Here is a 55719-nt window from a genome sequence, read left to right on the forward strand (position 1 = left end):
TGCGGCTTTTCCTTGGCGGTATCCGGGATGATGATGCCGCCGGCCGTCTTCTCTTCGGCCTCGATGCGGCGGACGACGACGCGGTCGTGCAGCGGGCGAAAGGTCATGGGTGTGCCTCATCGTTCTTGATATTGGGGCACTCGTCTGCGCCGAGCAGCACGATTAGCACTCGACGCATGGGAGTGCTAGGCGAGGTGATTGCTCAAGGCGCAGAGGGAGACAAGTTGATCCGTTGGTGAATAGGCCGAGCTTGGAGCGAACAGCACCCCCTTTGCGCGGCGTTGACCTTGGATAGCGGCCGACTGGCCGCCTTGGCAGCGAGGTTCAGCCGTGTTGAGTTTCGAAAGCGTCGAAGAGGTCTGCGAGAGCAAGAGCATCACCCTTGTCCTTCATCCCGCTATTCGTAGGGCCGTAAGGGCTACGAGGAGAGCTTCTATATCAGTCTGCGCTGCTTCCTGAACGGGAAGTCCGACGGGATCTTTTTCTCCCTCCAAGATGGCGGCTATATCCGGCTTGCACTCTCTCAGCACCACTCCTCCGGAGGGCACCCGATCCTCAAGGTTGACCCACTGACCTCAGAGGAATTGGAGCGGATCAAAGCCGCCAGCTGAGCCTTTCGCTCATGCGCCCGCAGCCGACGTCCGTGTGCTCGTCTTCGATGAGGCGAACAACTTGCTTGCCGGCAGCCCACGCGAACAGCGCGTCATTCTTCAGCTGTTCCGGTTCCTCAGCAACGAGCTGAAGGCCTCACTCGTGTGCCTGGACATAGCCAATGCAAGAGCAGCCATCGCCGGCGATACCCAGCCGGTGCGTCGCCTCGACCAGATGCGCTTCCCCGCTGGAGGGCCGACGAGGAGTTCCAAGCCCTCGTGACAGCCGTCCTGCGAAGCGTGCCGCTTCGACGCCCCTCGTCCCTATCCGCGCAGAGCCTACGGCACCTCGTCCGCATCACGGATGGGATCACGGCCAAGGTCTTCTTGACCTTGAACGAGCTTGCGATCGACGCCATTCGAGCCGGCGCAGAGAAGATCACCGATGAGGCCGTTGAGGCGTGGCGGCCAGCCGTAGACAAGGAAGCTGCCTTCTCATGACGGTTCGCATTTCATGTGAGACTAAGAACGGCGTCAGTCTCACATGAAGCGCATAAATTGGCCTCTAAATCGCCCAGTCCCATCATGAAGACCAAATCGACAATTAGGGCCGTATAGCAGGCATCGGTGACGATGTGATGACAGGCCTGTTGGATAAAGGGCAGCTCACTTCAAACGCTCCAGAACGGTTGCAGGGCAGCGAAGTCCCGATACTGCTTCTTCGCCGCCGCGAGGAGGCCGTCCACGCGGGCCATCTGCTCTTCATGGATGGCCACAGCCGCTGGCGAGGAGTTCATCTCGAACCCGACGGCAATGTCGTTGAGCCCACCCAGCGTCTCCTGCATGGTCTCTAGGGTTTTCAATGCCGCGCGCCTCCGCTTCTTCGCCCCGCCGCCTTTGAACAGGTTCTCGAAGAACTCGGTCGCATAGCGGAGCTTCTTGATCTCGATCCGCACCTGATGTCGTTCTTCGGGCTCAAGCTTCGCCAAGTGCTTGCCGCGCTTGAGGATCCTTTTCCACCGCCGCCCGAGTTCCTGTTCCGCCAGCGCCACGACCGGCTGTTTCCGCCGCTGGCGGGCCGGCTTACTTCGATCCTGCAGCCAGTCCCCGGCCTGAACCCAGGCGGCCACCTCCAGAATGCCGTTGACGAAGCGTCCGGAGGCGATGGTCTCCTGGACCATTCGGTAGGCCTGCTTTCGCCGCTTCCGATAGTAAGCCAGCAGGGCCGTGTAGCTTTTGTCATCCTGATGCTGGGCCTGTGCCGGCTCCAGCACCTTCTGGATATAGACGTCCAAGTCCCGGGCCACGCCGAGCACGTTCGCCATCCATTTGAGCTCGGCCTTGATCGGGTCCCGCCGCCCGTCCGCGACAACGTGTTTGAACAGGGTGATGGCGGCCCGAAGCCGCCGCAGGGCAACCCGCATCTGGTGGACGGTGTCAGCCTCTGGCGCTTGCCGGACGAGGGCCTCGTTTGCCATCAGATGCCGCAGGCATGACGCGCCAATGCTCTGAAAGGCCTGCGCGCTCGTCATTCGGCGCTTGAGCGTCACCGGTTCGGCCTTCACCCGATTCGGCACCACCCTAGAGATGGTCTCAAAGCCACGCTCCGCCTTGGTCTTGAAGCTCAGGCGCAGCGGAGCCGCCATGGCCAGCGTTCGGGCAAGCCCGAACAGGTCGGCAGGGCTGCCCTGCTTCAACTCCAGCTCAAGTTCGCCAAATGGCAGGGGAAGGGCCTGCCCATCGACCGTGCCGCGATCGACTGCGACCTCGATGACGGAGAGCCCAAAGGGAATTTCGCGCAGTGTCCGTTCCGCAGTCACGCTGAACACCGGGCCGATCCTATCCTGCAGCTGTACGAACGGCTTGAGGGCGGTCTTCTCAGCCGCCGAGAAATCCGGCTTGTCGCCGTCAACCTTGTGTTCCCACTCGCCGCGCGTGAGGGCGACACCGTTCTGCGCTTGCGCGGCTTTGACGGTCTGGATCCGTTGCGTCCCATTGTGCCGGATCCTCAGCGAGAGCCCAGCCTGCTTCAACGCGTGATCCGGCGTGTCGAAGTAGGTCGAGTGAAGGTCCTGCTTCTGTGGCTCATTGCCCGTGCCGGCCTGCAGCAGGGGATGCGCCAGGACCGTCTCTAGATCGCTCGGCTCGATCTCCAGCTTCAGCTCCACCTCTTGCGGCGTTTCGGATTTTCGCGCCATGTCTCGTAAAAGCCTCCGCAGGGTCCCGGGACACCGCCTCATCAGATCGGGCCCACCCATGACAAAGCATTGAAATGTGATGGGACGGAGAAGGTGCGGGACGCCCGGCAGCGGGCAAGGCACTGGTCAGCCAAGGTGGGGCGACAAGGTCCGCCGCATGCTGCCTGACATCAGGCAGAGGGCGGCCAACGCCGTGGTCCTGAACAGTCAATACGGGCAAGCCTGGATCGAGCCCTTTGCCCAGCTCGTGCGAGAACTTGAAACCTGTTTGGGGCTGAACGCCAGTGCGCTGATCGATCACGGACACCGTTCTCGCGGCGGCCTCCCCATCTCGACCTTACGCGCCGAGTCGATCGTGAACAGTTTCGTCAAAGCACACATGAACAAGCGCCGGCAGATGCGTTGGTCGCCACGAGGGGTCACCGCGTCCTGCAGGTCCGCGCGGCCGTAATTGATGGTCGGCTCTCGGGTGGGCAGCTTCGTCTGACCGGCTGATCACCCCCAGCTTTGTTCCACTCCCGACGAAGACTGCAAAGGACCTCGTGGCTGAAGCCAACAAGAAGGTCGAGACCCTGTCGGCCGAGGAAACCGTACAGCTTTGACCCTCGGCTCAATCAAGTGACGCCCAGTCAGGCATCGGGGAACTATTGCGGCGCGAACGGGTTCCTGAACCCGCCCCCCCGCGCTGGAGCCTTGGGCGGGTGGTGCGCGGCGAGATAGTCGAGGATCAGGTCGCGGTCGGCACCCTGGATGTCGGGCATGCCGTGCCGCTCCGTCATCCAGGTCATCGTCTCGTCCCATCTGTCCCGCGTCATCCCTTGGTTTGACACTAACTTGTAGCCGTGACACGCGGTGCACAGGCCGAAGGTCTCGTCTCGGCCGGGCCCCTCCGGCAGATCCTCGATCCGCTCGTCTTGGGGCGTGAAAGCCGGCGCGGATGCCTGTTGGGCCTGCGCGGAGGCGAAAGAGGCCGATGCCGCCAAGGCAAGCATCGGCAGCCAAGGAAACAGACGCACGATCAATGCCCCCTCAACCTACCAGGATGGCCACACGGTGCATGGTGTTGCCGCCATAGCCCTGCGGGTTCCAGTTGTGGGCCACGGGTGGCTGCATCTTGCCGTTCGAATCCGTGGCCCGTGTCCAGATCTCGAAGTAGCCGTCCGAGGGCAGCTGCAGGGTCGCCGTCCACCGGTTCCAGTCATAGCGGTTGCGGGGTGGAGCGAGCGTTCCCTGCGTCCAGGTCTGCCCGGCGTCCGTTGAAACATCCACGCGACTCACCGTGAGATCGCCGGCCCAGGCGGCACCGCGCAGGGCCACCTCACGTGTGCCGGCCGGCAGCCTTGTGCCGTTCGCCGGGGCGGTGATGATGCTGCGCACGGGCATGGATTCGAGGATGCGGAAGTCCTTCTCGTCCGCCGTGCTGCCTGGCACCATCGGCGTCTTCGGCACCCGGTACGATGTACCGGTCATGCCCTGGCCGTCATGCTCGCGGTCGCGGATCGTGATCCGCGTCAGCCACTTGTGCGACAGCGATCCCGGCCAGCCGGGGATCACCAGGCGCAGCGGCCCGCCATGGATGTTTGGCAGGGGCTCGCCGTTCATCTGATAGACGATCAGACTGTGCGGCTCCATCGCCTTGGCGATGGGCATGCCGCGCGAGAGCGAGTCCTTGGTCGTGTCGCCCGACAGGTGCGGGTCGGCGCCGTAATGGGCGGTGTACTTCGCCGTGTCCTTCAGCCCCGCGGCCTGGAGCACTTCGGCGAGTGGGATGCCGGTCCACTCGGCGCAGCCCGCGCCGCCGTTGGTCCATTGGTTGCCTCTCGCCTGCGGCTGGAAGAAGGAGCGGCCGTTGCCGCCGCATTCGAGCACCATGCGGTAGGTCTTGGGCTGGAAACGGGACTTCAGCTCGGCCAGCGTCAGCTCAAGCCGGTTGTTGACCTCGCCGTCGATGGTGAGCTTCCAGGCATCCGGGTTCGTCGCGGGCTCGGGCAACTGGCCGTTGTTGCGGATGAAGAATTTGGAGATCGGCGTCGTCTCGTCGTCGAGCAGGTGCTCAGGTGTCTCGGCGACCAGCGGCCGCTCGCCCAGGACGACGAGCCCCTTCTCCTTGCCGGGATAGTCGAGGGCCTGTGGCCCTGAAGGCTGGGCAGGAGCACCTGATGCGGGAGCCCCCTGCGCCATGGCTTCCGGAATGATTGAGACTGACAAGTTGGAGGAGAGGGGCGCAACGGCGGCCCCGAGGCCCACCAAGCTGACGCTGCTGAGAAAGCCGCGGCGGCTAACTCCTCCAGGCTCCAGAGGCTCGTGATCGTCAAGGGGCAGTTCGTGGGGCGACCGCTCGGTTTGGCGTGTCATGGCGTTCCTCCGCATAGCCCCCGTCGCGCCGCGCCCGTGGCCGCAGCGTCGTTTGCCGCATGGTAGGACACCAAGCTTGGCCTGTGAAGACAGGCGCCAGAGCAGGACGGTCTTCGAGACGCTCCCCAAGGCGCCTCATCGCACCTCGGCTACTCCGCCAGCAGCCGGCTGAGCGCGCCCGTCAATGCCTCCCGGGAAATCTCGCCCACGTGGATGGACTGGAGCTTTCCGCTGCGCCGATGAACAGGGTGACCGGCAAACCCGGCGTGGAGTAGTGGCGAGGCACATCCATGCGCGCGTCGAGCAGCACGTTCGGCAGCGTAAGCTTCTCCTTGTTCAGGTAACCCTCAATCGTTGTGCGCCTCTCGCCCTGGTTCACGAACAGGAACGTGACGTCGTCTCGAGCCGCTGCCATCTCGGCCATCATCGGCATCTCGCGTCGGCAGGGCGGACACCAACTCGCCCAGAGGTTCACGACAACGGGTTTACCGATGAAGGAGGTAAGAACTGCTGTTCCCCTCAAATCTCTCTGTAGTGACGTCCGGCATCGGCGTCGCAGGCGTGGCGTTGGTCGTCTGCCACACGACGTTCCACGCAAACAGCGCCGCGGCCAGACTGACCACAGCACCAATGGCGCCACAAATTGCAGCTTCGACCTACGGAGGTCCTGCGGGCGCGGCTGCGTTTGCCGCTTGGTACACCAATAAGAAAACCGGAGATCTGGACCACGCAATTCGCGGCGGGGTAATAGCCGGAGCCGCCAGTGCGGGCTATGCCAACACCTCAGCTATGCCGTCTGGGACCGTTGGGGAAGTGGCCAAGAAGGCTCTTTTTACTGGCGCTGTTGGCGGAGTTGCCTTTGCCGCGGCGGGCGGGAATGATGCTGCAGTTTGCGATGCTTTCGGCGAGAAGGTGATACTGAGCGCTGACGCCAAATGAGGTGGTTCTTGGGATGAAGTGGCTTTGAAAAGCCATGCTGCGAAGATTCCCGCCGTGACCCTTACATATACTGGCCCAGGGTCTTCCTTCGAAGGAGAGATCAGGAAGATGCTCGGCAAGCAGCTAGCTCTTTTCCAAGCATGAATGAGGCCAGAGAAAGAACAGGCGCTCTCTCTTCGATTACCGCGCACACCTGGGTTGCATTGGAAAACCCGCTTGATCCAGGCCCTCACCTTAAACGTGAGTTCGGCAAGAAAAAGCCAGGGCCCGTCGCAGTGGAAGAAGTGGTCAAAGCGATTGACGAAATCCGGCCGATCTCTGATCCCGCAGATGGAACGATAGCTCAGCCACCCTTCAAGCCGGACACACTTCTACTCGTTGCGGAGATCCTCGAACTGCCAGGTAAGAAAGGTCGAAATCTTACGTGGGCTCGTGTTGAAGTTGTTGAGTGAATGAGCCAATTCGAGGAAGAAATCCTTGAACAGAATCGGCACGAGCTTGGCAACTGACGAACGGATGTCCCTTACTATCCTTGCCCTTGCGAGATATCGCGCAGATACAGGTGAGCGCAAATGGGAACCAAGGCTCGAAGAACGGTGGCACTTGCAGGTGGCTTAAAGGGGTTACTTCTAGTTCGAACGCCAGTTGCATCCGACCCAGGCGATATCTTCCTGGAACTCTTCGGATCAGAGACTTCTTGGACCCATCGCGAGTATATGGGCCATGCGTTCACGTGCATCGCTCTCCACCTCAATAACGGCGTCAAAGAGGACTGCTATGGCTTTTATCCGAAGAACGATGGCAAGGGGGCAATTTACGGCCCGGGCATTGTAAGGTCAGAGGCCAGCCATAAACCGACCCGGTTCAGTCGGACATCGGCGACGGTCAAAGTGAAGATCAGCGAGGAGCAGCGCCGGCAGATCTTGGAAGCGCCCAATCGGTGGAACTCTACGAACTATAACCTGAGTGATGATAACTGCATCGCTTTCGTACACTAGGTTGCGGGAAAGGCGGGTTTGCAGCGTCCTGAACGAACCAGATTTCGATTGCCGGCAGCATATATGGCTGAATTGAGGAGGTTGAATTAAGGGCTTCTCATAGCCTTTGTTGCAACGGGGATCGGTTAACAAACGTGAGCGTCTATAGCTTCATCCAATCTTTGACATATCGCCCCCGAAATCAGGAGTTCGTCCATCGCCTTGTCAAACCGTGTATCCGCCGGGACCGGCCGCTCCGGCCCCGTTCTTATGTCCTGGGGGATTTCGAACGAGGGAGTTTTGACGCTTGCATTGCAGGATTGTTAAAGCCTCCATGATGAGATCGGGTCTTCTGGCATCATGCTTCCGATCGATATGATCAGCTAGAATGAACCTTGCGCTCAGGCGACAGTGCTCTTTCAAGGCAGCTTTTTCAAAGGTCGTGAATCTTGGATTTCTCATTCTGGGCGCTGCTCATCGTGAAGATGTGGACCAGCGCGGCGATCGTAGTCGTGGCGTCCATGATCGTGGAGCGAAGCGGCCCTTTTCTAGGCGCGATGATCGTAACGCTGCCGATTTCCGCAGGGCCGGCCTATGCATTTCTTGCTATCGATAACGGCTCTGCCTTTGTCTCGGAGAGTGCGCTTGTCGGATTGACGGTCTCTGCTGCGACGGTCCTTTACATGATGGTCTATGCGGCTGCCGCTCAAAGATTTGGGGTCTTGGCGAGCGTAGTCTCCGGTCTGGCTGTCTGGGCCGTTGCCATCATTGCCATCCTCAGATGGCAATGGTCTCTAGAAGCTGCGCTCGCGTTGAACGCGGCAGTCTATGCTCTCGCTTTGCCATTGGCGCGTAGGTTCTCCACGGCAGCGGTGCGGTCCTCTACGAAGAAAAGTGTATGGGACGTTCTCTTTCGCGCTGCTCTGGTCATGACCGTTGTTGGAGTAACACTCATTGCTGGGAGGGCCTTTGGCCCTTCGATCGCCGCTGTCTCAGCTTTGGCTCCTGTCGTCATGATCAGTGTGGCCCTGATTATGCAGCCTCGTGTTGGAGGGGAGGCGACGGCAGCGGTGGTCGCTAACGGGGTGCCCGGCATGCTCGGCTTCGTGGGGGCATTGAGCGTGCTCCACCTATGCGCCGTGCGTTTCGGGGCCGCTATGGCGCTGGTCTTGGCCTTGGCGGTGAGCATGGGATGGAATGCTTCATTGATCACCCTCCGACGCTGGAGATTGAAGAAGGCCGGAGCTTGATTGTCTCAAATTCAACTTTGGCGTCGAAATTGTATATCGATGCATTGACCTGCGCCGAGTGCATCGCACACTGCGATGGATGCAGGTATGGTGGACAACACAAAGTGCCTCCAATCGTCTAGTAATACTCGATGATCGATTTCAGGAACATCGAAACGTTTTTCTGGGCTGCGGCGCTCGGCAGCTTGAGAGCCGCATCTGAAAAGCTCGGAACAACGCAGCCTGCCGTTTCACAACGTATCGCCTCCTTGGAAGCCGCGCTCGGCGTACGCCTGTTCGAGCGAGATGTGCGAGGTGTCACGCTGACGGCTAAAGGACAGGAGATGCTCTCCCATGCCGAGCGTATGATGCAGGCGCGGGGTGACATGCTGAAGGCCGCGCAGGACCAGAACGTAATGAGCGGCACCGTACGAATCGGGGTTGCGGAGACCATCGTGCAGACTTGGCTTTCGACCTTCATCGAAGAAGTGCACAGCGCTTATCCAGCCCTAATTTTGGAAATTGAGGTCGACAGTTCGCACGTGCTGCGCACTCAGCTGATGTCTCGTCAGATTGATATAGCATTTCTCATGGGACCTATCCTCGAGGAGCGGATCGAGAACCTTCCCCTCTGCACTTACTCTCTTGCATGGGTCGCCAGCCCAAAGCTCCAGCTGGGAGGAGGTGTATGCACGCTGGAGGATATCGCGAGCAGGCCAATCATCACGCACCCCTCCAACAGTAGCCCTTATAGAGTAGTGCGAGATATGCTGATGCGCGCTGGTGTGAAGACGCCGCGAATGTACGGTAGCGCCTCGGTTTCGATGATCGTGCGCATGACGTTGGATGGAATCGGTACGGCCGTGATCACGCCTGTCTTTCTTGAGCGCGAACTTGCTGCTGGCGAACTGCAGATTCTGGACGTGAAGAGCGATCCTCTGCCAGATCTCAGTTTCACCGCAAGTTGGATCGATGGGCTTGAAAGTCGTCCTATGCGCTCACTCGCCGAAATCGCTCAGGGGGTTGTTGTTCGCACGAAGGGAAGGGCACCAAAGGGATATAAATAGAATTTATATCCCACATTAAAACATACGAATAGACAAGCTAAAGGTTCCTGGCATGCAATGCGACCAGGCTGAGGAACGACATATAGGCGGCGTATATAGGGCGTACTTTGAAGGCGTGGATCTTTTTGGCTCCAATTCAGAAGATCCTAAAGGCCAGAACGGGAACTTAGGCGCTTGCTCCGACCTGAACGTGTCTTCGCTTAGCTCCAATACCGGACCAGAGGATGACACATCATGAAAAGAACTGTTTATGCCTTCGGAGCTGCAGCCCTGCTGAGCCTGTCTGGCGCTGCCCTTGCTCAAGACCTGCCGCAGACCAAGCTTCAGATTGTCGGTGGCCTCAGCAACCTCACGGCTTATAACGATTTCGAAAAGCCGTTCTGGACTAAGACGATTCCCGAGCGCTCGAACGGGAAGGTCACTGCAGATATCAAAGGCTTCAACGAGATGGGCCTCAAGGGGCCTGAAATCCTCCGCCTCATGTCACAGGGCGTAATCCAGTTCGGTACGGCGACGCTTTCCTATTTCGCCAGCGACAATCCGATCAACGAGGCCATCGATCTGGCAGGCCTTGCTCCTGACGTGGAATCCGCCCGCAAGGTGACTGAGGCCTTTGAGCCGGTTTACAGTAAGTTCTACGGTCAGGGATCGCGCGTAAAGGTCCTCGGCATTTCGACCTACCCGGCCCAGGTTTTGTTCTGCAACGCCGAGGTAAACAGCCTTGCGGACCTTAAGGGCAAGAAGGTTCGCACCAGCAGCCGCACCCAGGCAGAGTTTGTTGAAGCCTTCGGTGGCGCAAGTGTAACGATGGCCTTTGGTGAGGTGGTTCCTGCCCTGCAGAACAGGGTCGTCGATTGCGCGATCACCGGCTCACTCTCCGGGTATTCCGCCAAGTGGTACGAAGTCGCAACCCATCTCTACGCGCTCCCGATCAACTGGAACCAGCAGATCCACGCGGTCAACCAAGCCGCCTGGGACAAGCTGGACCCGAAGGTCCAGGAGTTCATCCAGACGAACATCAAGACTCTGATGGATGACATCTGGAAGGCTGCCGACGAGCAGACCCAGCAGGGCTACGACTGCAACACGGGCGCCGCAGCCTGCACGCTTCCGGTCAAGGGCAAGATGAAGCTCGTCGAGCCGAGCGCAGCCGACCGTGAGCTTCTGAAGAAGGTTCTTCAGGACTCCATCCTGCCGAAGTGGGCAGCACGCTGCTCGGCAGATTGTGTCAAGGACTTCAACGACACGATCGGTAAGGTGCTGAACGTCACCGCCTCCAAGTAAATCCATTCGACGCGTCGGACCGGAACCGTTCCGACGCGTCGTTCCGTGCCTTTGGCCCGATCAGTCTCTGATTTCATGCGGCGTGCTTGAACGCCGACACAGGTAGTCTCATGGCATCGACCATACAACCTTCCTTCCTCGGCGGCCTGAGCCGCGCAGCGGAGCATATGTCGCGCTGGGCCGTATGGTTCGGCGGTGCTCTGACGATCGGCAGCGTGTTGCTGATCTCATTTGACGTTTTGGTTCGAAAATTCTTCGGGTTCAGTACCGGCGGCGCGGATGAGCTGTCGAGCTATGCGTTTGCCATTAGCACGTCATGGGCGCTTGCCTTCGCAACGCTTCAACGGGCGAATGTGCGCGTCGATGTGATTTATCAGTATCTGCCCGTTCGCCTGTCAGCCATTGTAGATTGGCTCTCTCTCGTAGCTCTCGGCGTCTTCATGACAATGCTGACCTATTATGCCTACGACGTTGCCGCCACCTCCTGGATGCAAAATTCCGCTGCCAACACTCCGCTCGCAACACCGCTTTACATTCCACAGGGGCTTTGGCTGCTTGGCCTGATCTGGATGTGCGTGGTTCTAGCACTCATGCTGGTGCGGGCATCCGTCGCTTTGGTTACCGGCAGGATTGACGAGGTCAAGGCCATCGCCGGCGTTCGCTCGACCCAAGAAGAAGCTGAAGAAGAAGCCGCCGCAGGCGAGCGCATGGTCAAGGGGTAAGGCGTCATGGTTGCCACAGCACTCATCCTTCTGCTCGTCCTGATTGGTTTGAGCATTCCCGTCGGCGCTGCTCTCGGAGTCCTTGGTCTGCTTCTAGACCCTCTTTATTCCATGCTGCCCCTGACGCGCGCCATCGGCGAGTTGGCCTGGAGCACGAACAATGAATTCCTGATGGTGGCGGTGCCTCTCTTCATTCTGCTGGGGGAGATTCTGCTGCGGGCCGGTTTCGCCGAGCGGATGTACAGCGCGATGAGCCTCTGGCTCTCGTGGCTGCCCGGCGGCCTGATGCATGCCAATATCGGCGCTTCGACGTTGTTCTCGGCCACGTCCGGCTCGAGCGTCGCCACTGCCGCTACCGTCGGTACCGTGGCGATCCCGCAAATCAAGCGCTATGGCTACAACGAGCCGCTCTTCCTTGGTAGCCTCGCAGCCGGCGGCACGCTCGGCATCCTCATTCCGCCATCGATTAACCTTGTGATCTATGGCGTCCTTACCAACTCCTCGGTTCCCAAGCTCTACCTCGCAGGCATCATACCCGGCTTTCTGTTGGCGGGCCTGTTCATGCTTGTGATCGCCGTCAGCTGTATGGCCAAGCCCTCGTGGGGTGGACACAAGATCCATGCCACCTGGAGCGAGCGTTTCAAGAGTCTCGTGCACCTTGCGCCGCCGCTTGGAATCTTCTTCCTCGTCGTCGGGTCGATTTATGCCGGCTTGGCCACTCCGACGGAAGCGGCCGCTCTCGGTGTAACGGGTGCGCTCATCCTTGCAGCATGGTTCCGCCGGCTGACCTGGACCATGCTTCGAGAGTCCGTCGAGGGGACGATGCGCTCGACGGCGATGATCATGCTGATCGTGATCGGTGCTGCCTTCCTGAACTTCATCATGGCGGCTACGGGTCTGACTGATGCAATCACCAGCTCGATCACCGGCCTCGGGGTCTCTCCGGGGTGGATGCTGCTGATCATCATCATCTTCTATCTGGTGCTCGGCTGCTTCATGGAAACACTTTCCATGATGATCACCACGATTCCGATCGTCGCGCCGATCATGATCGCCCTCGGCTACGATCCGATCTGGCTCGGCATCATCATCATCGTGCTTGTCGAGGCGGCTCTGATCACGCCACCGGTGGGTCTCAACCTCTTTGTCGTGCAGAGCCTTCGCAAGAGCGGGTCGATGGGTGCCGTCATTACGGGATCGGTGCCTTTCGTACTGGCGATGTTCATTCTGCTCGCGCTGCTGTCGTTCTTTCCGGGGCTAGCCCTCTGGCTCCCGACGGTCTTCAGCTAAGCGCTGGCATTCAATCAAACCTTTCAACTTTCGGATTTGTCATGAAACTTTTCTTCAAAGCAGACAGCCAGACAGGCTCCCGCAATATCGACGTTGAAATCTCGTCCCTCGTCGTCGCAGGATGGGCTGGGCGTGATCAGCATGCGATCGAGCATCACATCGAGGAGCTGTTCGCCATCGGCGTCCCGCGACCGAGCTCCGTTCCGCTTTATTACCGGGTTGCCGAGAACCAGCTGACGCAGGCGTCGCACATCCAAGCGGTTGGAGACCAGTCCTCAGGGGAGGTGGAGACTTTCGTCTTCCGGTCTGGCGGCGAGCTTTATGTCAGCATCGCCTCCGATCACACCGACCGTAAGCTCGAGACGTACAGTGTCGCCCTGTCGAAGCAGGTCTGCGCAAAGCCGGTGGCCGCCGAGGCATGGCTCTATGCCGATGTTGCGGAATACTGGGATGAGCTCGTCATTCGGTCATACATTCAGGAGAACGGTGAGAAGGTGCTTTATCAGGAGGGCACACTCGCCTCGCTCCGGCCGCCGCTCGAGCTGATCTCCGGGTTCGCCGGCCAGGCTGAACTGCCCGAAGGGACAGCCATGATCTGCGGAACGGTTGGAGCAATCGGCGGCATTCGGCCTGCACCATCGTTCACGATGGAGCTGTTTGACCCACGCCGCGGGCGCACCCTGAGCCACAGCTATGACATCGAGGTTCTGCCGGAAGTCGCCTGATCCGGTTTTGATGCAATCCGCCGCGATGGTTGATGAGACATGATTTCGACAGTGAACGAACAGCAACTGGCGCTCACGGAGGGCCGTACTACATCATTGGCTCTCACGGAGGAGGCTCTTAGCCGCGCCTCTGATCCGAACGGAGAAGGCCGGCGCGTCTTTACAAAGGTCTATCCTGAGCAAGCTCGGGCCGCAGCACAGGCTTCCGATATTCTGCGGAAAGCTGGTTTGGTTCGTTCGTCTATCGATGGCCTGACGGTATCGATCAAGGATCTGTTCGATGTCGCCGGCGAAGTCACCATGGCAGGGTCCGTTGCACGTGCCGATGAGCCGGCGGCTGCAAAGGATGCGACGGTCGTCAAACGCCTGCGGGCTGCAGGCGCTGTGATCGTCGGCCGAACGAACATGACCGAGTTCGCCTATTCGGGTCTCGGCCTCAATCCGCACTATGACATTCCGCGCAATCCCTGGGATCGCGAAACGGGTCGTATCCCAGGTGGCTCCTCCTCGGGTGCTGCGGTATCCGTGACTGACGGAATGGCAGTCGCGGGAATTGGTTCGGATACGGGTGGGTCGGTCCGCATTCCGGCTGCTTTCTGCGGCCTTGTCGGGTTCAAGCCGACAGCTGCGCGGGTGCCCATGGACGGCGTTCTTCCGCTCTCGTTCAGCCTCGACTCGATCGGCGCTATTGCTCCCTCCGTGACGTGTTGCGCCATTCTCGATGCGATCATGGCCGGTGATGAGGCGCCGCTTCCGCGCTCTGCCGACATCGGCAAGCTCCGGTTCGCGGTCCCTACGACATTGGCGCTTGAAGGAATGGACAATGACGTCGCAGGCGCGTTCCAGGCGGCGCTCTCAAGCCTATCGGCAGCTGGTGCACACATCGACGAGATCTCTGTTCCGGAATTCGCGGGTCTTGCAGCCATTAATACCAAGGGTGGATTCACGGCCGCAGAGGCGTGGACCTGGCACCGGGATCTGATCGAGCGTGCGGGCGACCGCTACGATCCGCGCGTCGTCTCGCGAATTCTGCGCGGCAAGGAGATATCCGCTGCCGACTACCTCGACTTGCTGGCAGCCCGCAAGGCCTGGAAGGCTGGCGTGGAGGCGCGCATCGAGGGTTACGATGCTCTGCTTCTCCCGACGGTTCCTGTTGTCGCGCCTTCCATTGCAGAGCTTGCTGCGAGCGACGAGGTCTATTACTCCACCAATGGCTTGGTCCTGCGCAATGCCACGCTGATCAATTTCCTTGATGGAGCCGCCCTGTCTGTGCCCTGTCATGCGCCGGGCAGCGCGCCCGTGGGGCTCATGATCGCGGGGCCTGCCGGTGCCGACCGCAAGATCCTTGCCATTGGCATGGCGATTGAAGCTATGCGCGCGCAGGCGCGAGCTTAATAACGCGTTGGCGGAAGGAGCAGATGATGTCCAGGACGATCAAAAACGATGCTGCTTATCAAGCTCGCCTCGATGCGCGGGCGGGCATTCTGACGGGTCCGACTGCAAGCCTCGCCCTAGGACATGTTCAGGCCAATCTGGCTATTCTTACCAAAGACTTGGCGCATGATTTCCTGCGCTTCTGCCAGCGCAATCCCAAATCCTGCCCACTCGTCGCGGTCTCCGAGACGGGCGACCCGTCACTCCCTGAGTTGGGACAGGACATCGATATCCGCACTGATGTGCCTCGCTACCGGGTGTGGCGGAATGGCGAGCTCGTGGCGGAGCCCACTGACATTCGGGATCTTTGGAACGATGATCTGGTGGCCTTCCTGATCGGCTGCTCATTCTCGTTCGAAGAAGCCATGCTGGCTGATGGCCTACCTGTGCGCCACATCGAGCAGGGCTCCAATGTCCCCATGTACCGCACCAACATCCCAACGGTGGCAACGGGGCCTTTCTCAGGACCTCTCGTCGTATCCATGCGTCCGTTAAAGGCGGCCGATGCCATCCGCGCAGTGCAGATCACATCCCGCTTTCCTTCGGTTCATGGTGCTCCGGTCCATCTGGGCAACCCTTCGCTGATCGGCATTGCTGATATTAACAACCCGGATTACGGCGACCCGGTCGAGATCCGGGAGGGCGAAATTCCCGTCTTCTGGGCTTGCGGGGTCACGCCGCAAGCCGTGATCGCGAACGTTCGTCCTGAGTTTTGCATCACCCATGCGCCGGGGCATATGCTCGTGACCGATCTCGTGAATTCTTCGCTTGCCGTCATCTGATCGCGAGCGACGCGTAATGGTCGCAGAAGGGCCTGACGTTTAGGGGCATCCGCTGACATTGCCGCTCATTCTCCACGCCTTGATGGGGCGCCCGGCATCCTGGCTCCCATGCTCCGCCGTGGATCGGGCCAGATTGAAACTATCCCGATAGGGCCGCTCCCCGGCCTGCCCTACAGATCCTCATGCTCTCCAAGATTGAGCCATCGACGTCAGGCTTGCACCTCGCTTCGATGCTTGCGTGTTTCGGACAAAAGCCAATCTCGGAACAAAGCTACGCTTTGTTTTTGGGCCTTGCGTTCAGAATAAACGACCCAATAGCCTTCGCTGGATTCCACAGGTTTCCCGAAAGGCAGGTGCAGTTCACCTCTGGCAAGCTCCTGCTCAACGTAATGCGAGGGCACCACAGCAAGCCCCAGCCCGCTCAGCGCGGCGCTGATGAGCATATCGCTGTTCGCAAAGCGGATGCCTTGGATAACCCCGCTGTGACTGAGCTTGGTCGTCCGTAGCCAGGAGAGCCAAAGGCTGGGCCTACTTGCATTCTGAAGGGTAGGGGTTTCTGAGAAATTCAGCCGGTTGAGCTTGGCGGTTGCCGGAATGAGCTTCGGCGAGGCCACCACGGCTAGCCGCTCGGGGAAGAGAAGCGAGGCGCGCGCGTTCGGCCATGAGCCTACTCCGCGCAGGATCGCGACGTCGATCCGGCTCTGATCGAAATCCAACTCGGAGCCGACAGGCGCAATTTCGATCGGCATCTCACGGTTTTTGTCGACGAAGCCGCTCAAACGGGGTGCGAGCCAGCGCGTGGCAAGACTCGGGTTTGCACCAATCATCAAGGACGCGTCGGCCTTCCGTCCGCGGACCGCATCGATCGAAACCTCCTCCAGCTTGTCGATGATCTGCGCGACCTCCCGGAAGTAGTTCCCACCTGCATCTGTTAGGACGAGGCGCGAGCCCGACCGCTCGAAGAGACGAACCCCCAAATACTGTTCGAGGTTATTGATATGCCGGCTGATGCCACTCTGGGTGACGGCAAGCTCATCGGCAGCCTTCGTAAAACTCATGTAGCGGGCCGCCGCCTCAAAGGCCTGCAGCGCTGACAGCGACGGAAGAAAACGCCGCATAATCCCCCTCCGTAACTCCCTTAATGACTAATAGTCATGACGGCCCAAGTTTTTTCAAGTTTTACATCACGCAGTTGGCTGCCTCATCAATAGGAGGTGCAGTTATAAGCACGATCGCCTCAATGCGATAGTATAAGATATCATTCCAGACGTTCAGAGGGAAACATGATCACTCGCAGGACATTCGGGAAACTTGTCGGAGCAACGGCACTTGGTGCCTCAGCGGGTACCCTTGGCATCACAGGAGCGCGCGCAGCAAGTTCGCTCGAGCGCGTGAAGGCCTCCGGAACCCTACGGATCGGTAGCATCGCTGACGGGGCGCCCTATTACCAGAAGAGCCTCTCTGACGGAAAATGGCGAGGCTTCTACATCGACATCTGTCAAAAACTGGCTGACGATCTCGGCCTGAAGCTAACACTCCTTGAGACGACCTGGGGTAACTCGGTCCTCGATCTTCAAGCCGACAAGATCGATGTGTTCTTCGGCCTCAATCCAACCCCAGAGCGGCAGAAGGTGATCGACTTTTCTGAGCCGGTCTTCAAAAACTCGTTTACCTTCATTGCCAAGAAGAGCGTCACGGCCAAAACATGGGACGACTTCAATAAGCCGGACATGCGCATCGGAGTCGATGCGGGCTCCTCACACGATGCCGCTGTGACGCGGCACGCACCGAACGCCCAGATCTCGCGCCTCAAGACGGCAAGCGATGTTACAGCAGCGCTTCAGGCCGGCCGTGTCGACGCACAATGCCTCGTTCTGGTGCTCGCCCTGAGTCTTCGGGCAAAGAACCGATCGATTGGCGAACTCATCATCCCGACACCAGTCGACTTTACCACCTCCAATGCCGGGTTCCGCCGCGAGGAGGATCAGTCCTGGCGTGAGTTCGTCAACAGCTGGATCATCAAGCACCGCGACAACGGTTTCATCAAATCGGCTATCACCCGCAACATGGAGCTGGTTGGCGTGAAAGAGAGCGACTTCCCGCCTGGTTTCGAAATCTAGACGCCGTTGTCCGCCTCTGAGGAGGAGAATCCGCAGGGGCTTCATCTCCAGCATGCGGCACATCCATGTACGAATGGGACTTTTCTATTCTCTTCGGCTACCGGTGGCTCTTCCTGCAAGGACTAGGCATCACGATAGCTTTTACCGCGGCTATTGTCGTCGGCGGCATAGCAATCGGGCTCCTTGCAGCAATCTGCCTCTTGTCCCGCTTTGCTGTCCTACGCGCCGTATCCCTCGGATTCATCGAGGTTTTTCGGTGTACTCCCATCCTCGTCCAGCTGATCTGGTTCTACTACGCTCTGCCTATTCTGGTCGGCATTGAGATGACACCGGTTACGGCATCGCTCCTGGCGCTCTCCTGCTACGGAGGCTCGTTCTACGCCGAGATCATCCGTGGCGGCATCGTCTCGATCGATCCGGGCCAGCAGGAGGCTGGAGCAGCGCTCGGCATGACACCCGCGCTCGTCATGCGTCGAATCATTCTGCCGCAAGCTCTCCGGCGTATGGGCCCTGCTCTCATGAACCAGTCGATCCTCCAATTCAAGAACACATCGCTGGTTTCTGTCCTGGCGGTTCCAGATCTTGTCTACCAGGGGCAGATGGTGGCCCATGACAGTTTCCGCCCACTTGAGACCTACACGGCGATTGCTGTCGCATACTTCGTCATTCTCTTCCCGCTGACCGTGTTTGTCCGCAGACGGGAACGTAAGTTGAGGGTGAGTGCATGACGACGTCTCGTCCGATGATTGAAGTGAAGGCCCTGCGCAAGAGCTTCGGAACGCTTACCGTTCTCAAAGACATCAACTTCAACGTCGAGGCGGGTGGCGTCGTCGCGTTGCTTGGGCCATCTGGGTCGGGGAAATCGACGCTGCTCCGATCCATCAACTTGCTGGTGGTGCCGGACGGCGGCTCGATCCGGGTCGGGCAAACAACGTTTGCTTTCGGGCCGTCACATAAGACACCCCGCAGCCGTGAACTGGCGGCATTCCGGTCGCGAACTGGCATGGTGTTCCAGAATTTCAACCTTTTCCCGCACATGAGCGTCCTGCAGAACGTGATGGAAGCACCAGTCTACGTTCGCAAGCTGCCGCGCAACGAAGCCCAGGATCTGGCTATGGCGCAGCTCGAAAAGGTCGGCCTTGCCGATAGAGCCTATCAGGTGCCACAGACGCTTTCCGGCGGTCAGAAGCAGCGCGTCGCCATCGCTCGAGCCCTAGCAATGGAGCCTGACGTCATGCTTTTTGACGAAGCGACCTCGGCGCTCGACCCTGAACTGGTTTCCGAGGTTCTTCTCACCATACAACAACTCGCCGCCGATGGCATGACGATGGTGATCGTCACTCACGAAATTCCCTTCGCCCGTGACGTCGCCGACAGGGTCGTGTTCATGCGAGACGGGGTTGTGGTCGAGGAAGGCCCAGCGCGACAGACCATTGACGATCCGCACATGGAAGCGACGCGTTCGTTCCTAAGCCACTTTCATAAGGGTCGGATGCCGCGCTGAAGCCATTACCTTAAGCCGAATTCCGGGAGTACGAAGATGGAATGCATCGATCGGTTTCGCCTATTCCTTGTCGAAAGCCCGATCAAAATGGCTCGCTTGCAGGGCGTCGGCAACATCAAAGGCACGGTGAAGCGCGTCTTGGTCGAGATGACATCGACCTCGGGGATCGTCGGATGGGGAGAAGCGGCGCCGTGGGAGGTCTTCACCGGCACAGCTGAAGGGGCATTTGCCGCGATTGATGTTTATCTGCGTCCGCTCGTTATCGGTGCGCCGGTCAAGGAAATCCGGGCTCTTACACATAAGATGGACAAGGCGCTGGTGGGCCACGGCGAGGCAAAGCTTGCCATCGAGATGGCGATGTTTGACATCCTCGGCAAATCTTGCGGGCTCTCGATCGCAGATCTCCTCGGCGGCCGCGTCCGCAACGAAATCCCGCTTTCATTCTCGATCGCCGACCCCGACTTTGAAGCCGACATGGCCCGGATGGCGGAAATGGTGCCTGCCGGCCACCAGCTCTTCAAAGTGAAAACGGGAGTGAAATCGCATCGTGAGGACATGGTACATCTGGAGGCGATGCGAGAGGCCTTCGGCGACCGCCTCGATCTGAGGATTGACTACAACCAGGCTCTTCATCCCTTCGGCGCGATCTCCGTGCTCCGGGACGTGGAACGGTTCCGTCCCACATTCATCGAGCAACCGGTCCCGCGCGAATGCCTGTTGGCAATGGCCTCTTTCACTGAAACCCTTGATACGCCGGTTCTGGCTGATGAAAGTTGCTTTGATGCACACGATTTGATGGAAATCATCAGGCTCAAAGCCGCCGATGCTATCTCTGTGAAGCTGATGAAGGCCGGGGGTATCCTGAAGGCACAGGCGCAGATGGCCATTGCCGACACAGCCCGCATCCCCGGCTATGGCGGCACGTTGTGGGAAGGTGGCGTTGCCCTCGCGGCTGGAACTCAGTTCATCGCCGCGACACCTGGAATCTCGCTTGGCTGCGAGTTCTACATGCCGCATCACGTCTTGACCGAGGATGTGCTCGAAGAGCGCATTGCCAATCGGAATGGGTGTGTCGTTGTTCCTGATGGTCCCGGCCTTGGCATACGCGTGAGCGAGACCTCTCTTCGCGGCAATGCACGCATCCTTGCAGAAAGATGAACTGGGCCGAGGTTTGAATGCGATAGGCGCCAGCTCGGGAAGACGTCCGGCGTGGCATCTCAAGGATCCCTGACATGATATTTTGAGAGCAGGAAGTTCTCCAACTCGGGAAATCTAGAAGAGCGGTGGGGGCTGAGGCCCAGTCTGCTCTGCGCACTGCAGAGTGAAGACTTATGGATCAGCGGTGTCGGGGAGGACCTCACTGAGCAAATCATCCCTCCCGTAGAGAACGTAGGGGCGCATGGTGAGTCGCTGGCCGAGCAGCCGAGCCTCGTGTTGCTTGGCGCCAGATTATATGAATGGAACTTGCAAACGGAGTCAGACGATGAACGGCGCGGAAGCCCTCGTTAAGATGCTCATCGATTATGGCGTTGAAGTTATCTTCGGCGTCCCGGGAGACACCAACGTTGCGTTCTACAAGGCTCTTATGAGCGTTGAGGGCGCGCCGCGTCATATCATGTGCCGAGACGAGCGCTCGGCTGTTTACATGGCGGACTGCTATGCTCGCCTATCCGGTAAGCCTGGTGTCGCGGAATGTCCAAGCGGAGCCGGTGCAATGTACGCTCTGCCTGGTGTCGCCGAGGCAAACAAGTCCTCAGTGCCTCTGATCCTGCTGGTGAATGATATTCCACAGCCGGGGGTTGGACGCGGCACCCTGACTGAATTGCCGATCGAGGATCTCTTCAGATCGATCACGAAACACGCGGAATCCCTCAATCGTGTGGGAAAGTTGCCGGAAGTTGTACGGCGCGCCTTCAGGAAGGCGGCCGGCGGGCGCCCAGGTGCGGTTGTTCTCTCACTTCCGGAGGACCTCCTGTACGAGACTATGCCGTCCGACGGGGTCTTGCTGCATGTAGAGGAGCACTGCCGCCGAGCTCCGTCCTATCGCGTACGGCCACAAGAACACGATCTCGAGACGGCTATCGCTTCGATCCTCGGCGCCGATCGGCCGATTATCGTCGCGGGCGGAGGTGCAAACCGCTCTGGCGCGGCTGAGGCAATCACGGCATTTGCCGAACGCCTCGACATTCCTGTTGTCACGACGATCACCGGGCAGGGCGTCATCAGGGACGATCACCGTCTCGCAACCGGGATCATCGGTGATAATGGCTTCCACCCCCATGCGATCTGGGCTCTCGCACGTGCCGACCTGGTGATCTACGTCGGCTGCCGGATGGGGTCAGTGGCAACAATGAACTGGAAGTGGCCCTCACCCCAAGGCGAGACCCGTATCATCCAGATCGATCTCGATCCCGACACGATCGCCAACACCTACCCGATCGACTTACCTGTCGTTGGCGATGCGAAGCTCGTGATGGAAGATCTCCTTGAGCGCGTGCCAGGGAGTCTCGCTGCCGACCCCAGAGCATGGGTGGACGAGATTAACGTCAAGCGAGCCGAGTTCTGGGATGTGATGTCACCGCTCCTGCAGGAGGACAGCATACCTCTACGCCCGGAACGTGTTATTGAAGCGCTGAACCGCCATCTTCCAGCACCGTGCCACGTTGTGTCTGATGCAGGGACACCGACACCATACTCGACGAGATTTCTTCGGCTGCACGATCCGCGCTCCAAGCTTGTGATCCCGCGGTTCTTCGGGGGGCTTGGATACGCAATTCCGGCCGTCGTCGGAGCATACTTTGCGGCGCCGAAGCTACGACCCGTTGCTCTCTTCGGCGATGGCTCGCTAGGTATGTCTGCCGGCGAATTGGAGACGCTGGCTCGACTGAACATTCCGGCCGTCCTGATCCACTTCAACAATGCATGCTTTGGATGGATCAAGGCGCTTCAACGCGTCCATGCGCCTGGGAACGGCAACGACGGGACATTCAGCGTCGACTTCGGCGCCTACGACATGAGCAAGCTTGCCGATGTCTACGGCATCAGGAGCTATCGGATTGAGACACCGGCGCAACTGGAGACTGCGCTCGAAGAGGCGTTCAGTCTCAAGGAGCCATGCTTTCTCGATGTTGCCGTCGAATCCATCGCAGATCGCCTTCCTCCAGTATTTTCCTGGTTAACAAAGGTCGGAGTGGATCCAGGGGCGGTTGGAACACAGGCACGGATATGATGATCGCTGTATGAAAGTGAGTGGCAGGATCGATCCTCGCTGCGAACAGCATTGTCCATGACAGGATGACCTCTGCCTGCGGTGTAGTCGTATGAAGGTAAAGCACCATAAGGAATGCTGCAGGGACAGAAGCGCACCGCACTCTATCCGAGTAGGGCGCGTCATGGTTAGGGTCACTTATCGAGGGTGCTCAAACCAAATCCCCTGATCTGTCGTGAAGTACTTGAAACATCTTTCGCCCGACAAGGGTTGAGTGGCCGTCATGAGCTTGCACATTGTTGTAATTGGAGCCGGAATCGTTGGCGCCGCATCTGCTTTGGAGCTCATGCGGGAGGGACACCGGGTGACCATTCTAGAACCAGGCGAGCCAGGGCATGAGCAGGCGGCAAGCTATGGCAATGGAGCCTGGATCAGTCCGGCATCAGTAGTCCCAATGTCCATGCCTGGGCTGTGGAGAAAGGTCCCGGGCTACCTGTTGGATCCACTTGGTCCGCTGACGATCCGGGTTTCCGAGTTCCCGCGCCTTCTCCCATGGCTGATGCGGTTCATTCATGCAGGAGCAACGGTTGCCAAGGTTGAGGCAACGGCCCGGGCTTTATCTGCCCTTCTGCGCGATTCCCCGGCCCGACACTCGAAACTGGCCGAAGAAGCCGGAGTACCTAGCTTCATCAAGCAGAATGGCTTGCTGTACGTGTACCCGGATCGCAGCGCATTCGAAGCCGAGGCTCTCGCCTGGAAGTTGAGGCGCGATAATGGTGTGATCTGGTGTGAGTTGAACGCGGAACAACTTCGTGCAAAGGAGCCTTCGCTCAGCGACCGCTATAGGTTTGGTGCTCTTGTTGAAGCAGGAGCTCACTGTGTTGACCCGGGTAGGTACGTGGCCGCGCTTGTAGATCACGCGCAATCACTAGGGGCGAAGGTCATTAAGGCGCGTGCGATCGGGTTTGACCTTCGCGCAGGCCGGCTGCAGGCGGTTCATACTGACATGGGAGAAATTCCATGCGATCGGGCTGTGGTTGCCGCGGGGATACAATCGAAATTGCTAGCGTTGCAAGCGGGAGATCGTGTGAGCCTCGAAAGTGAGCGTGGGTATCACGTTGTCATCTCCAATCCCGAAGCTGCTCCATGCATCCCTGTCATGCCGAGCGACGGCAAAATGGCGAACACACTAACCTTGAAGGGCTTGCGTGCTTCAGGGCAAGTTGAACTTGCCAGTGTTAGCGCCCCGCCGGATTGGAGGCGAGCGACGATTCTCCTTGACCACGCACTTCGCACTTATCCTCAGTTGCCTCGGAAAATTCCCGAGGAGCGGATCTCGCGCTGGATGGGGCATCGTCCCTCGACACCCGACGGATTGCCGGTGATTGGCGCGGCCCGAGCGTCCGCGGACATCGTCTATGCCTTTGGCCATGGCCATGTCGGCCTCGCAACAGGGCCTGCGACAGCAAGCCTCGTCGCAGGCATTCTTGCTGGGCGGCCGTCGTTTTGTTCCCTATCCGCCTATGCACCGTCAAGATTTCGAGGGTGGATGTGGGGCCGAGCGTCCATTCCACACGAACAAAGCACAAGTCATGCATAGCCGATCTCAGCGCCCATTGCCGAGCATAAGAGGGCTGTTAGTCGCACACGGATCGGAAGCAACACTTCCGTCTGCGTGCTTGGCCGACGACAATCTGGTCGTCGGGTGGGTATCGACTGCTCCAACCTGGAAAAAGGGCAATCTATCTATTTGACCTGCAGATCGGCGGGGGCTTCCTTGCCGGTCTGGCGCTTCCTCGAATCCCATTGGCTCGGGAACCGGTTGAGATTCGTATGCAGGGCCAGGGGACGGCTCGCAGGTCTGGTTCGATCCGATTGGCCTGCGCATCCAGCCTAGTCAGATGATCCGTTGGATCAATCTCGATCCGGGAATTCCCACACGGCCACAGCTTACCATTGGAAGAACTTTGAGCGCCCGCAGCGCATTCCTGAGGGCGCTGAGCCTTGGAACTCGGACTACCTCCTGCCGAACGAGAGCTTCTCAGTCACGTTGACCGTCGAGGGTATCTACGACTTCTACTGCGTCCAGAACGAGCATGCCGGCATGGTCGGGCGGATCAACGTCGGTCAGCCTGGCCGCTCTTCAGTCTACAGCGTATTCACACAAGCGGCCGGCGGGGAAGCGATCCCAGAGATCGCCCTCCAAGCCTTCCCGCCTGTCGACGAGATCATGCGCCAAGGCATCGTCAGGCGCACATTAGGGCTGATCGAGCGCCGGCGGGGAACCATCCTGGTTTTTTCCGATCCAATGGTCATTCCCAAGGGCCTCACCAAACTCAGAGGAGGGCACCATGATCCGCTCGGTTGCCTATTCAAAGGCGGTCCTGGCCGGCATGGCAGGCGCCGTCGCCTGGGAGATCGTCGCCCGGCTGTTGATCTGGGCTGGTGTACCTTTCTTTGACCTTGTCATGACGCTTGGAACCCTGGTTCTTCCCAACGCGAGCCCATGGGAAGCCTGGCTGACCGGCATGGCGGTTCACTTGCTCGTCGGTGCGATCTGGGCCGTGTTCTACGCCTACTTCTTCTGGTCCGTCCTGCCGCTGCGTCCAGCATTCCAAGGCATGGTGTTCGCCTTCGTGCCGATGCCGCTGGCGATCTTCATCATGCATCCGCAGTTTGATCTCATGTACCCGCTTGTCCAAAGTGGTCAGCTCTCTTCCTCGGGCCTGTTCGGGTTGGGCGGAGGCATGCACGAACCGCTCTCCATCGCGACTGGCCACCTGATCTGGGGCAGCGTACTGGGCCTCCTCTACACTCGACCTGTCGGCTTCCGGGCGAACCGCCCGCCACGCCTGGCCGGCCAACCTGTCAGATTACGTCCGTTGTCCAATGTGTCGGCTGATCCGGCCGGGCACAGGTTTATGTTCGCTACCGGCATCGAGTGCAGCTACCCTACGCTTGAAGGGGGACGCTGGCGCATGGACCAGATGGCGGCCTGCGGCCATTACCGCCACTGGCGCACCGACCTACAACTCGTGCGGGATCTCGGGCTGCGCTATCTGCGCTACGGGCCTCCCCTGCACCTGATCCATCACAGCCTTGGCCATTATGACTGGGCCTTCCTGGATGAGGTCGCCACCGAGATGCGCCAGCTCGGCATCGTGCCGATCATGGACCTGTGCCACTTCGGCTTGCCCGACTGGCTGCAGAACTTTCAGAACCCGGAGGTGCCGCAGGCGCTTGCCGACTACGCCAAGGCATTTGCTAGACGGTATCCGTGGGTGCACCTCTATACCCCTGTCAACGAAATGTATGTGTGCGCCAAGCTCAGCGCCCTCGAAGGCTTATGGAACGAACAGTGCCAGGATGAGCGCGCCTTCGTCACCGCCGTCCGTCATCTCGCCAAGGCCAATATTCTGATGATGCAAGCGATTGCGTCTGAGCGTCCCGATGCAGTGTTCATCAACAGCGAAAGCGGCGAGTTTTTTCAGCCCTGCTGCCCTGATCCAGAAATCCGACTCATCGCCGCCTTCGAGAACGAGCGGCGCTTTCTTCCGCTGGATCTGCTCTACGCTCGTCCGGTGCAGGATGGCATGCGGACGTACCTCCACCAGCACGGTATGCCACCCGAGGAGTACGCTTGGTTCATGCAGCAGGACGTGCGCGGCCGCTCGATCCTCGGCGTCGACTACTACGAGTGGAATGAGAAGCTCATTGACAGCAGTGGCCACGCGCAGGCTTTGGGTGAGTTGTTCGGCTGGTACGCCATCGCGCGCCAGTATTACCAGCGTTACCGGCGGCCGATGATGCACACCGAGACCAACCGCATGGATGCCCGCGACGGACCGCGCTGGCTCTGGCGCCAATGGCACAACGTGCAGCTCATCCGACAGACAGGTGTGCCGGTCGTGGGCTTCACCTGGTACTCGCTCACCGACCAAGTCGATTGGGACATCGCCCTGCGGGAACCGATCGGCAACGTCAATCCGGTCGGCCTGTTTGACCTCAACCGCGATCCGCGAATGGTCGGCCTCGCCTATCAGCACCTCGTGCGCCTCTTCGGAGCTGACCTTAGCGAAGACCCGAGCATCGAGGCGGTGCTGGAAGAGGCGTCGAAGATCCCTGCACAAGAAGAGAGGCGGCTCCATGCTTAGAATGCTGCAGGCTCATGGCCTCGATGCTGGACCAGCCCAGCGACCGCGTCTCGCAGGCGCCATCGCAGGTATGATCGCCACTGCCCCAGCCCTTGTTGTTCTCACCGTATTCCAAGCTCTGGATGCGCCTGCCAAGGCCGCCGGCGCCTTCGTACCGGTTGCTGGCGTCGCCTACGCGGTCTTGATGCTCCTTGGTGGCACCCTGTACGGTTGGTTGTTCCAGCGGGCGGCGAACGATCCGCGAGGCGGCTGGCTCTTTGGGATGGCGTTCGGCTTCGTCCTTTGGATGCTTGGGCCCATTCCGCTACTGCAATGGCTGCCGGATCAGCCCATCCTGCGCGGCTATCCAGCTGCCGGGCTGCTGCTAGCCCAACTGCTTTGGGGGCTCGCTTTGGGACTGGTATTTCCACTGATCCACCGCCGCCTGCATGCGCACCTGGAAAGCGGAACGCAGACTGGGGCAGGGGGAGCGGGACCAGAATCGGCGGCCCAGACGCGGATGCTTCGCCCGCTTCCATCATCCAGACATCAATCATCTTGAAAGGATCTGCCATCCCGTGCGGTTCGGGAACCTTTGTCCTGATGTCTCATCAATAGGCAACAACAGGAGCTTGGCTATGCAAATGGGAGCGGTTGCGGCAGCATCGCTGGATACACTCGATGACGGAGCACTCGTGGAGCTGCCCCGCAACACGGATGGGGCCGCGGTTCGGCTGATCATGCAGAGGCACAATCGTCTCATGGTCCGTGGGGCTCGCGGCGTCGTCAACGACGATGCGGAGGCAGAGGACGTCTTCGTATCTCGCTGGAATTTACCATCGTGCCGCTTAAGGACGAGCAGGGCGGATGTGGGGGGACTTACCGCCGTCATGCGGGACATGACCCGTCGCTTCAAGGAAATTAGAGGTCCGAAGAAAAAGCTGGCAGAGGCAACCGCTCCTTCAAGTCCGCATTGACTCAGCAATGATCAAGCCGTTCTACACCATCGGGCACTCGACCCGGGCCATTCCGGAATTCGTGGATCTCCTCCGTGAGGCGAAAGTGGGCCTAGTGGCGGATGTCCGAACGGTTCCGCGCTCCCGGACGAACCCGCAGTTCAACCGCGATACCCTGCCCGGGAGCCTCGCAGGTTATCAGATCAGATATGAGCACATCGCCGAACTCGGCGGGCTGCGCGGCAGGCAGCGCCAGACCGAACCCTCCCCCAATGGCTTCTGGGAGAATACGAGCTTCCGGAACTATGCAGATTACGCCCTGACGAGCCGATTCATAGAGGGCCTCGAACGCCTAACCGCCCTCGGCAGCGAGAACATCACGGCGATCATGTGCGCCGAATCGGTGTGGTGGCGCTGCCACCGCCGGATCATTGCCGACTATCTGCTCGCCTCCGGCCATGCGGTGTACCACATCCTTGGACCTGGTAAGATTGGACCGGCATCGATGACACCCGCAGCCCGTTTGACAGCGCACGGGATTATCTATGCGGAACTGCCAGACCCGTCGAGCGGGACCGGGGTGACGTCGCGCCACATCTCGTAGAGATCGCCCTTCTCAAGACGAACGGGCACATGGGCGCTTTTAAGCGACTACTCCGCCAGCGGCCTTGCCAGTTCGGCATAAATCGCGGCCGCCGACAGGCTGTAGGGCTCACCGTCTCCATTGGAATAGGAATAGGTCACTTCGCGGATATCTGTAAGATGCATAGCCGAAAGCCGCATCGGACGGGGATGACCACTGGCATAGATCACGCACCCGTCGAGGCGAGGGCTTCCGAGCGCCCGGCTCGCAGCGCGGATCGCACCAGAGCCGGCATCGTTGAGCCGGCCGGGAAATAGGATCAACTCGTCTCGTTCGGCCTCGGTCGAACGGCCCTATGTCCGGTATGCCGCCCCCTTTTCCAGGAGCTGTCGCAAGCCGATTAATAATTCGGTTCGGTCTATGCCTCCAGCCGGCTTCGGAGGTGCAAGATGGTTAAAGGCCGTCATTTCGATTGGTCGGTTATCCGGCTCTGCGGGCGCTGGTACCTCGCCTACAATCTGAGCCTGCGGAACCTTAAGGAGATGATGGCCGAGGGCGGTATCTCGGTCGACCACGCCACGATCCACAGATGGATTATCCGTTACTCACCCGAACTGCTGGAGCGCTTCAATCAGAGGAAGCGCCCGGTCACCGGCAGATGGCATATCGATGAAACCTACATCAAAGTCCGCGGCCGCTGGATGTCCTTGTACCGTGCCATCGACAGCAACGCAGACACCGTCGAGTTCTGGTTCTGCGAGCGGGAAACCTTAATGCTGCCAGGCACTTTCTGTCGCGAGCGCTGAAGCGACATGGCCGGCCCGAGAGGATCGACATCGATGGCAGCCCGACCAATCGGGAGGCGATCGTGTCCTATGACACGACAGACCGCCTGTAGGGCCAAACACAGCAGAAGCTGAAGCCGATCCGGATCCGGCAGAGCCGGTATCTCAACAACCTGATCGAACAGGGTCATCGGGCCATCAAGCAGCGAGTTCGCCCGATGCTCGGGTTCAGGTCTTCGAACTGCGCTCGCGTGATCTTGGGTGGGATTGAGATGGTTCACATGACGCGCAAACAGCAGGGGAAGTATGCCCGCAATCCGCAGCCATCACTCTTCGAGCAGTTTCACCTGCTCGCTGCATGAGCGCGGCGCATGGTATCTGCTACCTTCCCGCCCCTACCTCGGATTTGCGACAAAGCCTATGAGGCCCACCTCGCCTTCCTCACCGTCTCCACGGAGACCGATACCGCATCGGTGCTCACACCGCCGATGCAGCCCGATAGCCAGCAGTCCGCAATGCCGAAGGTCGCGGGGGACATCCAGGACCTCGAAGAGAAGAGGTGATGGGTCAGGACCAAAATCGCTTGCCTAGCCAGCGCAACGACATATGACATTCCGTCGCCTGATGAGGAGGGATGATCAGTGCCGAGCAGGGTTATTGCGGGAACTGCGCTTCATACGCCTACACGTGGAAGATTCGAAGCGTTGGAGGATGTCCTTATTCTGGTCGACGCGATTGGTAGGATATCCGAGATCCTCCCGAGGGACCACCCGCGCTTCGCCGAGATCAAAGCTCAGGCCGAGCGCCAGGGAAACCTGACCGAGCTTCAGGAGGGTCAGTTTCTCCTGCCGGGTCTCGTCGATCTGCATATCCATGCCCCCCAATGGCCTCAGCTCGGGAAGGCTCTGGATGCTCCTCTTGAGGTGTGGTTGCAGAGATATACGTTTCCTCTCGAGTCGCGATACGCCGATCTCTCATTCGCACGCGAGGTCTACTCCGCTCTGGTGGAGACGCTGCTTGCCAACGGCACAACCACTGCCGTTTACTTTGCGACCATCCACCTGGAAGCCTCCCTGGCCTTGGCCGAGATCTGCCTCGCGAAGGGGCAGCGAGCCTTCGTTGGTAAGGTCGCGATGGATGATGCCAGACAATGTCCGGACTTCTATCGGGACGCTAGTGCCTCGACCGCGGTGAACGAAACCCGTGCTTTCATCCAAAGTGTCCGAGACCGCGCCGGCGAAGAGGACCCGCTCGTCCACCCCATTATCACACCAAGGTTCATTCCAAGTTGCACTGACGCACTGCTCGAAGGCCTCGGAAAGCTTGCAGAAGAGACGGGTTGCCTGGTCCAGACCCACTGCTCGGCAAGTGACTGGGAAAGCAACTTCGTTCAGGAGCGGTTTGGGGCGACTGACACAGCAGTCCTTTCTCAGTTTGGGCTGCTGCGCGAAAACACCATCTTGGCTCATTCGAATTTTGTTACCGATGAAGACCTCGCGCTGATCCGGCAGAAGGGGGCTGCTATCGCACATTGCCCACTCTCGAACTTCTACTTCGCCAATGCCGTGTTCCCGTTGCGGGCGGCACTCGACAAATGCGTGCGGGTCGGGCTCGGGAGTGACATCTCTGCAGGACACAGCCCGTCCGTTCTGGACGGGTGCCGTCATGCCTTGTTGGCCTCCCGAGCACGACACAGTGGTATCGATCCGCATCTGCCACCCGAAGAGCGCGGCTTGGCAGGTTCAACGATCTCGGTTGCGGAAGCCTTCTGGCTGGCAACGGTCGGCGGCGGCGAGGCTCTGGGCCTTCCGATCGGCAAATTTGCTCCCGGCTTTAAGTTCGATGCGTTGGTGATGGATCTCAATGCTCACGGATCGAATATCAATTGGTTGCCAGATCTGGATACGATCGAGGATGTGTTCCAGAAGCTCGTCCTGAATGCGACACGCAGCAATATTGTCATGACTTGGGTCAATGGAGCCGTCGTGGCGCGTAGCTCAGCTGCCCAAATGCGGGACGACCAGGCAAAGCAGTAATGGGGCGAGAGTTTTCTGGCGTTGATCCTCCGCCGTTTTAGCGAGAGCGATTTGCTGAGGGAGGTGTCGCTCCCGCTACAGAGCATGGGATATCGTCTAAGCTGTTCCTCAACCCGTATGCTAGTCTGTCATTGGCCGTTCATCCTTCGTCAGGTAAGGCTGCACCCTGCTCTCAAGAGGCGGTTGCGCAGGTTGATGTGGGGCACAGGCGTTGCACTCTTTCTCTCGCTCCTGGCGGTAGGGCCACTCCGCGGGAGCGCGCCATCCTGGCTCCTGTCCAGTGCGGAGCTGGTGGCGGTGATCAGCCTCTTTGCCCTGGTGTGCCTGCTCGAATCCAGCGGCAGCAATCCCGACCGCTCCAACCCCGCATCCTGACCGTCTTTCTTCCGGCAATTATCCGCGGACGCGACCGCAAGGTTTGGTCACGAACGGTGGTCTAACGTGCTGTTCCCGCACCCGATCAGACCGGAGAGAGCATCATGAGAGGCGCCGCCAGCATTGCGGCCGGGATCGTCCTGGTATTATCCTCGACCCTGGCTGACGATAACGGCTTGGCCGGTTCACTCTGGCAGTGCATTCGGGCCACTGATCAGTCTCAGTTCGTAATCACCTTTTATCCCGGCGGCGGGGTCGGGGGAGGCGAGTTGGGGAACGATGAGGTGAGTCCCTACATTTTCGATGCCTCCCGCACCAAGCCGGGCGAGTGGCCGGGCCAGTGGGAACAGACAGGCCAACGCTTCATATGGGCCTTCCCAGATCAGAGCATGCGGATTGAAGGGCGCCTCCACGGATCGGGTCAGCCCGCCGCGCGCTTTACCGGAACGGAAACCTCATCGGGCGGGAAGTCCCCTGTGACCTGTACGGCGCTGGTGAAGCTGCCGAAGATCGGAGAAGGGCTCGTTGTCCCAAGGGACAGCCGCTTCATCGACCTGAATGGGAAAGAGGGGGAGCTGAAGGTGCCGGCCGGGATCTCGCTCCAGGAACAGGGATCGCGTTAGAAGCGGCAATGGGACGAGTTCCTGAACCTTGGACCAGGTCCGTTGGATACCCATATAAAGTCTATGCAGAACAAGGGTCCTTCACCGCGCACGCTCGATCTGTTCGAGGTCACCTTGACCATCCCGACGCCCTCGTCCGAACCGGTTCCGGCCAGGCCGTCGGCGCTCGCCAGTTTGTCGGATGCCCAACTGGCCCAGCAGCTCAACCAGCTCGTCGAGGAGGTGGAGCACCGCCTGAAGAACGGCCAGGGCAGACGGCCTGAGCTGGAGGCGGCGGCGGCACAGACTAGAGCCTTCCTGGATCGACTTACTCCACGACGTACCAGCCAAGCCAAACCTCCGAGATCTGCCAAAAGCTCTTCCCCGTTGCAGGAGGGGCAGCGCAAAGCTGTGCGGGCCGCTCTCCTGGCCGGCGTGGCTCCCAACCAAGTTGCCAAGCACTTCGGCCTGTCGCTTGCAAGTGTGCGCAAGGTGCTCGAAGAGGCGGTATAGGCGGTTCATAGAGTATCGCGAGGCTTTGAAGCGGTTGCCCGCAATCCAGCGCTAATGGCAAGACTGGAATACTGGGGCCGGAGGGCAATCAGGGCTTGCGCATGGCTGCGCTTCGGTCAACCATCGGCGCATGAAGTTGTCCTCGCTTCTGCTGGCCGCCAGCCTGGTCCTTTCTGCCGCGCCAAGCAGCGCGGCGCCGCTGCTGCTGCTGGACGCGTCCTCCGGCGATATCCTCGCTGCCCAGGAGGCAACCCGCTCCTGGCATCCGGCCTCCCTCACCAAACTGATGACAGCCCATCTTGCCCTCTCAGCGGTTCGGTCGGGCCGGCTCAGCTTGAACAGCTCCATCATCCTGAGTGCCAAGGCTGCGGGCCAGGCGCCGTCCAAGCTCGGCGTTTCCCCAGGCACCTCGATCCGGCTGGAGGATGCCCTCCTCGTCATGATGGTCAAAAGTGCCAACGACGTGGCGGTTGCGATCGCGGAAGCTGTCAGTGGAAGCGAGACAGCGTTCGTCACCGCAATGAATGCGGAGGCAAGCCGTCTCGGGATGAGCGGGACACGCTTCGTCAATGCCAGCGGCCTGCACCATGACCGCCAAGTGAGCAACGCGCGGGACATGGCTGTGCTGATGCTAGCGATCCTGAGCTACCATGAGGACCATGTTGAGCTTTTCCGGACCTCAGCCGTCACCGTCAATGGCCGCATTCTCAAGAACACTAACAAGTTGGTTGAGGACTATGCCGGCCTCGAGGCGACGAAGACCGGCTATGTCTGTGCCTCAGGGTTCAACGTAGCCGTCTCGGTTATCCGCGGTGGCAGGCGTGTTGTTGGTGTGGTCCTCGGCGCGCCCAGTGCAACAACGCGAACCCGGATCGTGCGGGAGATCCTCGATGCCGGCCTGACAGGGACTACGAGCCCGATTGGAAATCTTCGTACGGTGAAGGCCGATGCGCCGGCGCCGGGTACAGACCTGCGCCGGCACAAGTGCGGCCGGCAGGGGCCAGCGATCGGGACCAACGCTGCCATCGGTGGCGATGTGAAGGCTGCGGGAACCCCGCGGCTTCGCCGCTGATGTTCTTGCGGCCGGAGTATCGTCTGAGCTGATGGTATGGTGAGCCCACAGCACCCAGAGCAGGAGTCCTGCTGCCGCTCCCAATCGGCTCACCGGATTCTGGGATCGCCTCTGCGCCTCCTCACGAAACTCCGTCATAAGGGAAACAGGAACCATCCTGATCACCAGAGCAACGGCAACCGGAAGGAGGACCACGTTTCAAGATAGCGCAGCAGGGGAATGAAGTCGGGGATCAGATCGATGGGGCTGAGCGCATAGGCGCAATGGTCGCCACTGCGGCCCTCACATAGGTAATGTCAACTTGGCGAGAGTTCCGGGTCTGTGGCAGGGTCTCGGGCATGAGCACGACAACCAATCGTTACCGCGGCTTCCGCTTTCCGGCCGAGATCATAAAACAAGCGGTCTGGTTGTATCACTGCTTCAGCCTCAGCCGTCGCGAGGTCGAGTTGATCCTCGCGGCGCGGGGTGTTGTGGTCAACCATGAGACCATCCGTAAATGGAGCCTGCGCTTTGGACGAACCTACGCCAACACGCTCAAGCGGCGTCGGTCACAACCCGCGGACGAGTGGTTTCTGGATGAGGTGTTTGTCCGCATCCGAGGCAAACTGCACTACCTTTGGCGAGCCGTTAATCAGCAACGGGAATGTGCTCGATGTGCTGGTCCAGAGCCGACGGAACACGAGAGCGGCCATGCGCTTCTTTCGCAAGTTGCTGACGGGTTTGTACTACGTGTCCAGGGTTGGTCATGACCGACAAACTTGGATCTTATGGTGTGCCAAACGCGCGGTTCTGCCGAGTGCAGAGCATCGGCAGAGCCGGTATCTGAACAACCGCAGTGAGGTCTCGCACCAACTCGCCCGACGGCGCGAACGCTACATTAGGCGGTTTAGGTCAGTCAGGCACGCCCAGCAGTTCCTCGCCACTCAAACTCGGATCCACAAACACTTCCAATTCCGCCGCCATTGCCTCTCCGCCAATGAGTACCGCGCTGCTCGTGATCGCGCCTTTGCCGCTTGGCGGAATGCTACTGCTGCCACGCTCGTAGTCTAAACGGGATAAGTCGCGCGGCAATGTTGTTCCCGTGGCGCCGAGTTGACAGTGTCTTCGGCTTGCCGCCGGTCGAACGCCGCAAGGGTGTAAGCCCGACCCAGGCTGCAAAGTCCCGACCGCGCTTGAGGATCTTGGCAGGCGGAGCAAGGGCTGCCGGAGCCACTGCGGTCACTGGGCCCACCCGGGGAATCGCCATCAGCCGGCGCGCTGCCTCGTTCTCCCTGGCCAGCTTGCCGATCTCATGGTCCAGACGCGGGATCTGCTCGTCCAGTCCCCGGAGTGTCTCTATCAGCATCTTCGGATCGGTCGGACGAGTTCCGGGATTGGCTCTTCTGGATCTTCGACAGCCTGCGCCAAGTGCGGAACACGAGCCGAGCCTTTGACCGCTACGATGCCAAACTCGGCCAGATGGTTGCGCAGGGCATTGATGATCTGGGTCCGCTGCTCCACCAAAAGATCACGCACCCGGAACACAATGTCTGCGGCTTGAGCCTCGTCGCTTTTGGGCACCACGAAGCGTATGGTTGGGCAGTTGCACTGCTTCACAGATCGCCTCGGCATCGGCGCTGCCTCGTTCTTCTGCCGTTTGACGAACGGCTTCACCTAAGCTCCCGGGATCAGCCGGACGGCATGCCCGAGCTGGCCGATCTCACGCGCCCAGTAGTGCGCACTGCCGCAGGCCTCCATGGCCACCGTGCAGGGCGGCTGGGCGGCAAAGAAGGTAAGAACCTGGTGCCGCGGCAGCTTCCTGCGGAACAGCACCGCTTCCGATGCACCGGCTCCTTGAGCCTGAAAAACATTCATCGCCAAGTCCAAACCAATTGTACTAACCTCTCCCATGGACGCCTCCCTCAAGTGGTGCTCATCAACACCTCCACTGGGGCACAGCAAGGCCGCTAGGGGCATACACCCCAACACATCCACCGGCCCCAGCACTCTCTTCATGCGAAGCTCTACCGCTCAGGGCAGCAGCTGGGTTGCCGTTTGAGGGGCGGCCGGGTTCATGTTAGCGGGATAATGGCGCAACCGAAGACTTGCAGAAGGACCATTCTGATGGAAATCGGACTCTACACCTTCGGTGACGTAGGCGCCGATCCCGTCACGGGGCGGCGCGTCAGCCCGGCCGAGCGCCTGCGCCACCTTGTGGAGGAGATCGTCCTCGCCGATCAGGTGGGCCTCGATGTATTCGGTCTCGGCGAGCATCACCGGCCCGATTATGCAGCGTCCGCACCGGCCGTCGCGCTGGCCGCGGCGGCGACGCAGACCAACCACATCCGGCTGACCAGCGCCGTGACGGTGCTGAGCTCCGACGACCCGATCCGGGTGTTCCAGCAATTCGCCACCCTCGACAATCTCAGCCTAGGACGCGCCGAGATCATGGCCGGGCGCGGCTCCTTCATCGAGTCGTTCCCGCTCTTCGGTTACGATCTCGACGACTACGACACGCTCTTTGCCGAGAAGCTGCAGCTTCTCATGCGGCTCAACGACGGTGAGCGCGTCAGCTGGCCGGGCGGGCAGCATACGCCGCAGATTGCGGATCGGGGCGTCTACCCGCGGCCCTTCCAGGAGAGGCTTCCGATCTGGATCGCCGTGGGCGGGACGCCCCAGTCCGTCGCACGGGCAGGGGTACTCGCCCTGCCGTTGGCGCTGGCCATCATCGGTGGCGAGCCAGCCCGTTTCGCGCCCCTGTTCGATCTTTACCGGCAGGCGGCGCAGCGCGCGGGTCACGATCCCGCAAGCCTGAAGACATCCATCAACGTGCACGGCTTCGTCGCCGATACTACCCAGGAGGCGGCCGACACCTTCTATGCGCCGCAGGCGGAGGTGATGAACCGGATCGGGCGGGAGCGCGGCTGGCCGCCGACGAACCGGGCCCAGTTCGACACGGCCCGGGGGCCGCGCGGGGCGCTGTTCGTCGGAAGCCCTGCCGAGGTCACGGACAAGATCCTCGCGGCGCATGAGATCTTCCAGTTCGATCGCTTCCTGATCCAGATGGCGATCGGCGTCCTGGACCATGCCACGCTGATGCGGGCGATCGAAATCCTGGGGACGAGGGTTGCGCCGGAGGTGCGTAAGGCGCTCGCCTCAGGGTGAGGACCCCGTTGGGCGGCTCTCCGGATCAGGCGATCATCCAAGCCACGCATTAACAAGGCTCAATCGTCTGTCCCGGAGTGCTCATATCCCAGCGCCTACGCAGGTCATGGCGGATGATGGACGTTCAGAGTTGATGCACAAGGTGGTCATTTACAGAGCCGGAGGGTACGAGCAGTTGAAGCTCGAAACCCACCCAGCGCCGAAACCGGGCGATCGCCAGATCCTGATCCGTACCGAGGCGGTGGGCGTGAACTACGCCGACATCTGCGTGCGTTGGGGCGTGTATGAGTCTGCCCGCCGGTTCGTGGGCTGGCCGATCACGCCAGGCTTTGAATATGCCGGCCGGGTGGAGGAGGTCGGCCGTGACGTCACTCACGTGAAGCCCAACGATCCGGTGTTCGGGATCACATTCTTCAACGGTTATTCCACCCATGTCTGTACGGAGGCCGATCTTGTTTGGCCCAAACCCGAAGCGCTGGACTTTGAGGCTGCTGCAGGCTTTCTCGTCGTCCACCTCACGGCCTATCATGGCCTGCTGCAGAACGTGGTGATCCGGCCCGGCATGAGGGTGCTCGTGCATTCGGCCGGCGGTGGCGTGGGCTCGGCGCTCGTCCAGCTGTGTAAGCTGCACGATCTGCACGTGACCGGCGTGGTGGGAGCCAGCCACAAGGTCGCGTATGTGCGCCAACTCGGCGCGGATGCCATCATCGACAAGTCCACTCAACCGCTCTGGAATGAAGCCAAGCGCCAGTGCCCTGATGGCTATGATCTGATCTTCGATGCGAACGGCCCCGAAACCCTGGCGCAGGGCTTTGCGCACCTGCGGCCGACGGGAAAGCTGCTGGTCTACGGCTTTCACACCCTGCTGCCTAAGCAAGGTGGGCGCATCAAGTATCTCAAGGCGGCGTTAGGCATGCTCAGGATGCCACGGTTCAATCCGCTATCGATGACGACCGAGAACAAAGGGGTGGTGGCATTCAACCTGTCATTTCTTTTCGGCCGCACCGACCTTCTGCAGGCTGCCGTAAAGGACCTGACAGCCTGGGTGGAAGCGGGGAGCATTGCCGTGCCGAAGGTCCGTTCCTTTGCGCTGGGGGACGTGGCTCAGGCTCATCGAGCCCTGGAGTCGGGCGAGACCACGGGCAAGCTTGTCCTGCGAACGGCGCCATCCTCATGAGTGGCGCTCTCCCATTGCACCTGACGCCGTCGAACAAGCGCTCGCCAGACTTAACCGGCTCTTGCACAGGAAAGACCTTTTCCCGAAGTGATCTCCAGACATGGTGGGCGCATCGCCCGATGCCTTCCATCCCAAATGATGAACCGATATCGGGCTTAGGGTTCTCTGGGAGATCGCCCTGACGGACAAGGCCAGACCATCGGTCAGGTCCGGGACGGGATGCAGCGAGCACCGACCGTATCCCGCCAGCCACCGAAAGCTATGTCAGGGGAGCCTTACGGCACGCATCGCCGCATCACCCGCGCCAGACGTTGCGAGAACGCCTTCGTGTCGGCCGGCAATTCTCCATCCAGGATCCGCGCCTCGTCCAACAGCAGGTGGGCGGCGTCTTCACGGAGCGCTTGCTGATCCTCGCCCAGGTTGCCCAGGGCTACGACGAGTTCATGGCGCGGATTGATCTCCAGAATGGGTTTAGCCGCGGACGTCAACTGACCTGCGCGGGCGAGAAGCCGCTCGAGTTGGCGATCCATGCCGGTCTCGGACGCCACGAGGCAGACAGCGCTTTCCGTCAGCCGCTCCGAGGCGCGCACATCAGCGACGGCCTCCCCAAGGGTCGCTTTCACGGATTGGATGAACTGCGTCACCGCTTCTGGTGTCGGCGCACCCGCGTTTTCCTGGGTCTCGGTCAGCGGGATCGGCGCAAGGTCCGCGGCGCCCTGGGTGACCGACTTGAACGGCTTGCCCTCGTAGTCGACGCCGGCCGTGACCCAGAAGCTGTCGACCGGATCAGGCAGCAGCAGCACCTCGATGCCGCGGGCTCGGAAGCCCTCAAGCTGCGGCGAGGCCTTGAGCCGGGCGAGATCCATTCCCGTCACATAGTAAATCGCGGTCTGGTTCTCCTTGAATGCGCTGACATAATCCTTGAGCGAGCGCCACCCGTCGCCCGACGCGGTGGTCTTGAACCGGGCCAAGCCCAACAGGGCCTGGCGCCGCTCGAAGTCCTCGTAGAGGCCTTCCTTCAGCACCGGTCCGAAGGTCTCCCACACCTTGGTGTAGGCTTGCGGCTCGTTCTGCGCGAGCTTCTCAAGCTCGCTCAAGATCCGGCTGGTCACACCCTTCTTGATCGCCGCGAGGAGCGGGCTTTCCTGGATCATCTCGCGCGAGACGTTGAGCGGAAGGTCAGCCGAATCGACGAGCCCGCGCACGAAGCGCAGGTAGCGCGGCAGAATATCCGCTTCGTCGGTGATGAAGACCCGCTTGACGTAAAGCTTCATCCGTCCGTGGCGTTCAGGATCGAACAGGTCAAACGGTGTGGAGCCCGGAACGAAGGCAAGCGCTGTGTATTCGTGGCGCCCCTCGGCCCGGAAATGCACCGTCAGGGCCGGCTCGTCGAACTGGCCGGCCACGCTGCGGTAGAAATCGGTGTACTCCTCAGGCTTGATCTCGGAGCGCGGCTTCACCCAGAGAGCGGCGCCGTCGGCGACCTCCTGCGGCTCCGCCCCGGGCTTTTCGACAATGGCGATCGGCACCGGAACATGGCCGGACTGCTCCTTGACGATACGCTCGAGCCGGTAACGCTCCGTGTAGGACCTTGCCTCCTCCATCAGGTGTAGGATGACCCGGGTGCCGCGGGCGGGGGCCTCATCCAACGCGATCGGCGCAACTGTATAGGAGCCCTTGCCGTCGGACGACCAGATCGTGGCCTCCTCACTGCCGGCGCGGCGTGAGACGACCTCGACCCGGTCAGCCACCATGAAGGCCGAGTAGAAGCCGACGCCGAACTGCCCGATGAGCTGGGCTCCTTCGCCGCCTTGGGCAGCCTGGATTCGCTCCATGAATGCCTTTGTGCCCGAGCGTGCAATAGTGCCGAGCGCCTCGATCATCTCGTCCCGACTTAAGCCGATGCCGTTGTCCTCAACCGTCAAGCGGCGGTTGTCGGGATCGATCAGCAGCGTGATCCGGGCCTTAGGATCATCGTCGAGCAGTGCGGGATGGGAGATCGCCTCGTAGCGCAGCTTCTCGCAGGCATCGGCCGCGTTCGAGACCAACTCGCGCAGGAAGACGTCCTTGTCGGAATAGACCGAGTGCACCATCAGGTGCAGCAACTTGGCGACATCGGCCTCAAAAGTGTGGCTCTCAAGGGAGGGAGTGGTGTCAGCAGTCGTCATGGCGTGAGATAAACCTTGTTGCTCCGGCAGGCGACGAGATGGCCGTGAACGGCCAAGATTTCAAGGCTTGAGAACAACCCCGCATGCGTTAGCACCATCTGAGAGAGGGTTGCCGGATAGCGTGCCAAGCGGAACCGCTCGAAGGAGCTCAGTCGCGAATCTGGAGCAGGGGTGAGAAAGGAGCAGGTCTTCATGACACGCTCATGCGGCGAGCCGATCAAACTGCTCCGCAAGGGGCGGCTGTCGATTGCAGGCATACTCGCCTGTTGCTTGCGCATCATGTGGACCAGCTCGTCTCCACTGAGGATCACACGGGCCGTGACCGCGGACTGGAACCCAATCATGGATCGGACCCGGCGCTTGATGGCGCGATGATCCTGCTCGCTACGATGATTGAGGTAGGCACATTGCCGGATGCGAATAGGCTTCAGATCACGCTGTGTTCTATCCTGGAGCCGGTCTGCGGTATCACACAACAGGATCGCTTCGCGGTTCGTCTGGCTGCCGGCGATCACGATCCGCTCAGGCCGGCCATGCCGCTTGAGAGCCTTGCGCAGAAACCGCTAGGCGGCAGGCAGGTTGCGCCGCTCATTGAACCGAAACTCAACCGTGCCGCCATGGCTGTCGATCGCGCGGTACAAACACATCCACCGCCCGCGGACCTTGATGTATGTCTCGTCGACATGCCACTTGCCGGTCACGGCTCGCTTGCGGGTATTGAGGCGCTTCAGAAGTTCGGGCGAGTACCGGACAATCCATCTGTGGATCGTGGCGTGATCGACGAAGATGCCACGCTCGGCCATCATCTCCCTAGTTTCGGAGGCTGAGGCCATAAGCGAGGGACCACCGGATGCAGAGCAGGATCACCGATCGATCAAAATGCCTGCCCTTGAATACCCCGTCCACCACTACTGTGACAGAGGTCTCAGCAGCTGGGATTCTGAAATAAAACGTTCGTGACGGATCCACGGCTGAACGCTTCGGTCTCAAGCCCGAGCGGCTGTCAGTGGAACCGCTCCGGGTCATGCCGTCCGGACCGGCACGGGCGGAACCGCGCCATATCTGCGGGTATCGTCCGAGAAGATGGGTGCAGGCGCGGGGTAGGAGACAGGCCCGTTCGGCGTATCCACTGTAATGCGGCGCAGTTGCGGGTGCGACGAAAGCAGCGCCATGTCATTCATTGAAGCGAATGCAATATCGGCCTTGATGAGCTTTTCGACGGCCTCTTCGCCCGTCATGGCTGCGAAGGCGTCGGCCACGGCACCGTCGGTGGCAGACCGGTTCTCGACGCGGGCCACGTTGGTTGCGTATTTGGGATCATGTCCCAACTCGGGACGGCCGATGAACTCGGCTGCCAATTTCACCCATTCCCGATCACTCTGGATCGAGATCAGGATCTGGCGATCATCCTTGCAGGTGAAGACGCCATAGGGGGAGATGGAGGGATGGGCGAGGCCCAGGCGTTTCGGCGGCTTGCCGCCTTCCTGCTGGAGAAGCGGGACCGTCAGCCAATCTGCCATGACGTCGAACATTGAGATCGAGATCTGCGCCCCGTTGCCAGTGATCCCGCGGCGGATCAGCGCCTCGAGGATGGCGGCGTGAGCAGTGGCCCCAGTTGCAATATCGACAATCGAAATTCCCACGCGCGACGGCCCTTCCGGCCCGCCCGTGATGGAGCAGAGACCAGTCTCGGCCTGGATCAGCAGATCGTAGGCCTTGCGGTCGGCCATGGGGCCGGTTTCACCATAGCCCGAGATCGAGCAGACGATCAGCCTTGGATATTCCGTCGCCAGATGCTCGAAGCTGAAGCCGAGGCGTTCGAGCGCGCCGGGCTTGAGGTTCTGGATCAGCACATCCGCCCCAGCCAGCAACTCGGCGAACATGGCCTTGTCCTCGGGCTTGGTCAGATCGGCCGCAACGGATTCCTTTCCGCGATTCAGCCAGACAAAATAGCTCGACTGGCCTTTGGCGACATCATCGTACCCACGGGCGAAGTCACCGCCCGGACGCTCGATCTTGATGACCCGCGCTCCGGCATCCGCCAGACGGGACGAGACGAAGGGCGCGGCCACCGCCTGTTCAAGAGCGACGACCGTCAGTCCGTTGAGCGGAAGGGATGCCTGTGCCATCAGAACGACCTCGGCAGGCCGAGCACGTGCTCGGCGACATAGCTCAGGATGAGGTTGGTCGAGATCGGAGCCACCTGATAGAGGCGCGTTTCGCGGAACTTGCGCTCGACATCGTATTCGCAGGCAAAGCCGAACCCGCCGTGGAACTGGATGCATGCATTGGCGGCTTCCCAGCTGGCTTTCGCAGCAAGATATTTCGCCATGTTTGCCTGCGCACCGCAGGCCTGCTTCGTGTCATAGAGGCGGCACGCCTCGAAGCGCATGAGATTGGCCGCTTCGAGCTCGATGAAGGCCTCTGCAATGGGGAACTGCACGCCCTGATTCTGGCCGATCGGACGACCGAAGACGACGCGCTCCTTGGCGTATTGCACGACCTTGTCGGTGAACCAGTAGCCATCGCCAATGCATTCCGCCGCAATCAGGACGCGCTCGGCATTGAGGCCGGTCAAGATGTATTTGAAACCCTGGCCCTCCTCGCCGATCAGGTTCTCTGCGGGGATCTCAAGATTGTCGAAGAAGAGCTCGTTGGTCTCGTGGTTCACCATGTTCAGGATCGGACGGACCTGCATCCCGCTCTTCATGGCTCCCTTGATGTCGACGATGAAGATCGACAGCCCCTCGGATTTTTTCTTCACTTCCGAGAGAGGCGTGGTGCGGGCCAGAAGGATCATCAGATCCGAATGCTGCACGCGGCTGATCCAGACCTTCTGGCCGTTGATGACATACCGGTCGCCCTTCTTGACGGCAGTCGTCTTGATCTTGGTCGTGTCGGTGCCAGTGGTTGGCTCGGTCACGGCCATCGATTGTAGGCGCAGTTCGCCCGTGGCGATCTTCGGGAGATAGCGCTGGCGCTGCTCTTCCGAGCCGTGACGCACGAGCGTGTTCATGTTGTACATCTGTCCGTGGCAGGCGCCCGAATTGCCACCCGCACGGTTGATCTCTTCCATGATCACCGAAGCCTCGGCCAGGCCGAGGCCCGAGCCGCCGTATTCCTCGGGGATCAGGGCCGCCATCCAACCCGCCTTGGTCAGCGCGTCCACGAATTCCTCGGGGTAGCCGCGGGCCTCGTCGATCTTGCGGTGATACTCGGCGGGAAATTGCGAGCAGAGGGCGCGCACGGCGTCCCGGATGTCTTGGTGCCGGTCGGCGATAGATTGTGTCATGGAGAATCTGCAGTTCTGAACCTTGAGCGGGGCAGCTTGGTATTCAGGGAAATTTTCGGATGGGTCGATACAAGTCAAATATACACTTTTACTATCGCATATAGCTTTATTATATCGCGGACGTCAGGCTGGCTTCACCTATTCCGAAAGCGCACAGCCAAGATTGTTCCACGAGGGACAGGTCCGGTATTGCGCGTTAGGATCCGAAGGATGGCGGAAGCATGGACCATGACGTTCGATGGGGTTCAGAACATCAAGCTATGGCCTCTAGAATTTATTGCTTATTGAAATTCAGCTTGCCCTTGGCCAAGGTCGTGCCGAGAAGCCAGCAAAGGGTCCTGCCATGGATATAAGAGGGGATGACATCGTCGAAAGCGTGTATCGAGCAGCGCAGTTCATCTCCTATTTCCATCCGGCCGACTACATTCGCCACCTGAGTGCGGCATACGCGCGCGAGGAAAGCCCTGCAGCGAAAGCCGCGATAGCGCAGATCCTGCGCAATTCGCGCATGGCGGCCTATGGGCGCCGCCCGATCTGCCAGGATACGGGCATGATCGTCGTCTTCGTGAAGCTCGGGATGGAAAGCCGCATCCTCTCTGATCGCCCGCTCGAGGATCTGATCAACGAGGGCGTGCGGCATGCCTATTTGGATAACGGAAATCCCCTGCGGGCGTCGATGGTGGCGGACCCTATCTTCGAACGGAGGAACACTCGTGACAACACGCCTGCGGTGGTCCACACCAAGTTGGTGCCCGGCCGCGGTCTTGATGTGACCATCGGAGCCAAGGGCGGTGGGTCAGAAAACAAGGTGCGCTTCACCACGCTGAACCCGGCAGCCTCGATCGAGGACTGGGTCCTGGCCACCATGGCGACGCTCGGTGCAGGCTGGTGCCCACCCGGCATGATCGGCCTTGGTGTAGGCGGCAGTTCCGAGAAGGCCATGCTTATTGCTAAGGAGGCATTGAACGAACCCATCGACATGCTCGAACTGCTCGAGCGCGGGCCGCAGAGCCCGATCGAAGAACTGCGTATCTCGCTGTACGAAAAGATCAACGCGCTTGGCATTGGAGCACAGGGGTTGGGCGGGATGACGACGGTTGTTGATGTGAAGATCGCGACCTATCCCACACATGCGGCCTCGAAACCCGTGGCACTTATCCCGCAATGCGCGGCAAACCGGCATGTGCATTTTCACCTCGACGGGAGTGGGCCGGCAGAGTTTGAACCTCCTGCGCTGAGCGATTGGCCCGAGATCCTCGAAGAGGAAAGCGGTACCGCCAGACGAGTCCATCTCAATGAGTTGACTCGCGGCGACATCAAGGAGTGGAAAGTAGGTGAGACGCTGCTCGTGACAGGGCGCATTCTCACGGGGCGGGACGCCGCCCATAAGCGCCTCGCCGACATGAAGGCCAGAGGCGAACGCTTCCCTGTCGAGTTCAAGGACCGGCTCATCTATTACGTGGGCCCCGTCGATGCCGTCGGCGATGAAGCCGTGGGCCCTGCAGGTCCCACCACCGCCACGCGGATGGACGGTTTTAGCGAGATGATGCTGGAAACCGGGCTCCTTGGCATGATCGGCAAGGCTGAGCGTGGTGACGCCACGGTCGAGGCATTGGCTCGTCACGGCGCAGTCTATCTGACGGCAACGGGAGGCGCGGCCTACCTCATCTCGAAATCGATCCGTTCCGCGACACTGCTGGCATTCGAAGACCTCGGCATGGAGGCGATTTACGAAATGGACGTGGTCGACATGCCGGTGACGGTTGCGGTCGATGCCACGGGCCAATCGATTCACAAGACCGGCCCTGAGCTCTGGCGGAAACGGATTGCAGAGGCGACGGCGAAGCAGGGGTAAGGCGAACTGTCCTGTATAGAATTCGCGATGACGGGAGCATCCTTCTGTCGTCATCGCCTCAAGTCTCAAAACTTTTCGCAGAGTTTTGCCAGGGCTGAGCCAGCTTCCTTGTTGGAAGAAGCCCGCTGGCGGCTTATTCCGTGCTAGCCTGCATGGTCATGACGCCATCGCCATTCCCCACCCAGAGCTTGAGCGAAGCGCCTTCGGCCTTGCCATTCACGGTGAAGACTGAACCGTCGAAAAGTGGGGAGGCGCCACGGAACGTGAAGCGCGCCGGGAAGGCATCGCCGTTCATCTGACGGGCCATGCGCAGGAGGAAGTTCGCCTGTAGCGGGCCATGCACGATCAGGCCCGGATAGAATTCTTCTTTGATACAATACTCGCGATCGTAATGGATGCGATGGCCGTTGAAGGTCACTGCGGAATAGCGCGCGAGGAGCACCGGCGTTCCCTCAACTTCGAGCGTCCGGTCCGGCGCGGGAAGATCGACCTTCGGCGGCTGCCCGCCCGAGGGCGCTTCAAGCGCACGGTAAACGATGTCATGGCGCTCCTGCAGCACGAGGCCTGCGCTGGTGTGATACTCGTGATCGACCGCCACGAAGCAGAGCGTGCCTGTGCGGCCCATCTTCACCGTCACATCGGAGATGCGCGACATCCGCTTGACCTCGTCACCCACGTGGAACTCACCAGAGAAGCGCAGGTCGCCGCCGGCCCACATGCGGCGCGGCAACGGAACGGGCGGCAGGAAGCCGCCTCGCGCGGGGTGGCCATCCGGTCCTAGCCCCGACATGGGCGCGATATCGGGCGACAGGCACCAGTGAATGCCCACGGGCGCCAGATCGCCGACTTTCAGATCGCAATGCTCATCCAGGACCGCAGCCAGCGAATTCGCGAGACGAGGCGTGATGACATCCTCGCTAACACGCTCGGCCCCGATCCAGCCTTTCAGATGATCGACATCAAGTTCCAAGCTCATCGTCTTCTCCTTCAGCCGAAATATCCCTTCAGGCTCTCGGCGCGGCCCAGGGCCGCAAGTCTGTCCAGCATGGGCTCGGTCCTCGCGTTCAGGCAGGGACCAGCCAGAGCACGGAATTTTTCGATCGAAGCCTCTGGGCTCGGGAAAGTTTCAGGCTCGCCCGAGGGATCGGCGATCCGCAGGTCATACTCCTGTCCTCTGGCGCGGACCTTTAGCGTGGCGCCGAAAGGATGGCGCAATCCTTCAAGGCTCTCATCGCAGATCACGTCGACCTTGTCGGCGAGTTCGTCGATCTGCGGCTTGCCCAGAAGATCGTAATCATCCCAGCCAAAGCGATCGCGGGTCAGGGCGACGGCTGCCGCGAAAGGCATCGAGAACTGCCCTTCGACGACACTGCGCGCGCGGCGCTTCTCGGCGAGCGGCGCTCCCACGAGAGTGATGCCATTGCGGTGGAGGCCCACGGTGATGCTCTCGATATCTGCAACGGTCCAACCATGCTCGCGCTTCAATACCAGAAGCCCATCGACGGCGGCATGGGTATAGCGACAGGCAGGGAAAGGCTTGACGCCGATCTTCATCGTCTCCCAGATCTCTCCCAGGCCGGCGATGGCCTTGGCCGGATCGGCGCCGTCGCTGTAGCCCCTCAGGAAACCATGCTTTCCATCGATGGCATCGGCCGAGCCGTGAAAGCCTTCGAGCGCGAGTGTTGCCGCGATCAGCCCCTTCATCGCGGACTCGCCCACTTGGTAGCGCTTGTTCCAGGCACCATTCACTAGGAACTGGAGCGAGCCCGAGGCCTGGCTTGCCGCGACACCGAAGGCCGAGCACATCTGATCGACGGTGAGTCCCAGAAGGCGGCCCGCAGCGGCTGCCGCTCCGAAGGTCCCCGCCGTCGCCGTCGGATGGAATCCGCGAGCGTAATGTGCGGTCGGATCAAGCGCATTGCCCAGGCGGCAGCAGATCTCGAAGCCCACGACGACCGCGGCGAGAAAATCGGCGCCAGATGCACCGGTCATCTCGGCGGCCGCAAGAGCCGCGGGGACGACGGGAGCTGACGGATGAAGCGAGCTGTCGGAATGCGTGTCGTCGAAATCGAGCGAGTGGCCGAAGGTGCCGTTCAACAGGGCGGCAGCCGCCGGCGCATAGCGGCGCGAAAGGCCGAAGACCGAGCATTCTCCGGGCGCATCGAGCCCCATCCGGGCAAGCATCTTCAGCACCGAAGGAGTCGAATCCGACTCGTTCGCCGCCCGGATGATCGAGCCGATCAGATCGCTTGCCAAAGCAAGGGCACGAGCGGGAACTTCAGGGGGCAGGCTTTCGGTTTTTGTCTCGACCGCGAATGTCGCGAGGGTGCGGGTCACGCTCATGCTTCAGACTTCCTTTCCTGCCCTTAGATAGATCTGGCGTGCTTTGATGATGACAGGGGCATCGACCATGGCCCCATTCACTTTGATCGCGGCAGCTCCCGATGCGGCGGCTTCGAGCACGCGGGCCGCCCAATCGATCTCGGCCTCGGTCGGCATGAAGCCTTCACGGGCAGGGGCGATCTGGGCCGGGTGGATCAGGAGCTTTCCGCCAAAACCCAGTTCCATCGCATATCTGCTGTCGGAGGTGATAACAGCCGCATCCTTGATGTCCGTGGTCACACCGTCGATCGGCGCAGGCTTTTCGGAACAGCGCGAAGCTAGGGCGATCTGGGAACGAGCGAAAAGAAGCGCCTCGCGGGTATGACCGATGTTCAGATCGGCCGCGAAATCGATCGAGCCAAAGGCGATGCGATCAGCGGCTTCAGCAATCTCGAAGATGTTTCTCAGTCCCCACGCACTTTCCACCAGCGCGATTACCGGCAGACTCGAAGCTTGGCTTGCAGCCAGAATATCGTCGGCCGTTTGAGCCTTGGGCAAAATGATCCCTGCGAGCGGCAGCTTCGACGCCGTGGCCAGATCATCCTCCGCCCATTCCACATCAATGGAGTTCACCCGCAGAAGAACCGGCAGCGCTCCGAGATTGGCTTCAGCCAGCGCTCCGGCCAGACCCTCCCGGGCCGCCACCTTGTTGTCCGTCGCCACCGCATCTTCGAGGTCGACAATGATGGCATCGGGACCAGCGGCTGCGGCTTTGGCGAAACGCTCCGGTCGGTCACCGGGGACGAAAAGCGGCAAAGTGAACGCGGGGAGACGGCTCGCCATGAAATATTCCTGTTCTGAATTCGCCCAGAAGATGAAAGGCCGAAGGGCATAAGGGAAATATTCAATTGGTTTTGCGGGTATAGAAAAAATCTATCCACAGCGCCCGTCGCTTCATTCCGCCGAGGCTCAGGAACCTGTCCTTATCGTCCCATGGGAATACAGGCGGGGGAGGTCGTATCGGTAGTCACCCCATTCTTGCCCTGATCCAGGCCGGTCCTGTCATTGCGCTATAACCTTCGTGCATGGTATCCGGCGCTTAGTCATACATTAAATTTATGCTGGGAGGCTCATGGACATCCGTCAGCTTCGCTATTTCATAGCGATTGTCGAGCAGAAATCCTTTTCACGCGCCGCCTCGCTTCTGAACATTGCTCAGCCGGCGCTCTCGCTCCATGTGCGCAACATGGAAGCCCATTTGGGCACCTCTCTCCTGCTCCGCAGCCCTAAAGGCGTCGTACCGACGGAAGCGGGCGAGATCCTGTTGAGGAACGCCCGCATCATTCTCGACCAGCTTGCCCTCGTCGAGGAGGAGATCCGGGGCCAGGAGAACGATCCTGCCGGCGAGGTGCGGCTGGGCCTGCCGGGAACGATCAGCCAGCATCTTGCCGTTCCGCTGATCATGGCTGCGCGCGCGCGATATCCGAGGCTGAAACTGCGCATCGCCGAAGCCATGAGCGGGTTCGTGCTGGAGTGGCTGCGCGAGCAGCGGGTTGATCTGGCGGTCCTCTACAACAGACCCGATGACGCCGGAATTCGCCTCACTCACGTCCTCGATGAAGAACTGGTCTTCTTCGGGCCGGCCAATCCATTGCCCGGCGGCCACGTGCCCGATCCCGCACAGAGCAGCCTCGCCTTCGCCGATGTGGCGAAATTTCCATTGATCCTGCCCAGCCCCAGTCACGGATTGCGCGATCTGATCGAGCAGAATGCTCTGTCTCGAAACATTGTTCTGAACACTGTGATCGACGTCGATTCCTACAGCAGCATCAAGGAGCTGGTGGCTGTTCACTACGGCTACTCTATCCTGCCGTTCAATGCGATTGCGAAGGAAGTGACTGCGGGCGTCTTGCACAGTTGGCGCATATGCGAGCCAAACCTCACGCGCGGCGTCCACATCGCCTACGCGACAAACCGCCCCAAGATCCACGCCGTCGCTGCGATCGAAGCTCTGACCTACGAGGTTCTCAGGGATCTGGTGAAATCCGAGAGATGGGCAGGTGTCCTGTCTCAGGAGCTGGAGGCGACCTGAGGAAGATCGGCCTCGTCCGGCAGGTTGGTTTCTGCTCCGCATGTCGCGCAGATGTCAGCCGTACGATGAGCTGCAGCTGCGCGTGTGATGCCGTCATGGAACGAATTCATTAGTCCTCCAAAAGTCTTATAACAAGTTTCTATGGGCGGCAGCGAAATTATCGATTTGCCTTAAGGTTATGGCGCTCCCAATGTTTGGGCCGCCTGGAGGACCCACCTCCGGGCGGGGACTGGTTCGGGAGGAATCAATGAAATTCAAAGCGCTTTACCTTGGTGGCGTTCTGACTGCGGCCCTTTCTGCTGCGACGCTGACCGGCGCGGCTTGGGCTGCCGACAAGCCCGCCGAGTTGAAGATCGGCATCACGACCTATAGCTCGGGCTCGGCGTCCGTTTTCGGCGTGCCTGCACGCCATGCGGCTGAAATCCTCGCGGAGGAGATCAACGCGAAGGGCGGCGTGAACGGCGTTCCGCTCAAGCTCTACTTCATCGATGAAGGCGCCGGCCTCGAGACGCTGATGACCGAATACCGCCGTCTCGTTGAAGACGAAGGCGTGGAAGTCACCTTCGCTTCGATCTCCTCCGGCGTATGCAATAAGATGGCCCCACTGGCGGAAGACCTGGAAGTCGTGAATTTCATGTGGGATTGCGGCACTCAGCGCATCCTCGAAGACGACAAATATGACTACGTCTTCCGCACCCAGGCGAATGCCACGCCCGAAGTTCTGGCGCCGCTGGCCTACCTGCTGAAGGCGAATCCGGACTTCAAGACCATCGCCGTCGTGAACCAGGACTATGCCTGGGGCCGTGACAGCTGGGAGATATTCTCCAACGCGCTGAAGATCCAGCGTCCTGATGTGAAGGTCGTTGCCGAGCTCTTCCCTGCATTCGGCGCCGCTGACTTCTCGACCGAAGTGTCGCGCCTGCAGGCTCTGAAGCCGGACGTCATTCTGTCGACCTCCTGGGGTGGCGACCTCGACACCTTCGTGCGTCAGGCCAAGCAGCGCGGCCTGTTCGAGACATCGAAGTTCGTCCTGCCGCTGGCCGAATCCTCGCTGCAGCGTCTGGGCGACGACCTGCCCGAGGGCGTTATCGTGGGCGCGCGTGGTGACCACTACTTCCTGCATCCGGAGATGCGCGACAAGGAGAAGTTCAAGACCTTCAATGAGAAGTTCAAGGCGCGCACCGGCGAATATCCGATCTACTCGGCTGCGCACATGGTCCAGGCCTTCGCGGCGCTCGAAGCGGTCTATGACAAGGCGATCAAGGCCAATGGCGGTGAATGGCCGACCAAGGAGCAGGTTGCCGAAGCCATGGTCGGCCTTGAATTCCAGGGTCTGGGTCGCCCGCTGGTGATCCGGGAAGACGGCCAGGCTGTCGAGGCGCAGCTCGTCGGCACCACGGCGAAGCGTGACGGCTACAACTTCAAAGTGATCGACAAGATGGAGCTCTACGACGGCAAGGACCTCATGGCTCCGGTCGGCGAGAACTCGCTGAAGTGGATTGCCAAGTTCAAGCCAGACTTCCTGAGCAAGGTCCCCTCGACATCGTTCAGCCATAAGTAGTCTCGGCTGACGTTGGCGGCTCGCCATGGCGGGCCGCCACGCGATCGCGACGTAGCTCCACTGCGCCGCCCTCCGCTTATCGGGCCGGTCTTCGTGTCTGGCCCACGTATCGAGATATCCTCATGACTCTGAACTTCGCCGTCCTCGCATTGCTCGACGGCATAGCATATGCGTCACTTTTATTCCTGGTTGCCGTCGGCCTGACCCTGATCTTCGGGGTTCTTGGCATCCTGAACATTGCGCACGGCAGTCTTTATGCGATTGGTGCTTATGTCGCCGCCACCTTGGGACAATGGCTTGTCGCCAACGGCTATAATCCATGGCTCACCTTCCCCGCGCTTTTTGCCGGGGCGACCATCGTGGGCATTGTGCTAGGAGGCCTGCTCGAAAGGCTCCTGCTCCAGCGCATCTATGCGAAAGACGAGATTCTGCAGCTTCTCGTGACTTTCGCAGTTTTCATGATCCTCGAAAACCTGCAGCGCATGATCTGGGGCGTGCAGCCCTACTTCATGTCGACCCCGCTGAATCTGCTCGGCAACGTCTCCTTCTTCGGTATCAACTACACGGCGTACCAGGTTCTGTTCCTGCCGGCGGCGGCGATCGTCGTTCTGTTCGCCCTGCGTCATTTCCTGCGTCATACCTCGATGGGCGCGCAGATCCTCGCCGTGACTGAGGATCGCGAAGCGGCGACTTCGATCGGTATCAATGCCACCCGGGTCTATTTCATGACCTTCGTCATTGGAGCCTGCTTCGCCGCTTTGGGCGGAGCGCTGGCGACGCCGACGACCTCGCTCGTGACAGGCATGGGCGCGAACATGATCGTGCTGTCCTTCGCGGTCGCCGCGACCGCCGGCCTCGGTCAGATCGAGGGTGCGGCAATATCCGCCTTGATGATCGGTATCGCGCGCGCCTTTGCCGTCTATCTCAGCCCTGAGCTCGAGGTCATCATGCCGTACCTGATCATGGTGCTGGTGCTTCTGATCAAGCCTAATGGCCTTTTCGGCAAAGTCACCGCGAGAAAAATCTGATGAGCAAAGAATTTCTGACTGCCATACCCGATGGCGCGGCGGGGACCACTGCTGACGGTTCATTGCCTGTTCGGCAGGAGCGTCGTGGGAATGTTCTGATGAACAAGGAATTTCTCGCGTTCATCGCGGTTGCGGCATTGCTGGCCGCGGTGCCGTTCACGTTCGGCTCCTCGATCACCTTCATCGCGATGTGTCTTGCCAAGGGCCTCGCGGTGCTCGGAATCCTGATCCTGCTACGCGCCGGCCAGGTCTCGTTCGGCCATGCGATGTATTTCGCGATCGGCGCCTATGCCGCCGCCTTCCTGTCATCCGCCTTTCGCGGCATCGACATGATGGTGCTGGTTGCCGCCGCAATTCTTGCCTCTGGCGTGGCCGGTGCGATCGTCGGCGTCTTTGTGACCCGCTACCGCGGAATCTTCTTCGGCATGATCAACTTGGCCTTCTCAATGGTGTTCTATTCGATCCTCGAGAAAGCCTTCCACATCACAGGCGGCTCTGACGGCATGCGCATTCGCCGTCCGACGCTTTTGGGGATGGAACTCCGGCGTGCGGAATTCGACGTCGCGATTTACTACGTCATTCTCGTCTTCGCACTCTTGAGCGTCTGGCTGGTGTGGCGCTACCTGCGCTCGCCCATGGGTGAAGCGCTGCGCGCGGTGAAATCCAACGAAACCCGCCTCGAATATGTCGGCCTTTCGGCCAAGTCGGTGCTCCTGGGCGGCTATATTGCCTCAGCGGTGCTCTGCGGGCTTGGCGGCGTGTTCATGGGCATGGTGCAGGGGCTTGCGACACCGGAACATGCCTTCTGGACGCGCTCGTCCGAGCTCGTCTTCATCGCCGTTCTCGGAGGTCCGGCCCACGTGGCGGGCGCTTTTGGCGGTACCGTACTCTTCGAAGCGGTCCGCACTTACGCGGCGGCGCTGCTCGATGACAGCTGGCAACTCATCCTCGGCGTGACCTTGATCCTCATCATCCTTTGGGCGCCCGGCGGCATGGTTGAACTCTTCCGGCGCTTCACGGGTCGGAACCGCGTCAAAACCGTCACTTCAGGGGAGGCAGGCCGATGAGCGAGCAGTCCGCACCCCGCCTTCTCCTGCAGGCAGAGGGACTCAAGTTGCACTTCGGCGGCATCATCGCCGCCGACGGAATCAATCTGTCCCTGTATGATGGCGAGCACCTGGCCATCATCGGTCCTAACGGCGCCGGGAAAACCACTTTCCTCAATATCTGCACCGGCTACCTGCGGCCTCAAGGCGGTTACGTCCGCTTCGAGAACCGCGAGATCACGGCGCATCCGCCCCGCGATATCACCCGTCTGGGGATCGCCCGCGCCTTCCAGATCCCCCAGCTGTTCGCCGAGCAGACGGTGTTGGAGAACATGCTGCTCGCGGCTTCGGTACGTGAACGCCACTGGAATCCGCTGCGCAATCTTCATGCCATTCCCGAACGGCGCGAGATGGAGGAGCTGCTTGAGCTCGTCGGATGCTCCGACGTTCGAGATCGAGTGGCATCGGAACTGCCGGAAGGAAAGCGCAAGCTGGCCGACATCGCCATCGCGCTAGCGCTGAAGCCGCGCGTTCTGCTGATGGACGAGCCAACTTCGGGTGTCGCCTCGGCCGACAAGTTTGACGTGATGGAGACGCTGATGAACGCGCTCCGCAAGGCCAAGGTCTCCTCGGTCTTTGTCGAGCACGACATGGAGATGGTGTCGCGTTACGCCACCCGCGTTGCGGTGTGGGCGCAAGGCAAGATCCAGACGACAGGAAAACCCGACGTCGTGCTCAACGACCCCGAGGTTATCCGAAATGTGATCGGAGGCTAAGACATGCTGAAGTTGACCAATGTCCATGCCTCTATCGGCAATATCCCGATCCTTCGCCACATCACGGTCACGGTCGATCCCGCAGAGACGATCGCGCTGGTAGGACGCAACGGTGCCGGCAAAACCACGCTCCTGCGCACCATCATGGGCTTCACGCAGTCGACGGGGGAGATGCATTTCGAGGGCAGGAACCTGCGAGACATCGTGGCGCACAAGCGGCCTGAGCTCGGCATCGGCTATGCGCCCGAAGACCGCCGTCTGTTCTCGCGCTTCACCATCACCGAAAACATCCTGCTCCCGGCGCGTGTCGCGGGGCTTGATGCGGCCGAAACGAAGCGCCGCCTGGAGCGCATCTATCTGGTCATGCCCGAATTGGAGACGCTTGGACCGCGCCCCGCGGGCTCGGTTTCGGGCGGCCAGGGCAAAATGGTGGCCCTTGGCCGTGCCATGATGCTCGCGACCAAACTTCTGCTCCTGGACGAGCCGTTCCAGGGATTGGCCCCAGTGCTGGCCCACCGTTACGCGGAAGCCCTTGGCAAATTGCGCGAGATCGACCCGACACTGGCGATCATCATCACCGAGTCGAACCCACACCTGCTGAAAAGTTTCGCCGCACGCACCATCACCGTCGAGCGCGGCCAGATTGATAGCGATCTTATGACTGAAAGGATGGAAGCATGAATTATGCTTACCCGCGTGCGGCCGAGATCCGCGCCGCCAAGGGAGCCTTCATCAACAATGAATGGGTTCCTGTTTCGACAGGCCGCACCGTGCCGGTAGTGGCCCCCGCAGAAGGCGTGGTCTTCGCCGAGATCGCGGCCTCGGGCCCTGCCGATGTCGATCTGGCTGTCAAAGCCGCGCGCGCGGCTTATGAGAGTGGTCCCTGGTCGCAGCTGAACCCGATCGAGCGCGGCCGCTTGCTTCAGAAGCTCGGACGCCTCATTCTCGAGAACATCGATGAGCTTGCCGCCCTTGAAGCCCGCGACTGCGGCAAGCCCATGCGGCTTGCCCGTGGCGATGTCGAGGCGATCGCGCGCTACTTCGAGTTCTATGGCGGCGCGGCCGACAAGGTCCATGGCGAGCAGATCCCGTTCCTGAACGGCTACTACGTGACGGGCGAGCGCGAGCCGCTCGGCGTGACGGGGCACATCATTCCCTGGAACTATCCGCTCCAGATGATGGGCCGCACGCTCGCTCCGGCGCTGGCAATGGGCAACGCGACAGTGCTGAAGCCCGCCGAGGATGCCTGTCTGGCACCGCTGCGCGTCGCGGAACTCGCCGCGCAGGCCGGTTTCCCGCCGGGAGCGATCAACGTGGTGCCGGGCCTCGGCCATGAGGCGGGCGCTGCATTGTCCGAGCATCCGGGCATCGATTTCATCTCCTTCACGGGCAGCCCGCAGGTGGGCGTGATGGTCCAGACCGCAGCCGCCAAGAACCACGTCGGCTGTGTGCTCGAGCTGGGTGGAAAATCCCCGCAGATCATCTTCGAGGACGCCGATCTCGAGGCCGCGCTCCCGGTCGTGGTGGCGGCAATCGTGCAGAACTCGGGCCAAACCTGCTCGGCGGGCGCACGTGTTCTGATTCAGGACTCGATCTGGGACAAGGTCACGGCGGAACTGGCCAAGCGCTTCAACGCGCTGAAGACGGGCCTTCCTGAAGACAATCCCGATCTCGGCCCAGTCATCAATGCCAAGCAGAAGCGCCGCATCGAGTCGTTCCTCGAGCGCGCCAAAGCCGACAACGTCCCAGTTATTGGCCAGGGCTCCCTGCATGAGAAAG

The 55719-nt window shown here is 60.5% G+C and carries 55 protein-coding genes and 5 pseudogenes (1 of these 60 only partly in view); 42 read left to right on the forward strand and 18 right to left on the reverse strand.

Translation table 11 applies throughout. The features are described 5' to 3' along the window. Positions 1–107, reverse strand: a pseudogene (locus tag BLP10_RS18440) (co-chaperone GroES); the annotation flags it as partial. Between the two features lie 535 nt (positions 108–642). Here BLP10_RS18440 and BLP10_RS24100 point away from each other — a divergent pair. After that, positions 643–873: pseudogene (locus tag BLP10_RS24100) on the forward strand (TniB family NTP-binding protein); the annotation flags it as partial. Beyond that, the gene (locus BLP10_RS18455; RefSeq protein WP_175493969.1) at positions 870–1091 is read left to right on the forward strand and encodes a hypothetical protein; all 222 of its coding nucleotides are present in this window, start codon (positions 870–872) and stop codon (positions 1089–1091) included. The pseudogene BLP10_RS24100 and the gene BLP10_RS18455, both read left to right, overlap by 4 nt. Positions 1092–1261: 170 nt before the next feature. Here the strand turns inward: BLP10_RS18455 and BLP10_RS18460 are convergent, their stop codons facing one another. Continuing rightward, the gene (locus BLP10_RS18460; protein ID WP_175493970.1) at positions 1262–2788 is read right to left on the reverse strand and encodes a CYTH and CHAD domain-containing protein; all 1527 of its coding nucleotides are present in this window, start codon (positions 2786–2788) and stop codon (positions 1262–1264) included. Positions 2789–2945: 157 nt separating this feature from the next. On the opposite strand from BLP10_RS18460, the gene BLP10_RS24105 reads away from it, so the two are divergent. Continuing rightward, entirely contained in the window at positions 2946–3239 is a 294-nt protein-coding gene (locus BLP10_RS24105; RefSeq protein ID WP_091137986.1) for a hypothetical protein, read from the forward strand. A 193-nt stretch (positions 3240–3432) separates the two neighbouring features. On the opposite strand, the gene BLP10_RS18470 is transcribed toward BLP10_RS24105, so the two are convergent. The 3 genes from BLP10_RS18470 to BLP10_RS23970 form a co-directional block, all read right to left on the reverse strand. After that, a complete protein-coding gene (locus tag BLP10_RS18470; protein ID WP_139165535.1) occupies positions 3433–3804 on the reverse strand; it encodes a hypothetical protein in 372 nt (123 codons plus the stop codon). Between the two features lie 13 nt (positions 3805–3817). Further along, positions 3818–5143, reverse strand: coding sequence for a sulfite oxidase (locus BLP10_RS18475; protein ID WP_091137991.1), 1326 nt, complete (start codon positions 5141–5143; stop codon positions 3818–3820). Between the two features lie 181 nt (positions 5144–5324). After that, positions 5325–5783 carry a TlpA family protein disulfide reductase gene (locus BLP10_RS23970; protein ID WP_342026204.1) on the reverse strand — a complete coding sequence of 153 codons (459 nt, stop codon included), beginning with the start codon at positions 5781–5783 and terminating at the stop codon, positions 5325–5327. Here BLP10_RS23970 and BLP10_RS23665 point away from each other — a divergent pair. The 9 genes from BLP10_RS23665 to BLP10_RS18525 all read left to right on the forward strand — a co-directional run bounded on the left by BLP10_RS23665 (position 5678) and on the right by BLP10_RS18525 (position 15592). Beyond that, positions 5678–6082, forward strand: coding sequence for a hypothetical protein (locus tag BLP10_RS23665; RefSeq protein WP_244510670.1), 405 nt, complete (start codon positions 5678–5680; stop codon positions 6080–6082). The genes BLP10_RS23970 and BLP10_RS23665 overlap by 106 nt on opposite strands. A 1426-nt stretch (positions 6083–7508) precedes the next feature. After that, complete coding sequence (locus tag BLP10_RS18490) at positions 7509–8309, forward strand: hypothetical protein (protein WP_091137998.1); 801 nt, start codon at positions 7509–7511, stop codon at positions 8307–8309. Positions 8310–8440: 131 nt separating this feature from the next. Next, positions 8441–9355 (forward strand): LysR family transcriptional regulator, encoded by a 915-nt coding sequence (locus tag BLP10_RS18495; protein WP_091138000.1) that lies wholly within the window; start codon positions 8441–8443, stop codon positions 9353–9355. 234 nt (positions 9356–9589) lie between these two features. Then, positions 9590–10639 (forward strand): TRAP transporter substrate-binding protein, encoded by a 1050-nt coding sequence (locus BLP10_RS18500; RefSeq protein WP_091138003.1) that lies wholly within the window; start codon positions 9590–9592, stop codon positions 10637–10639. A gap of 86 nt (positions 10640–10725) precedes the next feature. After that, the gene (locus BLP10_RS18505) at positions 10726–11361 is read left to right on the forward strand and encodes a TRAP transporter small permease subunit (RefSeq protein WP_244510671.1); all 636 of its coding nucleotides are present in this window, start codon (positions 10726–10728) and stop codon (positions 11359–11361) included. A 6-nt stretch (positions 11362–11367) separates the two neighbouring features. Then, positions 11368–12651 carry a TRAP transporter large permease gene (locus tag BLP10_RS18510; protein WP_091138008.1) on the forward strand — a complete coding sequence of 428 codons (1284 nt, stop codon included), beginning with the start codon at positions 11368–11370 and terminating at the stop codon, positions 12649–12651. A 41-nt stretch (positions 12652–12692) separates the two neighbouring features. Next, positions 12693–13376: a DUF2848 domain-containing protein gene (locus tag BLP10_RS18515; protein WP_091138011.1), complete on the forward strand. Its 684-nt coding sequence runs from the start codon at positions 12693–12695 to the stop codon at positions 13374–13376. A gap of 51 nt (positions 13377–13427) precedes the next feature. Then, the gene (locus tag BLP10_RS18520; RefSeq protein ID WP_244510673.1) at positions 13428–14771 is read left to right on the forward strand and encodes an amidase; all 1344 of its coding nucleotides are present in this window, start codon (positions 13428–13430) and stop codon (positions 14769–14771) included. A 23-nt stretch (positions 14772–14794) separates the two neighbouring features. Continuing rightward, positions 14795–15592, forward strand: a complete 798-nt coding sequence (locus tag BLP10_RS18525) for a putative hydro-lyase (protein ID WP_210183640.1) — start codon at positions 14795–14797, stop codon at positions 15590–15592. A gap of 209 nt (positions 15593–15801) precedes the next feature. Here the strand turns inward: BLP10_RS18525 and BLP10_RS18530 are convergent, their stop codons facing one another. Then, a complete protein-coding gene (locus BLP10_RS18530) occupies positions 15802–16710 on the reverse strand; it encodes a LysR substrate-binding domain-containing protein (RefSeq protein ID WP_091138017.1) in 909 nt (302 codons plus the stop codon). Between the two features lie 165 nt (positions 16711–16875). Here BLP10_RS18530 and BLP10_RS18535 point away from each other — a divergent pair, with 165 nt between their 5' ends. The 11 genes from BLP10_RS18535 to BLP10_RS18585 all read left to right on the forward strand — a co-directional run bounded on the left by BLP10_RS18535 (position 16876) and on the right by BLP10_RS18585 (position 28117). Then, the gene (locus BLP10_RS18535; RefSeq protein ID WP_091138019.1) at positions 16876–17712 is read left to right on the forward strand and encodes a transporter substrate-binding domain-containing protein; all 837 of its coding nucleotides are present in this window, start codon (positions 16876–16878) and stop codon (positions 17710–17712) included. A 65-nt stretch (positions 17713–17777) separates the two neighbouring features. After that, a complete protein-coding gene (locus BLP10_RS18540) occupies positions 17778–18440 on the forward strand; it encodes an amino acid ABC transporter permease (protein WP_091138022.1) in 663 nt (220 codons plus the stop codon). After that, the gene (locus BLP10_RS18545) at positions 18437–19216 is read left to right on the forward strand and encodes an amino acid ABC transporter ATP-binding protein (RefSeq protein ID WP_091138024.1); all 780 of its coding nucleotides are present in this window, start codon (positions 18437–18439) and stop codon (positions 19214–19216) included. Before BLP10_RS18540 ends, BLP10_RS18545 begins: the two co-directional genes overlap by 4 nt. Positions 19217–19252: 36 nt before the next feature. Then, positions 19253–20374, forward strand: a complete 1122-nt coding sequence (locus tag BLP10_RS18550; RefSeq protein ID WP_091138026.1) for an enolase C-terminal domain-like protein — start codon at positions 19253–19255, stop codon at positions 20372–20374. 325 nt (positions 20375–20699) lie between these two features. Next, positions 20700–22445 carry a thiamine pyrophosphate-binding protein gene (locus tag BLP10_RS18555; protein WP_091138028.1) on the forward strand — a complete coding sequence of 582 codons (1746 nt, stop codon included), beginning with the start codon at positions 20700–20702 and terminating at the stop codon, positions 22443–22445. Positions 22446–22707: 262 nt separating this feature from the next. Further along, positions 22708–24024 (forward strand): NAD(P)/FAD-dependent oxidoreductase, encoded by a 1317-nt coding sequence (locus BLP10_RS18560; protein ID WP_091138030.1) that lies wholly within the window; start codon positions 22708–22710, stop codon positions 24022–24024. A 309-nt stretch (positions 24025–24333) separates the two neighbouring features. Then, complete coding sequence (locus BLP10_RS23670) at positions 24334–24885, forward strand: cupredoxin domain-containing protein (protein WP_244510675.1); 552 nt, start codon at positions 24334–24336, stop codon at positions 24883–24885. After that, positions 24776–26578, forward strand: a complete 1803-nt coding sequence (locus tag BLP10_RS18570; RefSeq protein WP_244510677.1) for a family 1 glycosylhydrolase — start codon at positions 24776–24778, stop codon at positions 26576–26578. Before BLP10_RS23670 ends, BLP10_RS18570 begins: the two co-directional genes overlap by 110 nt. Continuing rightward, positions 26571–27119 carry a hypothetical protein gene (locus BLP10_RS18575; protein WP_091138032.1) on the forward strand — a complete coding sequence of 183 codons (549 nt, stop codon included), beginning with the start codon at positions 26571–26573 and terminating at the stop codon, positions 27117–27119. The genes BLP10_RS18570 and BLP10_RS18575 overlap by 8 nt, the downstream gene beginning before the upstream one ends. Before the next feature lie 76 nt (positions 27120–27195). Continuing rightward, positions 27196–27534 carry a hypothetical protein gene (locus BLP10_RS23675; protein WP_244510678.1) on the forward strand — a complete coding sequence of 113 codons (339 nt, stop codon included), beginning with the start codon at positions 27196–27198 and terminating at the stop codon, positions 27532–27534. Positions 27535–27541: 7 nt separating this feature from the next. Then, positions 27542–28117, forward strand: coding sequence for a DUF488 domain-containing protein (locus tag BLP10_RS18585; RefSeq protein ID WP_091138033.1), 576 nt, complete (start codon positions 27542–27544; stop codon positions 28115–28117). Between the two features lie 47 nt (positions 28118–28164). On the opposite strand, the gene BLP10_RS18590 is transcribed toward BLP10_RS18585, so the two are convergent. Then, positions 28165–28419 (reverse strand): tRNA-specific adenosine deaminase, encoded by a 255-nt coding sequence (locus BLP10_RS18590; protein WP_244510680.1) that lies wholly within the window; start codon positions 28417–28419, stop codon positions 28165–28167. A 126-nt stretch (positions 28420–28545) separates the two neighbouring features. Between BLP10_RS18590 and BLP10_RS18595 the strand changes: the two are divergent. The 7 genes and pseudogenes from BLP10_RS18595 to BLP10_RS23680 all read left to right on the forward strand — a co-directional run bounded on the left by BLP10_RS18595 (position 28546) and on the right by BLP10_RS23680 (position 33479). Next, a pseudogene (locus BLP10_RS18595) lies at positions 28546–29243 on the forward strand (IS6 family transposase). 9 nt (positions 29244–29252) lie between these two features. Further along, entirely contained in the window at positions 29253–29444 is a 192-nt protein-coding gene (locus BLP10_RS18600; RefSeq protein WP_091138035.1) for a hypothetical protein, read from the forward strand. 141 nt (positions 29445–29585) lie between these two features. Next, entirely contained in the window at positions 29586–30917 is a 1332-nt protein-coding gene (gene guaD, locus BLP10_RS18605) for a guanine deaminase (RefSeq protein ID WP_091138038.1), read from the forward strand. A 183-nt stretch (positions 30918–31100) separates the two neighbouring features. Then, positions 31101–31292 (forward strand): hypothetical protein, encoded by a 192-nt coding sequence (locus BLP10_RS18610; RefSeq protein WP_244510681.1) that lies wholly within the window; start codon positions 31101–31103, stop codon positions 31290–31292. A gap of 104 nt (positions 31293–31396) precedes the next feature. Further along, positions 31397–31915: a hypothetical protein gene (locus tag BLP10_RS18615; RefSeq protein ID WP_091138043.1), complete on the forward strand. Its 519-nt coding sequence runs from the start codon at positions 31397–31399 to the stop codon at positions 31913–31915. A 63-nt stretch (positions 31916–31978) separates the two neighbouring features. Continuing rightward, entirely contained in the window at positions 31979–32407 is a 429-nt protein-coding gene (locus BLP10_RS18620; RefSeq protein WP_091138045.1) for a hypothetical protein, read from the forward strand. Positions 32408–32537: 130 nt separating this feature from the next. Further along, positions 32538–33479 carry a D-alanyl-D-alanine carboxypeptidase family protein gene (locus BLP10_RS23680; protein ID WP_091138047.1) on the forward strand — a complete coding sequence of 314 codons (942 nt, stop codon included), beginning with the start codon at positions 32538–32540 and terminating at the stop codon, positions 33477–33479. A 161-nt stretch (positions 33480–33640) separates the two neighbouring features. Here the strand turns inward: BLP10_RS23680 and BLP10_RS23685 are convergent. Further along, positions 33641–33739: pseudogene (locus BLP10_RS23685) on the reverse strand (DUF1232 domain-containing protein); the annotation flags it as partial. 78 nt (positions 33740–33817) lie between these two features. On the opposite strand from BLP10_RS23685, the gene BLP10_RS23975 reads away from it, so the two are divergent. After that, complete coding sequence (locus BLP10_RS23975) at positions 33818–34228, forward strand: DDE-type integrase/transposase/recombinase (protein WP_342026205.1); 411 nt, start codon at positions 33818–33820, stop codon at positions 34226–34228. After that, positions 34170–34529: a DDE-type integrase/transposase/recombinase gene (locus BLP10_RS23980; protein ID WP_342026206.1), complete on the forward strand. Its 360-nt coding sequence runs from the start codon at positions 34170–34172 to the stop codon at positions 34527–34529. The genes BLP10_RS23975 and BLP10_RS23980 overlap by 59 nt, the downstream gene beginning before the upstream one ends. Here the strand turns inward: BLP10_RS23980 and BLP10_RS23690 are convergent. Genes BLP10_RS23690 through BLP10_RS23700 form a run of 3 tightly spaced genes read right to left on the reverse strand, consistent with a single transcriptional unit; the run spans position 34504 to position 35333 of the window. Further along, positions 34504–34824 (reverse strand): transposase, encoded by a 321-nt coding sequence (locus BLP10_RS23690; protein ID WP_244510682.1) that lies wholly within the window; start codon positions 34822–34824, stop codon positions 34504–34506. The two genes, BLP10_RS23980 and BLP10_RS23690, sit on opposite strands and share 26 nt — an antisense overlap. Continuing rightward, entirely contained in the window at positions 34818–35132 is a 315-nt protein-coding gene (locus BLP10_RS23695; protein ID WP_244510683.1) for a hypothetical protein, read from the reverse strand. The genes BLP10_RS23690 and BLP10_RS23695 overlap by 7 nt, the downstream gene beginning before the upstream one ends. Further along, on the reverse strand, positions 35133–35333 hold the full coding sequence (locus tag BLP10_RS23700) for a hypothetical protein (RefSeq protein WP_244510684.1): 201 nt from the start codon (positions 35331–35333) through the stop codon (positions 35133–35135). Between the two features lie 249 nt (positions 35334–35582). Between BLP10_RS23700 and BLP10_RS18645 the strand changes: the two genes are divergently transcribed. Beyond that, entirely contained in the window at positions 35583–36623 is a 1041-nt protein-coding gene (locus tag BLP10_RS18645) for an LLM class flavin-dependent oxidoreductase (RefSeq protein WP_091138050.1), read from the forward strand. A 133-nt stretch (positions 36624–36756) separates the two neighbouring features. Next, positions 36757–37800 carry a synaptic vesicle VAT-1 family membrane protein gene (locus BLP10_RS18650; protein WP_091138053.1) on the forward strand — a complete coding sequence of 348 codons (1044 nt, stop codon included), beginning with the start codon at positions 36757–36759 and terminating at the stop codon, positions 37798–37800. Between the two features lie 275 nt (positions 37801–38075). On the opposite strand, the gene htpG is transcribed toward BLP10_RS18650, so the two are convergent. The 4 genes and pseudogenes from htpG to BLP10_RS18675 form a co-directional block, all read right to left on the reverse strand. Next, positions 38076–39968 (reverse strand): molecular chaperone HtpG, encoded by a 1893-nt coding sequence (gene htpG / locus BLP10_RS18655; protein WP_091138055.1) that lies wholly within the window; start codon positions 39966–39968, stop codon positions 38076–38078. Between the two features lie 201 nt (positions 39969–40169). Continuing rightward, a pseudogene (locus BLP10_RS18665) lies at positions 40170–40874 on the reverse strand (IS6 family transposase). Between the two features lie 116 nt (positions 40875–40990). Next, the gene (locus BLP10_RS18670; protein WP_091138060.1) at positions 40991–42097 is read right to left on the reverse strand and encodes a CaiB/BaiF CoA transferase family protein; all 1107 of its coding nucleotides are present in this window, start codon (positions 42095–42097) and stop codon (positions 40991–40993) included. Further along, positions 42097–43260, reverse strand: a complete 1164-nt coding sequence (locus BLP10_RS18675; RefSeq protein ID WP_091138062.1) for an acyl-CoA dehydrogenase family protein — start codon at positions 43258–43260, stop codon at positions 42097–42099. Before BLP10_RS18675 ends, BLP10_RS18670 begins: the two co-directional genes overlap by 1 nt. Before the next feature lie 343 nt (positions 43261–43603). Between BLP10_RS18675 and BLP10_RS18680 the strand changes: the two genes are divergently transcribed. After that, entirely contained in the window at positions 43604–45115 is a 1512-nt protein-coding gene (locus BLP10_RS18680) for a fumarate hydratase (RefSeq protein ID WP_091138064.1), read from the forward strand. 133 nt (positions 45116–45248) lie between these two features. Here BLP10_RS18680 and BLP10_RS18685 read toward each other — a convergent pair whose 3' ends face one another. The 3 genes from BLP10_RS18685 to BLP10_RS18695 are packed head-to-tail and all read right to left on the reverse strand — an operon-like array spanning position 45249 to position 48280. Continuing rightward, positions 45249–46091 (reverse strand): HTD2 family dehydratase, encoded by an 843-nt coding sequence (locus BLP10_RS18685; protein WP_091138066.1) that lies wholly within the window; start codon positions 46089–46091, stop codon positions 45249–45251. 11 nt (positions 46092–46102) lie between these two features. Beyond that, the gene (locus BLP10_RS18690) at positions 46103–47458 is read right to left on the reverse strand and encodes an MmgE/PrpD family protein (RefSeq protein WP_091138068.1); all 1356 of its coding nucleotides are present in this window, start codon (positions 47456–47458) and stop codon (positions 46103–46105) included. Between the two features lie 3 nt (positions 47459–47461). Continuing rightward, entirely contained in the window at positions 47462–48280 is an 819-nt protein-coding gene (locus tag BLP10_RS18695; protein WP_091138071.1) for an HpcH/HpaI aldolase/citrate lyase family protein, read from the reverse strand. 289 nt (positions 48281–48569) lie between these two features. Between BLP10_RS18695 and BLP10_RS18700 the strand changes: the two genes are divergently transcribed. The 7 genes from BLP10_RS18700 to BLP10_RS18730 all read left to right on the forward strand — a co-directional run. After that, on the forward strand, positions 48570–49529 hold the full coding sequence (locus BLP10_RS18700; RefSeq protein WP_091138073.1) for a LysR family transcriptional regulator: 960 nt from the start codon (positions 48570–48572) through the stop codon (positions 49527–49529). 247 nt (positions 49530–49776) lie between these two features. Beyond that, entirely contained in the window at positions 49777–51090 is a 1314-nt protein-coding gene (locus BLP10_RS18705; RefSeq protein WP_091138075.1) for an ABC transporter substrate-binding protein, read from the forward strand. 122 nt (positions 51091–51212) lie between these two features. Further along, entirely contained in the window at positions 51213–52118 is a 906-nt protein-coding gene (locus BLP10_RS18710; protein ID WP_091138078.1) for a branched-chain amino acid ABC transporter permease, read from the forward strand. After that, positions 52118–53185, forward strand: coding sequence for a branched-chain amino acid ABC transporter permease (locus BLP10_RS18715; RefSeq protein ID WP_244510685.1), 1068 nt, complete (start codon positions 52118–52120; stop codon positions 53183–53185). Before BLP10_RS18710 ends, BLP10_RS18715 begins: the two co-directional genes overlap by 1 nt. Further along, on the forward strand, positions 53182–53940 hold the full coding sequence (locus BLP10_RS18720) for an ABC transporter ATP-binding protein (protein ID WP_091138082.1): 759 nt from the start codon (positions 53182–53184) through the stop codon (positions 53938–53940). Before BLP10_RS18715 ends, BLP10_RS18720 begins: the two co-directional genes overlap by 4 nt. Positions 53941–53943: 3 nt before the next feature. Next, positions 53944–54621 carry an ABC transporter ATP-binding protein gene (locus BLP10_RS18725; RefSeq protein ID WP_091138085.1) on the forward strand — a complete coding sequence of 226 codons (678 nt, stop codon included), beginning with the start codon at positions 53944–53946 and terminating at the stop codon, positions 54619–54621. After that, positions 54618–55719 carry the 5' portion of an aldehyde dehydrogenase family protein gene (locus tag BLP10_RS18730; protein WP_091138087.1) on the forward strand. The gene runs 374 nt beyond the window's last position, so the window shows 1102 of its 1476 coding nt (coding positions 1–1102); its start codon is at positions 54618–54620; its stop codon lies off the right edge, out of view. Before BLP10_RS18725 ends, BLP10_RS18730 begins: the two co-directional genes overlap by 4 nt.

The organism is Microvirga guangxiensis (assembly GCF_900102135.1).
GTDB lineage: Bacteria > Pseudomonadota > Alphaproteobacteria > Rhizobiales > Beijerinckiaceae > Microvirga > Microvirga guangxiensis.

What these genes read in the sequence shown, in the direction of transcription:
- BLP10_RS18460 (WP_175493970.1), bottom strand. Translation starts at nt 2,788, where the DNA reads ATGGCGCGAAAATCCGAAACGCCGCAAGAGGTGGAGCTGAAGCTGGAG.
- BLP10_RS24105 (WP_091137986.1), top strand. Translation starts at nt 2,946, where the DNA reads ATGCTGCCTGACATCAGGCAGAGGGCGGCCAACGCCGTGGTCCTGAAC.
- BLP10_RS18475 (WP_091137991.1), bottom strand. Translation starts at nt 5,143, where the DNA reads ATGACACGCCAAACCGAGCGGTCGCCCCACGAACTGCCCCTTGACGAT.
- BLP10_RS18495 (WP_091138000.1), top strand. Translation starts at nt 8,441, where the DNA reads ATGATCGATTTCAGGAACATCGAAACGTTTTTCTGGGCTGCGGCGCTC.
- BLP10_RS18500 (WP_091138003.1), top strand. Translation starts at nt 9,590, where the DNA reads ATGAAAAGAACTGTTTATGCCTTCGGAGCTGCAGCCCTGCTGAGCCTG.
- BLP10_RS18510 (WP_091138008.1), top strand. Translation starts at nt 11,368, where the DNA reads ATGGTTGCCACAGCACTCATCCTTCTGCTCGTCCTGATTGGTTTGAGC.
- BLP10_RS18515 (WP_091138011.1), top strand. Translation starts at nt 12,693, where the DNA reads ATGAAACTTTTCTTCAAAGCAGACAGCCAGACAGGCTCCCGCAATATC.
- BLP10_RS18525 (WP_210183640.1), top strand. Translation starts at nt 14,795, where the DNA reads ATGATGTCCAGGACGATCAAAAACGATGCTGCTTATCAAGCTCGCCTC.
- BLP10_RS18530 (WP_091138017.1), bottom strand. Translation starts at nt 16,710, where the DNA reads ATGCGGCGTTTTCTTCCGTCGCTGTCAGCGCTGCAGGCCTTTGAGGCG.
- BLP10_RS18535 (WP_091138019.1), top strand. Translation starts at nt 16,876, where the DNA reads ATGATCACTCGCAGGACATTCGGGAAACTTGTCGGAGCAACGGCACTT.
- BLP10_RS18540 (WP_091138022.1), top strand. Translation starts at nt 17,778, where the DNA reads ATGTACGAATGGGACTTTTCTATTCTCTTCGGCTACCGGTGGCTCTTC.
- BLP10_RS18545 (WP_091138024.1), top strand. Translation starts at nt 18,437, where the DNA reads ATGACGACGTCTCGTCCGATGATTGAAGTGAAGGCCCTGCGCAAGAGC.
- BLP10_RS18550 (WP_091138026.1), top strand. Translation starts at nt 19,253, where the DNA reads ATGGAATGCATCGATCGGTTTCGCCTATTCCTTGTCGAAAGCCCGATC.
- BLP10_RS18555 (WP_091138028.1), top strand. Translation starts at nt 20,700, where the DNA reads ATGAACGGCGCGGAAGCCCTCGTTAAGATGCTCATCGATTATGGCGTT.
- BLP10_RS18560 (WP_091138030.1), top strand. Translation starts at nt 22,708, where the DNA reads ATGAGCTTGCACATTGTTGTAATTGGAGCCGGAATCGTTGGCGCCGCA.
- BLP10_RS18570 (WP_244510677.1), top strand. Translation starts at nt 24,776, where the DNA reads ATGATCCGCTCGGTTGCCTATTCAAAGGCGGTCCTGGCCGGCATGGCA.
- BLP10_RS18575 (WP_091138032.1), top strand. Translation starts at nt 26,571, where the DNA reads ATGCTTAGAATGCTGCAGGCTCATGGCCTCGATGCTGGACCAGCCCAG.
- BLP10_RS23675 (WP_244510678.1), top strand. Translation starts at nt 27,196, where the DNA reads ATGCAAATGGGAGCGGTTGCGGCAGCATCGCTGGATACACTCGATGAC.
- BLP10_RS18585 (WP_091138033.1), top strand. Translation starts at nt 27,542, where the DNA reads ATGATCAAGCCGTTCTACACCATCGGGCACTCGACCCGGGCCATTCCG.
- BLP10_RS18600 (WP_091138035.1), top strand. Translation starts at nt 29,253, where the DNA reads ATGGTATCTGCTACCTTCCCGCCCCTACCTCGGATTTGCGACAAAGCC.
- BLP10_RS18615 (WP_091138043.1), top strand. Translation starts at nt 31,397, where the DNA reads ATGAGAGGCGCCGCCAGCATTGCGGCCGGGATCGTCCTGGTATTATCC.
- BLP10_RS18620 (WP_091138045.1), top strand. Translation starts at nt 31,979, where the DNA reads ATGCAGAACAAGGGTCCTTCACCGCGCACGCTCGATCTGTTCGAGGTC.
- BLP10_RS23680 (WP_091138047.1), top strand. Translation starts at nt 32,538, where the DNA reads ATGAAGTTGTCCTCGCTTCTGCTGGCCGCCAGCCTGGTCCTTTCTGCC.
- BLP10_RS23975 (WP_342026205.1), top strand. Translation starts at nt 33,818, where the DNA reads ATGAGCACGACAACCAATCGTTACCGCGGCTTCCGCTTTCCGGCCGAG.
- BLP10_RS23980 (WP_342026206.1), top strand. Translation starts at nt 34,170, where the DNA reads ATGCGCTTCTTTCGCAAGTTGCTGACGGGTTTGTACTACGTGTCCAGG.
- BLP10_RS23690 (WP_244510682.1), bottom strand. Translation starts at nt 34,824, where the DNA reads ATGCTGATAGAGACACTCCGGGGACTGGACGAGCAGATCCCGCGTCTG.
- BLP10_RS23700 (WP_244510684.1), bottom strand. Translation starts at nt 35,333, where the DNA reads ATGAATGTTTTTCAGGCTCAAGGAGCCGGTGCATCGGAAGCGGTGCTG.
- BLP10_RS18645 (WP_091138050.1), top strand. Translation starts at nt 35,583, where the DNA reads ATGGAAATCGGACTCTACACCTTCGGTGACGTAGGCGCCGATCCCGTC.
- BLP10_RS18650 (WP_091138053.1), top strand. Translation starts at nt 36,757, where the DNA reads ATGCACAAGGTGGTCATTTACAGAGCCGGAGGGTACGAGCAGTTGAAG.
- htpG (WP_091138055.1), bottom strand. Translation starts at nt 39,968, where the DNA reads ATGACGACTGCTGACACCACTCCCTCCCTTGAGAGCCACACTTTTGAG.
- BLP10_RS18670 (WP_091138060.1), bottom strand. Translation starts at nt 42,097, where the DNA reads ATGGCACAGGCATCCCTTCCGCTCAACGGACTGACGGTCGTCGCTCTT.
- BLP10_RS18675 (WP_091138062.1), bottom strand. Translation starts at nt 43,260, where the DNA reads ATGACACAATCTATCGCCGACCGGCACCAAGACATCCGGGACGCCGTG.
- BLP10_RS18680 (WP_091138064.1), top strand. Translation starts at nt 43,604, where the DNA reads ATGGATATAAGAGGGGATGACATCGTCGAAAGCGTGTATCGAGCAGCG.
- BLP10_RS18685 (WP_091138066.1), bottom strand. Translation starts at nt 46,091, where the DNA reads ATGAGCTTGGAACTTGATGTCGATCATCTGAAAGGCTGGATCGGGGCC.
- BLP10_RS18690 (WP_091138068.1), bottom strand. Translation starts at nt 47,458, where the DNA reads ATGAGCGTGACCCGCACCCTCGCGACATTCGCGGTCGAGACAAAAACC.
- BLP10_RS18695 (WP_091138071.1), bottom strand. Translation starts at nt 48,280, where the DNA reads ATGGCGAGCCGTCTCCCCGCGTTCACTTTGCCGCTTTTCGTCCCCGGT.
- BLP10_RS18700 (WP_091138073.1), top strand. Translation starts at nt 48,570, where the DNA reads ATGGACATCCGTCAGCTTCGCTATTTCATAGCGATTGTCGAGCAGAAA.
- BLP10_RS18705 (WP_091138075.1), top strand. Translation starts at nt 49,777, where the DNA reads ATGAAATTCAAAGCGCTTTACCTTGGTGGCGTTCTGACTGCGGCCCTT.
- BLP10_RS18710 (WP_091138078.1), top strand. Translation starts at nt 51,213, where the DNA reads ATGACTCTGAACTTCGCCGTCCTCGCATTGCTCGACGGCATAGCATAT.
- BLP10_RS18715 (WP_244510685.1), top strand. Translation starts at nt 52,118, where the DNA reads ATGAGCAAAGAATTTCTGACTGCCATACCCGATGGCGCGGCGGGGACC.
- BLP10_RS18720 (WP_091138082.1), top strand. Translation starts at nt 53,182, where the DNA reads ATGAGCGAGCAGTCCGCACCCCGCCTTCTCCTGCAGGCAGAGGGACTC.
- BLP10_RS18725 (WP_091138085.1), top strand. Translation starts at nt 53,944, where the DNA reads ATGCTGAAGTTGACCAATGTCCATGCCTCTATCGGCAATATCCCGATC.